At 47.5% G+C, this 57,671-nt stretch carries 35 protein-coding genes, 2 tRNA genes and 1 pseudogene (1 of these 38 running past the window's edge); 12 read left to right on the top strand and 26 right to left on the bottom strand.

Annotated features, from left to right (window positions below; translation table 11 throughout):
- From NXS07_RS08310 to NXS07_RS08285, 6 genes are all read right to left on the bottom strand, one after another.
- On the bottom strand, window positions 1-8,384 hold the 5' portion of the coding sequence (locus tag NXS07_RS08310) for a non-ribosomal peptide synthetase (RefSeq protein WP_258086537.1). The gene continues 2,353 nt to the left of window position 1, outside the view; only the first 8,384 of its 10,737 coding nucleotides appear in the window; it begins with the start codon at window positions 8,382-8,384; its stop codon lies off the left edge, out of view.
- Window positions 8,381-18,331: a non-ribosomal peptide synthetase gene (locus NXS07_RS08305; RefSeq protein ID WP_258086536.1), complete on the bottom strand. Its 9,951-nt coding sequence runs from the start codon at window positions 18,329-18,331 to the stop codon at window positions 8,381-8,383. Before NXS07_RS08305 ends, NXS07_RS08310 begins: the two co-directional genes overlap by 4 nt.
- A 37-nt stretch (window positions 18,332-18,368) precedes the next feature.
- Window positions 18,369-21,638 (bottom strand): non-ribosomal peptide synthetase, encoded by a 3,270-nt coding sequence (locus NXS07_RS08300; protein ID WP_258086535.1) that lies wholly within the window; start codon window positions 21,636-21,638, stop codon window positions 18,369-18,371.
- A 486-nt stretch (window positions 21,639-22,124) separates the two neighbouring features.
- Window positions 22,125-23,780, bottom strand: coding sequence for a cyclic peptide export ABC transporter (locus NXS07_RS08295; RefSeq protein ID WP_038217105.1), 1,656 nt, complete (start codon window positions 23,778-23,780; stop codon window positions 22,125-22,127).
- A 183-nt stretch (window positions 23,781-23,963) separates the two neighbouring features.
- Complete coding sequence (locus NXS07_RS08290; protein ID WP_258086534.1) at window positions 23,964-24,542, bottom strand: NAD(P)H-dependent oxidoreductase; 579 nt, start codon at window positions 24,540-24,542, stop codon at window positions 23,964-23,966.
- Between the two features lie 164 nt (window positions 24,543-24,706).
- Window positions 24,707-25,630, bottom strand: a complete 924-nt coding sequence (locus tag NXS07_RS08285) for an AraC family transcriptional regulator (RefSeq protein ID WP_258086533.1) — start codon at window positions 25,628-25,630, stop codon at window positions 24,707-24,709.
- Between the two features lie 274 nt (window positions 25,631-25,904).
- On the opposite strand from NXS07_RS08285, the gene NXS07_RS08280 reads away from it, so the two are divergent.
- Window positions 25,905-27,305 carry a pyridoxal phosphate-dependent decarboxylase family protein gene (locus NXS07_RS08280; RefSeq protein ID WP_258086532.1) on the top strand — a complete coding sequence of 467 codons (1,401 nt, stop codon included), beginning with the start codon at window positions 25,905-25,907 and terminating at the stop codon, window positions 27,303-27,305.
- A gap of 98 nt (window positions 27,306-27,403) precedes the next feature.
- On the opposite strand, the gene ychF is transcribed toward NXS07_RS08280, so the two are convergent.
- Together ychF and pth are read right to left on the bottom strand one after the other, a co-directional pair.
- Entirely contained in the window at window positions 27,404-28,495 is a 1,092-nt protein-coding gene (gene ychF / locus NXS07_RS08275; RefSeq protein WP_038195693.1) for a redox-regulated ATPase YchF, read from the bottom strand.
- Window positions 28,496-28,607: 112 nt separating this feature from the next.
- Window positions 28,608-29,198 (bottom strand): aminoacyl-tRNA hydrolase, encoded by a 591-nt coding sequence (pth, locus tag NXS07_RS08270; protein WP_038180542.1) that lies wholly within the window; start codon window positions 29,196-29,198, stop codon window positions 28,608-28,610.
- A 332-nt stretch (window positions 29,199-29,530) separates the two neighbouring features.
- Here pth and ychH point away from each other — a divergent pair, with 332 nt between their 5' ends.
- Window positions 29,531-29,806 (top strand): stress-induced protein YchH, encoded by a 276-nt coding sequence (gene ychH, locus NXS07_RS08265; RefSeq protein WP_038195692.1) that lies wholly within the window; start codon window positions 29,531-29,533, stop codon window positions 29,804-29,806.
- A gap of 67 nt (window positions 29,807-29,873) precedes the next feature.
- Here ychH and NXS07_RS08260 read toward each other — a convergent pair whose 3' ends face one another.
- From NXS07_RS08260 to lolB, 4 genes are all read right to left on the bottom strand, one after another.
- Window positions 29,874-31,835: an autotransporter outer membrane beta-barrel domain-containing protein gene (locus NXS07_RS08260; RefSeq protein ID WP_258086531.1), complete on the bottom strand. Its 1,962-nt coding sequence runs from the start codon at window positions 31,833-31,835 to the stop codon at window positions 29,874-29,876.
- 651 nt (window positions 31,836-32,486) lie between these two features.
- A complete protein-coding gene (gene prs / locus NXS07_RS08255; protein ID WP_012988643.1) occupies window positions 32,487-33,434 on the bottom strand; it encodes a ribose-phosphate diphosphokinase in 948 nt (315 codons plus the stop codon).
- A 58-nt stretch (window positions 33,435-33,492) separates the two neighbouring features.
- Window positions 33,493-34,386 carry a 4-(cytidine 5'-diphospho)-2-C-methyl-D-erythritol kinase gene (ispE, locus tag NXS07_RS08250; RefSeq protein ID WP_038217090.1) on the bottom strand — a complete coding sequence of 298 codons (894 nt, stop codon included), beginning with the start codon at window positions 34,384-34,386 and terminating at the stop codon, window positions 33,493-33,495.
- Complete coding sequence (lolB, locus tag NXS07_RS08245) at window positions 34,386-35,003, bottom strand: lipoprotein insertase outer membrane protein LolB (RefSeq protein WP_038205846.1); 618 nt, start codon at window positions 35,001-35,003, stop codon at window positions 34,386-34,388. Before lolB ends, ispE begins: the two co-directional genes overlap by 1 nt.
- Before the next feature lie 260 nt (window positions 35,004-35,263).
- On the opposite strand from lolB, the gene hemA reads away from it, so the two are divergent.
- From hemA to kdsA, 5 genes are read left to right on the top strand one after another with little or no spacing between them, the layout of a single operon-like run.
- Window positions 35,264-36,526, top strand: coding sequence for a glutamyl-tRNA reductase (hemA, locus tag NXS07_RS08240; protein ID WP_258086530.1), 1,263 nt, complete (start codon window positions 35,264-35,266; stop codon window positions 36,524-36,526).
- A gap of 30 nt (window positions 36,527-36,556) precedes the next feature.
- The gene (prfA, locus tag NXS07_RS08235; protein ID WP_038205853.1) at window positions 36,557-37,639 is read left to right on the top strand and encodes a peptide chain release factor 1; all 1,083 of its coding nucleotides are present in this window, start codon (window positions 36,557-36,559) and stop codon (window positions 37,637-37,639) included.
- Window positions 37,639-38,499: a peptide chain release factor N(5)-glutamine methyltransferase gene (gene prmC, locus NXS07_RS08230; protein WP_038195679.1), complete on the top strand. Its 861-nt coding sequence runs from the start codon at window positions 37,639-37,641 to the stop codon at window positions 38,497-38,499. The genes prfA and prmC overlap by 1 nt, the downstream gene beginning before the upstream one ends.
- Entirely contained in the window at window positions 38,483-39,292 is an 810-nt protein-coding gene (gene sirB1 / locus NXS07_RS08225) for an invasion regulator SirB1 (RefSeq protein ID WP_012988649.1), read from the top strand. Before prmC ends, sirB1 begins: the two co-directional genes overlap by 17 nt.
- A gap of 58 nt (window positions 39,293-39,350) precedes the next feature.
- Window positions 39,351-40,205: a 3-deoxy-8-phosphooctulonate synthase gene (kdsA, locus tag NXS07_RS08220; RefSeq protein ID WP_038195676.1), complete on the top strand. Its 855-nt coding sequence runs from the start codon at window positions 39,351-39,353 to the stop codon at window positions 40,203-40,205.
- A 67-nt stretch (window positions 40,206-40,272) separates the two neighbouring features.
- Here kdsA and dauA read toward each other — a convergent pair whose 3' ends face one another.
- The 5 genes from dauA to NXS07_RS08195 form a co-directional block, all read right to left on the bottom strand.
- The gene (gene dauA, locus NXS07_RS08215; protein WP_038205862.1) at window positions 40,273-42,009 is read right to left on the bottom strand and encodes a C4-dicarboxylic acid transporter DauA; all 1,737 of its coding nucleotides are present in this window, start codon (window positions 42,007-42,009) and stop codon (window positions 40,273-40,275) included.
- Window positions 42,010-42,182: 173 nt separating this feature from the next.
- Window positions 42,183-42,608, bottom strand: a complete 426-nt coding sequence (locus tag NXS07_RS08210; RefSeq protein ID WP_038195673.1) for a hypothetical protein — start codon at window positions 42,606-42,608, stop codon at window positions 42,183-42,185.
- A gap of 13 nt (window positions 42,609-42,621) precedes the next feature.
- Window positions 42,622-43,929 carry a phosphatase PAP2/dual specificity phosphatase family protein gene (locus NXS07_RS08205; RefSeq protein ID WP_230580062.1) on the bottom strand — a complete coding sequence of 436 codons (1,308 nt, stop codon included), beginning with the start codon at window positions 43,927-43,929 and terminating at the stop codon, window positions 42,622-42,624.
- Between the two features lie 30 nt (window positions 43,930-43,959).
- Complete coding sequence (locus NXS07_RS08200) at window positions 43,960-45,729, bottom strand: bifunctional alpha/beta hydrolase/class I SAM-dependent methyltransferase (protein WP_038217052.1); 1,770 nt, start codon at window positions 45,727-45,729, stop codon at window positions 43,960-43,962.
- A 9-nt stretch (window positions 45,730-45,738) separates the two neighbouring features.
- A complete protein-coding gene (locus NXS07_RS08195; RefSeq protein ID WP_038205871.1) occupies window positions 45,739-46,362 on the bottom strand; it encodes a CDP-alcohol phosphatidyltransferase family protein in 624 nt (207 codons plus the stop codon).
- A gap of 186 nt (window positions 46,363-46,548) precedes the next feature.
- Between NXS07_RS08195 and NXS07_RS08190 the strand changes: the two genes are divergently transcribed.
- Window positions 46,549-47,235 (top strand): helix-turn-helix transcriptional regulator, encoded by a 687-nt coding sequence (locus NXS07_RS08190; protein WP_038205880.1) that lies wholly within the window; start codon window positions 46,549-46,551, stop codon window positions 47,233-47,235.
- 80 nt (window positions 47,236-47,315) lie between these two features.
- Here NXS07_RS08190 and NXS07_RS08185 read toward each other — a convergent pair whose 3' ends face one another.
- The 5 genes and pseudogenes from NXS07_RS08185 to NXS07_RS08165 all read right to left on the bottom strand — a co-directional run bounded on the left by NXS07_RS08185 (window position 47,316) and on the right by NXS07_RS08165 (window position 51,092).
- A complete protein-coding gene (locus NXS07_RS08185) occupies window positions 47,316-48,266 on the bottom strand; it encodes an SMP-30/gluconolactonase/LRE family protein (protein ID WP_051862900.1) in 951 nt (316 codons plus the stop codon).
- A 43-nt stretch (window positions 48,267-48,309) separates the two neighbouring features.
- Window positions 48,310-49,596, bottom strand: coding sequence for a thioesterase domain-containing protein (locus NXS07_RS08180; RefSeq protein WP_258086529.1), 1,287 nt, complete (start codon window positions 49,594-49,596; stop codon window positions 48,310-48,312).
- The gene (locus NXS07_RS08175) at window positions 49,593-50,087 is read right to left on the bottom strand and encodes an AMP-binding protein (RefSeq protein WP_258086528.1); all 495 of its coding nucleotides are present in this window, start codon (window positions 50,085-50,087) and stop codon (window positions 49,593-49,595) included. Before NXS07_RS08175 ends, NXS07_RS08180 begins: the two co-directional genes overlap by 4 nt.
- Window positions 50,080-50,886: pseudogene (locus tag NXS07_RS08170) on the bottom strand (AMP-binding protein). The gene NXS07_RS08175 and the pseudogene NXS07_RS08170 overlap by 8 nt, the downstream one beginning before the upstream one ends.
- Window positions 50,887-50,933: 47 nt before the next feature.
- Complete coding sequence (locus NXS07_RS08165) at window positions 50,934-51,092, bottom strand: hypothetical protein (RefSeq protein WP_258086527.1); 159 nt, start codon at window positions 51,090-51,092, stop codon at window positions 50,934-50,936.
- A 678-nt stretch (window positions 51,093-51,770) separates the two neighbouring features.
- Here NXS07_RS08165 and NXS07_RS08160 point away from each other — a divergent pair.
- A complete protein-coding gene (locus NXS07_RS08160) occupies window positions 51,771-52,562 on the top strand; it encodes a VOC family protein (protein ID WP_258086526.1) in 792 nt (263 codons plus the stop codon).
- Between the two features lie 152 nt (window positions 52,563-52,714).
- Here NXS07_RS08160 and NXS07_RS08155 read toward each other — a convergent pair.
- Window positions 52,715-52,804: transfer RNA gene (locus NXS07_RS08155), tRNA-Ser, on the bottom strand.
- A gap of 127 nt (window positions 52,805-52,931) precedes the next feature.
- Window positions 52,932-53,021 (bottom strand) — tRNA-Ser (locus NXS07_RS08150).
- A 312-nt stretch (window positions 53,022-53,333) separates the two neighbouring features.
- Here NXS07_RS08150 and ghrA point away from each other — a divergent pair.
- Window positions 53,334-54,275, top strand: coding sequence for a glyoxylate/hydroxypyruvate reductase GhrA (ghrA, locus tag NXS07_RS08145; protein WP_038206708.1), 942 nt, complete (start codon window positions 53,334-53,336; stop codon window positions 54,273-54,275).
- Between the two features lie 75 nt (window positions 54,276-54,350).
- Window positions 54,351-54,893: a TorD/DmsD family molecular chaperone gene (locus NXS07_RS08140; RefSeq protein WP_258086525.1), complete on the top strand. Its 543-nt coding sequence runs from the start codon at window positions 54,351-54,353 to the stop codon at window positions 54,891-54,893.
- A 125-nt stretch (window positions 54,894-55,018) separates the two neighbouring features.
- Here the strand turns inward: NXS07_RS08140 and NXS07_RS08135 are convergent, their stop codons facing one another.
- Window positions 55,019-55,582 (bottom strand): lipoprotein, encoded by a 564-nt coding sequence (locus NXS07_RS08135; protein ID WP_258086524.1) that lies wholly within the window; start codon window positions 55,580-55,582, stop codon window positions 55,019-55,021.
- A gap of 52 nt (window positions 55,583-55,634) precedes the next feature.
- Window positions 55,635-56,840 carry a multidrug efflux MFS transporter MdtH gene (gene mdtH, locus NXS07_RS08130; RefSeq protein ID WP_038206713.1) on the bottom strand — a complete coding sequence of 402 codons (1,206 nt, stop codon included), beginning with the start codon at window positions 56,838-56,840 and terminating at the stop codon, window positions 55,635-55,637.
- Window positions 56,841-57,016: 176 nt separating this feature from the next.
- Between mdtH and rimJ the strand changes: the two genes are divergently transcribed.
- Window positions 57,017-57,610 carry a ribosomal protein S5-alanine N-acetyltransferase gene (gene rimJ, locus NXS07_RS08125; RefSeq protein ID WP_258086523.1) on the top strand — a complete coding sequence of 198 codons (594 nt, stop codon included), beginning with the start codon at window positions 57,017-57,019 and terminating at the stop codon, window positions 57,608-57,610.
- Window positions 57,611-57,671: the final 61 nt, after the last annotated feature.

The following is a 57,671-nucleotide window of genomic DNA, read 5'->3' as shown; positions in this document are numbered from 1 at the left end:
ATATAAGACAGGCGTTCACTGGGGTATTCTGGATCGAGAGGGATATAACCCGCCCCGGCTTTCATGATTGCCAATAAACCGATGACCATCTCCAGACCACGTTCTACACAAATGGCGACCCGATCATCCGGACGTACCCCAAACGCAATCAGATAGTGTGCCAGTTGGTTGGCCCGACGGTTCAGTTCGTCGTAACTCAATTGATTGTCATCATAAATCAGCGCGGTTGCGGTAGGGGAGCGCTCTACTTGTTGTTCAATGAGCTGGTGGATCAGTTGATCCTGCGGGTAAGCCTCACGGGTGTTGTTGAATGTTCGCAGAAGCTGTGTACGTTCTTCCTGCGGCAGTATGTTGAGTTGCAGGCAGGTTTGTTCCGGCGAATTTTTCAGGCTTTCAACTAAACCCTGTAACACCGTGTTCATGAAGTTATTAATCCGCATGGGATCAAGTTCCGGAACACATTGTGCGACCAGTGTAAAGCCTTGCGCGGTGTCATCGACAGATAAACTCAGAGGATAGTTGGTGCGCTCATCGACATTTAACAATCCGATGCCTTCCCAGGCCGTGAGGGTTGTCTGCTGGGTATCATCCTGATTATGACGATAATTCAACAGGCTACTGAACAATGGCAGAGGCGGGGTAACTCCACTGCAATTTTGAGCCATTGCCAGCGGTGCCTGCTCATGCTCCAGTAATTCACTCAATAAGCGATAAGTTTGCTGGACGACCTGCTGTACATTGAAGGTACTCAGCTTGATCCGTATGGGTAATGTATTCATAAACATCCCCAGTGTCTGATCGGCGCCGGCAACACCCTGTAACCGTCCCAATAACACCGTACCGAAGACGACATCATCCCGTCCGCTGCATTGTGCCAATACCTGCGCCCAGGCGACGTGGAACAGTACTGCGGCACTGACTCCCTGCTGACGGGCACATTCCCGTAGTGTCTGCGCAAACGAAGCATCCAGATCGAATTCCGCTTCTATGATGTTGCTATCTTCACCATAGACTTCCTGTAAGCCAAAGGGCAGGGTGGGTTCATCCACATCGCCCAAAAGCTGGCGGAAATAGTCCTGATGTTTTTCAAGCGGTACGGCGCGAGTCTGGGCAATAAAGTTACGGTAGGGCAGTGACGACGGCAGATCGTCGCTCTGGCCTATCATGATTGCCTGCACTTCGTTAAATATCATCTCCAGCGACTGGTGATCACACACCAGATGGTGGTGCAGTAAAGCCAGAAGCCAGGTTTCACTCTGCGGATCTTTGGCAAGGCTGGCGGACATTAACGGCGCTTGGGTGATATCCATCCGTACCGAGCGGGGATCAATATGGCGACGCAGTTGCTGTTCGGCTTCTTCCTCCGGTGACAGGGTTAACTCTGTGACGGGGATCGGTGCCTGACGATAAACCACCTGTACCGGCTGCGGCAGGTCATCCCAGAGGATCGCACTGCGCAGAATATCGTGGCGGTGGAACACCTGTTGCAGCGCGAGTAAAAACGCATCCAGACGCTGGCGGCTGTCAAAGGTCATCAACAGGTTGTCCAGATAAGTATCGCCTTCCGTTTCCAGTAAATGGTGGAACAGAATGCCTTCCTGCAATGGCCCCAGCGGGTAGATATCCTGAATGTTACTGATCCCGCCGGAGACTTGGGTAACGATTTGGTCAATGTTGGTCTGCGTCAGTGCCACCAGCGGCAGCATCTCCGGTGTAATAATCTGGCAATCGTCGGTGATGAGATTCGGCGGTACGCTTATGCCGGCAGAGCCATCAGAATCTGACGCGGCCAGACGAACCGCCATCGCCGCCAATGTCGGCGAAGAGAAGACGCTACTGACATCTAGAGTCAGATTGCGTTGGCGCAGTTGTTCAATCAGGCTGACGACCAGCAGCGAATGCCCGCCCAATTCAAAGAAGTTGTCATGACGCCCGACTTGTTCCAGTCCCAGCAGGGTCTGCCAGACAGAGGCGAGTTGTTGTTCGGTTTCACCCTGAGGAGCCTGAAATTCACGGCTGACGGAGGCAGCGTGATCGGGTGCCGGCAAGGCCTTGCGATCCAGTTTGCCATTCGGGTTTAGAGGGAACGTATCCAGTATCACGAATGCGCTCGGCAGCATATATTCTGCCAGGTGAATACTCAATTGTTCGCGCAAATCGGCTGCATCCAACGTGACACCGGACTTTGGCACGAGGTAAGCCACCAGACGTTTATCGCCTGCGCCTTCTTCACGCGCCACCACCACGGCATCACTGACCCCCACACAGGCGGCTAACTGGTTTTCGATTTCACCCAGTTCAATGCGGAAGCCACGGATTTTGACCTGAAAATCATTGCGGCCGAGGTAGACAATGGTGCCATCTGGTCGCCAGCAGCCCAGATCGCCCGTCCGGTACATCCGCGCATGAGGTTGTTCACTGAATGGGTCGGACACAAAACGTTCTGCGGTGAGTTCAGGTCGGTTCAGATAGCCCCTGGCAACCCCTGCGCCACCAATATAGATTTCTCCGGTGACACCAATGGGGACGGGTTGTCCCCGCGTATCAAGAATATAAATGTAGGTATTGATAAGAGGATGGCCAATCGACAGGGTTTCCATGCCATAGGAAGCAGGGTTATCCAGTGTCAGGGCAGTGGCACTGACCGTCGTTTCCGTTGGCCCGTAAGTGTCGATCCAGCGGCAATGCCGGGTTTCCGGCATCGATTGCCAAGTGACGAAATGGCGGTGTTCGGCTTTTTCACCGCCGACCGTGACCGAACGCAGGTGGGAACTGAAACCACTGCGGCCGGCTTTCATCTCTTGTACCCACTGGTGCCAGAAGGCGGTGGGCAGATCGGCGACGCTGATTGCCTGCTCCTGCAAGAACTGACTGAAGGTAGCATCCGGTATGCGAATATGCGCCGGACGCAGGATCAGGGTTGCGCCAACGGCCAGCGTCGGGAAAATTTCAGACACGGCGGTATCAAATGAAACTGAGGCAAATTGCAGGACGCGGTCAGTGGATTTGAGCTCACTGTTCTGGCATTGGGCATAGGTGAAATTCACCACGTTATGGTGTTCAATCATCACCCCTTTGGGCAGACCGGTGGAGCCGGAGGTATAGATGATATAGGCCAGATGATGGGGATGCAGCCCCAACTGGCGTGGATCAGGGTTATCGGTCGGTTGCGGTGCCACGCTATTTAAATGGCGGGCTTCGTCCAGTTGCCAGACGGCCAGATCTTCTACCGGCAATCGTGCCTGCAAATGCTGCTGGGTGAGCAGTAATTTGGGCGCACTGTCTGACAGGATATAGGCCAGACGTTCGGCAGGGTATTCAGGGTCAAGCGGAACATAACCCGCCCCGGCTTTTAATATGCCGAGCATCCCAATCACCATGTCGAGATTGCGCTCAATACAAATCGCCACGCGGTCATCAGGCTGAACACCAAAAGCAATCAGGGCGTGAGCCAGTTGGTTGGCGCGCTGGTTCAATTTGGTGTAACTGAGAGAGTGATCTTCCCAGATTAAGGCAATCGCATCCGGTGTGTGCTCTACTTGCTGCTCAAATAACTGCGGTAGCAGCTTATCCTGCGGATAGGCCACTGCGGTATTGTTAAAGTCTGCTAGCAACTGAGAACGTTCTGCTGATGGCAGGATAGTCAAGGACTGGATACTTTGTTCAGGCTGATTTTGCAGCGCCGCCGCCAGCTCTTGCAGGGCAATATCCATATAAGCGTTAATGCGGGCAGGATCAATTTGCTGGCTGCATTGAGCGGTCAGCGCAAAACCGTCATCGAAGGCGTCCACATCCAGCGACAGAGGATAATTACTACGCTCTTTACCACTGAGGGTCTGGATACCTTCCCAGGCGAGTGACAGATCCTGCTCGTCATCATCTGCACTGTGACGGAAATTGAGCAGGCTGTTAAACAGGGGCAGGGAAACAGGAATCCCACTGCAACGCTGGGCAACCGCCAGTGGCGCCTGCTCATGTGCCAGTAACTGACTGAGTTGCTGATAAGTCTCCTGTACCGTTTGTTGAACACTGCGATCCTGCAAGATGACACGAACGGGTAAGGTATTGATAAACATACCCAGTATTCGGGTCGTATCCTCACCGCCCTGTAACCGTCCCAATAACACCGTACCGAAGACCACATCTTCCCGATTACTGCATTGCGCCAGCACTTGTGCCCAAGCGACATGGAACAGGACGGCGGCGCTGACTCCCTGCTGACGGGCGCAGTCTTGTATCCTCTGCGCCAGTTCGTCATCCAGTGTTAAAACGGCTTCTGCGATCTCATTATTACTTGCCTGAACATCCAGTAAACCAAAGGGCAGAGTGGGTTCATCAACATCACCTAGCAACTGTTGAAAATAAGCCTGATGTTTTTCAACGGGAACGCTTCGGGTCTGAGCGATGAAATTGCGGTAGGGCAACGCGGGCTGTAAATGGTCACCTTGTCCCAGCAGCAATGTCTGGACTTCATTAAATATCAGCTCCAGTGACAGGTGATCACACACCAGATGATGGTGCAGCAAGGACAGCAGCCAGGTTTCGCTATGCGGATCTTTGGCAATATTGGCTGACATTAACGGCGCTTGGGTGATATCCATCCGTATGGAGCGGGAATCAGTATGGCGGCGTAATTGCTGTTCAGCGTCTTCCTCTGGTGACAGGGCTAACACTATCACAGGAAGAGGAGCCTGATGGTAAACTACCTGTACCGGCTCCGGCTGCCCATGCCAGTGGACGGCGCTACGCAGGATATCATGACGATCGATCACCTGTTGCAGCGCCAGCAGAAACGCATCCAGCCGTTGGCGGCTGTCAAAGGTCATAAGCTGGCTGTCGAGATAGGTGTCTCCCGTTGTTTCCAGCATATGGTGGAACAGAATGCCTTCCTGCAATGGCCCCAGCGGGTAAATATCCTGAATGTTGGCCGCCCCGCCGCTGACTCGGGTAACAAGCTGGTCAATATTGTCCTGTGTCAGTGTGACCAGTGGCAACATCTCCGGCGTGATGGCTTGGCAATCGTCCGGGATCAGGTTCGGGGGAACGGCCTGCGTACGGGTATCAGATGCGGCATCATCGGTTAAATGTGCGGCCATAGCGGCTAGCGTCGGGGCTGAGAAAACCGCACTGACACTCACGGCGAGACCGCGTTGGCGCAGTTGTTCGATCAGGCTGACGACCAGCAGTGAATGCCCGCCTAGTTCAAAGAAGTTGTCTTGACGTCCAATCTGCTCTAACCCCAACAGATTTTGCCAAACCGCGGCCAGTTGCTGCTCGGTTTCCCCTTGAGGTGCCTGATATTCACGGCTGATTATGGCGGTACGATCTGGCACCGGCAGCGCTTTACGATCCAGTTTTCCGTTCGGGTTCAGTGGGAAGGCATCTAATATCACGAATGCACTCGGCAGCATATATTCAGCCAAGTGGGTGCTCAGTTGTTCGCGCAGGCTGGCGGCATCCAATGTGACATCAGACTTCGGCACGATGTACGCCACCAGACGTTTATCGCCTGCACCTTCTTCACGCGCCACCACCACGGCATCACTGACACCGGAACAGTCGGCCAATTGCGCTTCGATTTCCCCCAGTTCAATACGGAATCCGCGGATCTTAACCTGAAAGTCATTGCGGCCGAGATAAACAATTGTGCCATCCGGTTGCCAGCAGCCCAGATCGCCCGTCCGGTACATGCGGGCATGGGGCTGTTCACTGAATGGGTCGGACACAAAACGCTCGGCGGTGAGTTCAGGCTGGTTCAGATAACCCCGGGCTACACCTGCGCCGCCAATATAGATTTCTCCGGCGACACCAATCGGTACGGGTTGCCCCTGTGTATCAAGAATATAGATTCGGGTATTGGCAATCGGGCGGCCAATCGACAAGGTTTCCGCCGCACAGAAAGAACGGGCGGCATGGCTGTTTAGTGTCAGCGCAGTGGCAATGACGGTAGTTTCCGTTGGCCCGTAGGTGTCGAGCCAGCGGCAATTCTGGGTTTCCGGCATCGACTGCCAGGTGACGAAATGACGGTGTTCGGCTTTTTCGCCGCCGACCGTGACTGAACGCAGATGGGAACTGAAACCACTGCGGCCGGCTTTCATCTCCTGTACCCACTGGTGCCAGAAGGCGGTGGGCAGTTCTGCGATGCTGATCCTCTGTTCCTGCAAGAAATGACCGAAGGTGGCATCGGGTATACGAATATGCGCCGGACGCAGGATTAAGGTCGCACCGACTGACAACGTCGGGAAAACTTCAGAGACGGCTGTATCAAAGGAAACCGAGGAAAATTGGAGAACGCGATCCGTGGATTTGAGTTCATTGATCTGGCATTGGGAATGGACAAAATTCACCACGTTGCGGTGCTCAATCATCACGCCTTTGGGCTGCCCCGTGGAGCCAGAGGTATAGATAATATAGGCCAGATGATGTGGCAGTAACCCTGCTTGGCACAGTTCAGGGTTGTGTGTCGGTTGCTGTGCCACGGCATTTAAATAGCCGGCATCGTCCAGTCGCCAGACGGGCAGGCCGTCTACCGCTAATCGTGCCTGCAAATGCTGTTGAGTAAGCAGTAATTTTGGTGCACTGTCTGATAGGATATAGGCCAGCCGCTCGGCAGGGTATTCGGTATCCAGCGGAATATAACCCGCCCCGGCTTTTAATATGCCCAGCATCCCAATGATCATGTCGGGGCTACGCTCGGCACAAATCGCCACGCGGTCATCGGGCTGAACGCCAAAGTCAATCAGGGCGTGAGCCAGTTGGTTGGCGCGCTGGTTCAGTTCGGCGTAGCTGAGTTGAGTGTCTTCCCAGATTAAGGCAATAGCATCCGGTGTACGCTCGACCTGTTGCTCAACCATCTGATGGAGCAGAATATCTTTCGGATAGGCCACGGTAGTTTCGTTAAAATCCACCAATAGCCGGGTACGCTCTTGTGACATCAAGAGTGGCAGCTCTTCCACCCGCAGCGTGTCATCCGCTGTCATGGCGGTGAGCAGGGTGGTCAGGTAACCAACCATGCGCTCAATGCTGGAAGAGTCAAAAAGATCGCGGGCGTATTCCAGTGCGCCCACCAATCCGTTTTCGCTATCATTCAGGGATAACGACAGGTCGAAGTGTGAGCTGTTTTCAGGTAGATCCAGCTCACTGATCGTCAGCCCCGGTAGTTCAACGTTTTGTTGCCCCGGCGTATTTTCCTGAGACAGCATGACCTGAAAGATCGGGCTATGGCTCAGGCTGCGCGGGGGTTTTAACGCTTCAACTAACTGTTCGAATGGCAGATCCTGATGCACGTAAGCATTCAGGGTATGGGCTTTCACCTGTGCCAATAGCTCACTGACGGTTGGGTTGTCATGCAACTGTACCCGCAGCGCTAACGTATTGACAAAGAAACCGAGCAAAGGCTCCAGTTCACGATGCTGGCGATTTGCGACGGGCGTGCCTATTACCAGATCCTTCTGTCCACTGATGCGGGAGAGTAACACTGCCCAGCCCGCCAACAGGGTCATAAATAAGGTTGTCCCATGACGTTGGCCGAGTGTTTTTAATTGTGCATTCAGCGTCGCAGGGAACGTGATCTCAACGCTTCCACCAGCATAACTCTGCTGTGGCGGCCGGGGTCTGTCTGTGGGGAGTGTTAAGAGCGCAGGGGCATCCTGTAGTGCATTGCACCAGTAATCCAATTGTTTTTCCAGCACTTCGCCTTGCAGCCATTGCCGTTGCCAGAGCGCATAGTCGGCATACTGGAGCGTCAATGGCGGTAATGGGTTTGCCAGACCCTGATCGAAAGTGTGGTAAAGCGTCGAGAGTTCCTGCATCAACACATTGATTGACCAGCCATCGGAGATAATGTGATGCTGAGTTAACAGCAGGATATGGCTATCCTGCGAGAGCTTGAGTAATCGTCCCCGTATCAACGGGCCATGTTCAAAATCAAAGGGATGGCTCGCTTCAGACTGCGTATATTCTTCGACAGTGGTTTGTTGTTCTGCTTCAGGCAACTGACTGAGATCCTGAATGGTTAAAGCAAAGCCGCAGTCTGCATCGCCAATGATTTGCTGTGCTTTCCCCTCGACCAGCGCAATGGTGGTTCGCAAAATTTCATGGCGTGCCACCAGGCTATCCAGCGTGGCCTGTAATGCGCTTTGGTTCATCTGGCCTTGCAGATGAAGGCCAGCCGGTATGTGATACGCCGTCTGTGCGGCGGGATCCAATTGAGCAAGGAACCATAGGCGCTGCTGCGCCCAGGATAGCGGTAACGCCTGTTGTGGGTCAGTTCTGGGCTGGATCTGATATTTTTCAGTACTCAGGCTATTTTGGATGCGTTCTTTAATTTTTTTCTGGAGCACTGCCTGCCGTAATTTATCCAGAGTTTGTTCATTGATGTTCATTGTTGATCTCCATTTAACATGGCAAGCAACTCTTCTTCAGACAGGTTCTCCAACTCTTTTTGTACCGACTCTATATCTTGGGCGAAAAAGGTTTCAATTTGTCTTGATAGAATAAGTTCAGCAAGTTTATACAGTGTTGAGTGATGAAAAATGTCTGCAATAGGAATTTCAAGGTGGAATTCTTCACGCAGGTGAGTGGATAACCGCATGATGGATAATGAATTCCCGCCTAACTCAAAGAAGTTATCATGGCGCCCAACCTGCTCTAGTCCCAGCAGGGTCTGCCAGATAGCGGCCAGTTGCGGTTCAATTTCACCTTGAGGGGCTTCATATTCATGGCTGGTGCTGGCGGAACGACCGGGTGCCGGCAGGGCTTTGCGATCCAGTTTTCCACTCGGCGTCAGCGGGAAGGCATCCAGTATCACGAACGCACTCGGCAGCATATATTCCGTCAGGTGCGTGCTCAGTTGTTCACGCAGGCTGGCTGCGTCCAAAGACGCATCGGGTTGCGGGATCACATAAGCCACCAGACGCTTATCACCGGCATCCTCTTCACGCGCCACCACCACGGCATCCTTGACACCCAGGCAGGCGGCCAGTTGGGTTTCGATTTCACCCAGTTCAATGCGGAAGCCACGGAGCTTGACCTGAAAGTCATTGCGGCCGAGATAGACTATCGTGCCATCCGGTTGCCAGCAGCCCAGATCGCCTGTCCGGTACATCCGCGCATTGGGTTGCTCACTGTAGGGATCGGATACAAAACGTTCGGTGGTGAGTTCAGGCCGGTTCAGGTAACCTCGGGCAACCCCCGCGCCGCCAATGTAGATTTCTCCGGTGACGCCGGTGGGTACAGGCTGCCCCCGCGTGTCGAGAATATAGATCCGGGTATTAGCAATCGGGCGGCCAATCGACAACGTTTCCATCGCACGGGAAGCATCGGCGGTCGGGTTGTCCAGTGCCAGCGCCGTGGTGATAACGGTCGTTTCGGTTGGCCCGTAGGAGTCGATCCAGCGGCAATTCCGGGTTTCCGGCATCGATTGCCAAGTGAGGTAATGACGCAGTTCGGCTTTTTCACCGCCGACCGTGACCGAACGCAGCAGGGAACTGAAACCACTGCGGCCGGCTTTCATCTCCTGTACCCACTGGTGCCAGAAGGCGGTGGGCAGATCCACGATACTGATCGCCTGCTCCCGCAGGAAATCACTAAAGGTGGTATCCGGTACTTGAATATGCGCCGGTCGCAGGATTAAGGTCGCGCCGACGGCCAATGTGGGGAAAATCTCAGACACGGCAGTATCAAACGAAACCGAGGCAAATTGCAGGACGCGGTCAGTGGATTTGAGTTCACTGACCTGACACTGGGCATAGGTGAAATTCACCACGTTGCGGTGCTCAATCATCACGCCTTTAGGCAGTCCGGTGGAGCCGGAGGTATAGATGATATAGGCCAGATGATGCGGCTGTAGCTCCAGTCGGCGTGAGTCAGGGTTATCGGTCGGTTGCTGTGCCACGGTACTTAAATGGTCGGCATCGTCCAGTCGCCAGACGGGGAGATCCTCTACGGCTAATCGCCCCTGCAAATGCTGCTGAGTGAGCAGTAATTTCGGCGCACTGTCTGACAGGATATAGGCCAGACGTTCGGCAGGGTAGGCCGGATCGAGCGGAACGTAACCTGCACCGGCTTTTAATATGCCCAGCATACTAATCACCATGTCAAGATTGCGTTCGATACAGATCGCCACCCGATCATCGGGCTGAACGCCGGACGAAATCAGGTGATGTGCCAGTTGGTTAGCGCGCTGGTTCAGTTCGGTGTAGCTGAGCTGAGTGCCTTCCCAGATTAAGGCAATGGCCTCCGGTGTGCGTTCCGCTTGCTGTTCGAATGGCTGGTGGAGCAGGACATTTTGCGGATAGGAAGCCGCCGTATTGTTAAAGTCCACCAGTAACCGAGTGCGTTCATCTGGCGGCAGGACGGCGAGAGATTGAATACTCTGTTCAGAGACGTTTTGCAGTGCGGCCACCAGCTCTCTCAGCACGGTATCCATAAAAGTGTTAATGCGTGCCGGATCAACCTGTCGGTTACACTGGGCGGTCAGGGCAAAGCCATCATCGAAGTCATCCACATCCAGCGACAGAGGATAATTACTGCGTTCTTCACCGCTGAGGATCTGAATACCTTCCCAAGCTGGTGATGCAGACTGTTTATCGTCACGCTGGCTATGGCGGAAATTAAGCAGGCTGTTAAAGAGAGGTTGAGGCGCCTGCACACGGCTGCAACGCTGGGCGATGGCCAGCGGGGTCTGTTCGTGTTCCAGCAATAAACTTAACTGCTGGTAAGTTTCCTGAACGGTTTGTCGCACCGTGCGTTCCTGCAATAAAACGCGCACAGGCAAGGTATTGATAAACATACCGAGGACTTGATCGGCACCTGAGCCTCCCTGTAATCTTCCCAGTAATACCGTACCGAAAACGACATCATCCCGTCCGCTGCATTGCGCCACTACCTGCGCCCAAGCGACGTGGAACAATACCGCCGCACTGACGCCCTGCTGACGGGCGCAGTCACGTATTTTTCGGGCCAGTTCGTTATCTAAAGTGAAGTTGGCTTCTGCTATTTCACTCTGTTCATCAGAGTTGCCTTGTATATCGAGTAAACCAAAGGGCAGGGTAGGTTCATCGATATCACCCAAGAGCTGGTGGAAGTAGTCCTGATGTTTTTCAAGCGGCACGGTGCGGGTCTGGGCGATAAAGTTGCGGTAAGGCAACGATGGTGCCAACGAGTCATCCTGTCCCAGTAGCATTGCCTGCACTTCGTTAAATATCATCTCCAGCGACAGGTGATCACACACCAGATGGTGGTGCAGTAAAGCCAGAAACCAGGTTTCACTATGCGGATCTTTGGCAAGCTTGATAGACAATAACGGGGCTTGAGTCAGATCCATCCGTACCGAGCGAGAATCGGTAGCATCGCGCAACTGCTGTTCGGCATCGTGTTCCGGCGACAGCGTCAGCTCGGCAATGGGAAGAGGGGCTTGACGATGAACCACGTGTACCGGCTCCGGCAGGCCGTTCCAGTGAACCGCACTGCGCAGGATATCGTGACGGTTGATAACCTGTTGTAGTGCCAGCAAAAACGTGTCCAGACGCGGGCGGCTGTCAAAGGTCATCAGCTGGTTGTCGAGATAGGTGTCACCGGTTGTTTCCAGTAAATGGTGGAACAGAATGCCTTCCTGCAATGGCCCCAACGGATAGATATCCTGAATATTGGAGACACCTCCGGGAATTTGGGCGACGATCTGGTCAATGTTATCCTGTGTCAGTGCCACCAGTGGCAGCATCTCCGGTGTAATGGACTGACAACCGTCGGTGATGAGATTCGGCGGCACGTTTTGTACGCTAGTGCCAGTAGCACCATCAGACGTTTTCACTATCAGACGCGCCGCCATCGCCGCCAGTGTTGGCGAAGAAAAGACGGCGCTGACATCCAGATTCAGACTGCTTTGGCGCAGTTGTTCAATCAGGCTGACCACCAGCAGGGAATGCCCACCCAATTCAAAGAAATTGTCCTGACGCCCGACCTGTTCCAGCCCCAGCAAGGTTTGCCAGATAACGGCCAGTTGCTGCTCCATCTCTCCCTGAGGAGCTTGATATTCACGGCTGACGGTGGCGGCGTGGTCGGGTGCGGGCAGCGCCTTGCGATCCAGTTTGCCGTTCGGGTTCAGCGGGAAGGCATCCAGTATCACGAATGCACTCGGCAACATATATTCAGCCAAGTGGGTGCTCAGTTGTTCGCGCAGGCTGGCGGCATCCAGTGTGACATCGGACTTCGGTACGAGGTACGCCACCAGACGTTTATCGCCGCTGCCCTCTTCACGTGCCACCACCACGGCATCACTGACCCCTGTACAGGCGGCCAACTGAGACTCAATTTCGCCCAGTTCAATGCGAAAGCCGCGGATCTTGACCTGAAAATCATTGCGGCCGAGGTAGACAATTGTGCCATCCGGTCGCCAGCAGCCCAGATCGCCCGTCCGGTACATCCGTGCATGGGGTTGTTCACGGAATGGGTCGGACACAAAACGCTCGGCGGTGAGTTCAGGGCGGTTCAGATAACCCCGGGCAACGCCTGCGCCACCAATGTAGATTTCTCCGGTGACACCGATGGGGACGGGCTGCCCCTGTGTATCAAGAATATAAACGTGGGTATTGATCAGGGGACGGCCAATCGACAAGGATTCTGTTACATAGGAAGCAGGGCCATCCAGTGTCAGCGCAGTGGCACTGACCGTCGTTTCCGTTGGCCCGTAAGTATCGATCCAGCGGCAGTGCCGGGTTTCCGGCATTGATTGCCAAGTGACGAAATGACGGTGTTCGGCTTTCTCACCGCCGACCGTGACCGAACGTACATGGGAGCTGAAACCACTGCGGCCGGCTTTCATCTCCTGTACCCACTGGTGCCAGAAGGCGGTGGGCAGATCGATGACGCTGATCGCCTGCTCCTGCAAGAAATGACTAAAAGTGGCATCCGGGATGCGAATATGCGCCGGACGCAGGATTAAAGTCGCCCCGACTGACAACGTCGGGAAAATTTCAGACACGGCGGTATCAAATGAAACTGACGCAAATTGCAGAACGCGGTCAGTGGATTTGAGTTCACTGGTCTGGCATTGGGAGTAGGTGAAATTCACGACGTTGTGATGTTCAATCATCACCCCTTTGGGCAGACCCGTAGAGCCGGAGGTATAGATGATATAGGCCAGATGATGCGGAAAGAGCCCCAACTGGCGTGGATCAGGGTTATCGGTCGGTTGCTGTGCCACGCTATTTAAATGGCCAGTATCGTCCAGTTGCCAGACCGGGAGTTTCTCTACCGGCAATTGTGCCTGCAAATGCTGTTGGGTGAGCAGTAATTTTGGCGCACTGTCTGACAGGATATAGGCCAGCCGCTCGGCAGGGTATTCCGGGTCGAGCGGAACATAACCGGCACCGGCTTTGAGTATGCCCAGCATCCCAATCACCATGTTGAGATTACGCTCGATACAAATTGCCACGCGGTCATCGGGCTGAACGCCAAAGGCAATCAGGGCGTGAGCCAGTTGGTTGGCGCGCTGGTTCAGTTCGGCATAACTGAGTTGAGCGTCTTCCCAGATTAGGGCAATGGCATCAGGTGTGTGCTCTACCTGTTGTTCAAATAACTGCGACAGCAGTTTGTCCTGCGGATAGGTGACGGCGGTATCGTTAAAGTCGGTCAGTAATTGAGTGCGTTCATGTGGCATTAATAGTGGCAGATCTGCGACTCGCAGGTTGTCATCAGCGACCATCGCCGCCAGCAGGTTTTGCAGATAACCCGCCATGCGCTCGATACTGGAACGTTCAAAAAGATCGCTGGCATATTCCAACTCACATGTCAGACTATTTTCGGTGTCACTCAGTGCCAGAGTGAGATCAAAATGGGCACTATTTCTGGTCAGCGCCAGCGGATTGAGGCTCAATTCCGCCAATTCGAAACTTTGTTTACTGGATGTATTATCTAAAGCCAACATGACTTGGAAAATCGGACTGTGACTTAAACTGCGTGGCGGTTGTAGCACTTCGACTAATTGTTCAAATGGCAGATCCTGATGGGCGTAGGCTTCCAGCGCATGAGCCTTCACTCTTGCCAATAATGCGCTGACGGTCGGGTTATCTTCTAACTTGATTCTCAGGGCCAGTGTATTGGCGAAGAAGCCGATTAAAGGCTCCAACTCGCTGTACTGGCGGTTGGCGACGGGAGTACCAATCACTAAATCGGGCTGACCACTTAACCGTGACAGCAAAATTCCCCAGCCGGCCAGTAATGTCATGAACAACGTCGCACCGTGGCGCTGGCTCAATGCCCTTAACCCTGAATTTAATTCCGGCGATAAAGTGAACGTGACCTGATCACCATGATAACTCTGTACTGACGGGCGGACTTTATCAGTAGGCAGTTCTAATAAGGTGGGGGCATCTTGTAACTCATTGCGCCAGTAACTCAACTGTTTTTCCAGCCTTTCGCCTTGCAGCCATTGCCGTTGCCAAACCGCATAGTCGGCATATTGAATGGCTAATGCAGGCAATGGATCAGCTTGCCCCTGACCGAAGGCTTGGTACAGCGCAGAAAGTTCGTTCATCAATACATTAAGCGACCAGCCATCGGAAATAATGTGATGTTGGGTCAATAGCAGAACATGTTGCTGCTCGCCGAGTTTAAGCAGTTGAGCGCGGATTAACGGCCCTTGCGCAAAATCGAAAGGATGGCTGGCTTCAAATTGGGCGCATTCCTCAATGGTTGCCTGCTGCGCTGATGAAGATAACTGACTAAGATCCCGGACAGTTAAAGAAAAACCGCAATCTGCATCACCAATGACTTGCCGGGCTTTCCCTTCGGCCTGCACGATGGTGGTGCGTAGAATTTCATGACGGGCAACGATGCGATCCAACGCGGCTTTAAGCGCGTTCTGGTTCAGGTGGCCTTGCAGGTGCAGCCCGCCCGACATGTTGTATGCCGTCTGGGCGGCGGGATCTAACTGAGCCAAAAACCAGAGACGTTGCTGTGTCCAGGATAGGGGTAATGCTTGCTCACGGTTGGCGGGTAAGATCATCGGTTGTGTTGACTGGGTCGCTGTCACCAATGATTGCGCTAAGTCCGCTAATACCGGTTGAGTAAACAGATCCTGCAACGTTATTTCAATATTCAGAGACTGACGCAAACGGGATGCGACCTGGACGGTTAATAAAGAATGTCCACCCAGTTCAAAGAAACTGTCATAGCGGCCGATTCGCTCCAATCCCAATAAATTTTGCCAGATAGCGGCCAGTTGTTGCTCGATTTCACCCTGAGGTTCAGCATATTCGCGGCTGACGCTGGCCGAACGATCCGGAGCGGGCAGGGCCGGGCGGTCTATCTTACCGTTCTGATTTAACGGGAAGGCTTCCAGTGTAACAAAGGCACTTGGCAGCATGTAATCTGCCAGATTGACACTGAGTTGTTCACGCAGGCTGGCCGCGTTCAGAATTGCACCAGACTGTGGGATTAAGTAAGCAACCAGACGTTTATCGCCGTTGTCATCTTCTCTGACGATGACAACGGCATCTTTGACGCCCGCGCAGGTTGCCAGTTGAGCTTCTATCTCACCCAACTCAATGCGGAAGCCGCGAATTTTGACCTGAAAGTCATTGCGACCCGAATAGCTGATGGTGCCATCCGGTAGCCAGCGTCCTAAATCGCCGGTTTTGTACATACGGGCGCCGGGGATGTCACTGAAGGGATCTTGAATAAAACGTTCTGCTGTCAGCTCAGACCGGTTCAGATACCCGCGCGCAACCCCGCTGCCACTGATATGAATTTCGCCATTTACGCCAATCGGGACGGGTTGACCGCGTTGATCCAGAATATAGATCCGGGTATTGGCGATAGGCCGGCCTATCGGGATATCTTCATAGGTGCAGAGATTTTCTTTATCGATAACGATCGAGGTTGCATTGACGGTGGTTTCTGTCGGGCCATAGGTATTGAGCCAGCGGCATTTTTGTGTGCCAGGACTGGATAGCCACGTGACCAGATGGCGGTGCTCGGCTTTTTCTCCTCCGGCCGCGACGGAACGTAATTGCTCAGGAGGCCAGCTATAACCGGCGCTGATTTCTTGTGCCCACAGGTGCCAGAAAGCGGTGGGCAAATCGACAACTGTGATGCCCTGATTTTGCAGAAAGGTAATAAATTCCGTATCCGGCACCTTGATATGGTCTGGCCGCAAAACGACCGTTGCCCCTATAGCAAATGTCGGGAAAATTTCAGCAACAGAGTTATCAAATCCGAAAGAGGCAAATTGCAGTACGCAATCATGCGGTGTCAATTTTGACATCTGGAACTGAGAATGGATTAAGTGCACCACATTCTGGTGTTCGATCATGACGCCTTTAGGCAGGCCAGTCGAACCGGAGGTGTATAACACATAAGCCAGATTCTGTGAGGTCAGCCCTAGCTGAGACGCGTCGATATTGTCTTTTGGCTGACTGGCGATACAGGTTTGATGTTCTTCACTATCCAGTGCCCATACCGGTATGTTTGTGACAGGCAGGCGGGCTTTCAGGTGCTGCTGAGTGAGCATTAATACTGGCTGACTGTCAGACAGCATATAAGCCAGCCGTTCAGTCGGGTGATTGGGGTCCAGCGGAATGTAACTGGCGCCCGCCTTCAAAATCCCTACGAGGCCGATGACCATATCCAGACTGCGCTCGGCACAAATTGCGACGCGATCATCCGGATGGACTCCCGATGCCATTATGCTGTGTGCCAGTTGATTGGCTCGCTGATTCAGCTCGGAGTAACTCAGTTGAGTTTCTCCCCAGACCAGGGCAATTTTATCAGGAGTGCGCTCCACCTGTTGTTCGAACAACTGATGGATCAGAGCATTTTTTGGATATGGAATGGCGGTATCGTTAAAGTTCGCCAATAACTGAGTGCGTTGTGAAGAGGTCAGCAGGGGAAGATCGTCTACCCGCAGGCTGTCATCGGCCACCATAGCTGACAGGATGGTTTGCAGGTAACCGACCATCCGCTCAATGCTGGCATGTTCAAAAAGATCACTGGCATATTCCAGATCACCGACTAAACTTTGCTCAGTATCATTCAGTGTTAAGGTCAGGTCAAAATAGGCACTGTCTCGGGTTCGTGGCAGTTCATGCAGATGCAGCCCATCCAGCTCGAAATATTGCTGTCCCGGCGTATTATCCAGAGCCAGCATCACTTGAAAAATAGGACTATGGCCCAAGCTACGCGGCGGTTTTAACGCCTCAACTAATTGCTCGAATGGCAGATCCTGATGTGCATAAGCCCCCAGAGCATGATTTTTCACCCGTGCCAACAGCTCGCTGACGCTGGGGTTGTCACCCAGTTGGATCCGTAACGCTAACGTATTGACAAAAAAGCCTATTAGCGGCTCCAGCTCATGCCGTTGGCGATTCGCGACGGGAGAGCCTATCACCAGATCGTGTTGTCCGCTGATACGGGAAAGTAATACCGCCCATCCGGCCAATAAGGTCATAAATAAGGTAATGCCGTGACGCTGACTGAATGCCTTTAACTCGGTACTCAATGCAGGCGGCAGTGTTATATCGACCCGGCTTCCGGCATAACTCTGTTGGGTTGGACGCGGTTTGTCGGTGGGTAACTCTAAAATCACCGGTGCGCCCTGCAATTCACTGCGCCAGTAGTCTAACTGTTTTTCCAGCACGTCACCCTGTAACCATTGCCGCTGCCAGAGCGCATAGTCAGCATACTGGAGTGTCAAGGCGGGTAATGGTTCGGCCTGATCCTGACAGAAGGCCTGATAAAGCGTGGAAAGTTCCTGCATCAAGATATTGACCGACCAGCCATCGGAGATGATGTGATGCTGAGTTAATAACAGAACATGGCTCTCTTCTGCCAGACGGAGCAGTCGCCCCCTAATCAAAGGCCCCTGAGTAAAATCGAAGGGAAGGAGGGCTTCACGCTGGGCGCATTCTTCTACAGCCGCCTGCTGTTCTGTGCTGGGTAACGGGCTGAGATCTTGTACAGATAACGCAAAACCACTATCGGCACTGCCAATGATTTGTTGGGGCTGTCCTTCGACGTCCACGATGGTGGTACGCAGAATTTCATGACGTGCCACAATCTGATCCAGCGCGGCTTTAAGCGCGTTCTGATTCAGGTGACCTTGCAGGTTCAGCCCTGCCGACATGTGGTATGCCGTTTGTGCCGCGGGATCTAATTGCGTTAAAAACCAGAGGCGCTGTTGCGCCCAGGACAATGGCACATTCCCATCACGGGGTTGTGCATGGATTTCTGTTTTTTGTGTCTGCTGACGAGTTAGTTTTGCTGCTTTAGCTAACTCAAGTAGTCTTTTACGTTCTGCTAATGGTAAAGATATTAATTCATTATCATTCATTTTTTAAGTACCATTCAAAGCCAGTTAAAAACCAGAATTAACCCATTGTTTTGTAGAGATCTTGCAAGGATTCAGCGTCAAATTGCAGTAACTGAGCATCAATAATGTGCTCTTCAAGTTGACAAATAGTGGGGTGTGCAAATAATTGTTGAATAGAGAGTTCGACATCAAAGTTTTCACTTATTCTTGACTGTAGCTGTAGCATCAGCAGCGAATGACCCCCCAGTTCGAAAAAGTTGTCATTACGCCCAACGCGATCGATTTTCAGTAACTTTTGCCAGATATCGGCCAGTTGTTCTTCGGTTTCACCTTGTGGCGCCGCATATTCCCGTGTGAGGACGGCTGAGTGATCGGGCGCAGGCAGAGCTTTACGATCCAATTTGCCATTCAGGGTGAGTGGGAAAGCATCCAGCATCACAAATGCACTCGGGATCATGTAATCAGGCAGACTGCCGCCCACTTGTTCCCGTAGAGCAGGAATGCTCAGAGTGACGCCGGGCTTGGGGATGAGATAAGCGACTAGCCGTGTATCTCCGGCATCATATTCACGGGCGATAACAATCACATTCTGAACGCCGTCAGACTGAGCCAGGCGCGCTTCAATTTCCCCCAGTTCAATGCGATTTCCCCGTATCTTGACCTGAAAGTCGTTGCGTCCCAGATAATCGATGCTGCCATCGGCTAGCCAACGCCCGATGTCGCCGGTTTTGTACATCCGCATGTCAGGATGCTGACTGAACGGATCACGGATAAAGCGTTCCGCTGTCAATTCCGGTTTATTCAGATAACCCCGGGCAACACCCGCACCCGCGATATAAATTTCCCCGATTACGCCAATGGGAACAGGCTGATCATGTTTATCAAGGATATAGATCTGGGTATTGTCGATAGGGTGACCAATGGGAACCAGACCGATATGCTGATCGGGTACACATCGCCAAGAGGTGACATCGATTGCGGCTTCCGTCGGGCCATACAGGTTGTGAAGTTCGCTGTGAGCAAAATGAGCCAGACACTGCTGTTGTAAGGAATACGACAAGGCTTCTCCGCTGCACAAAATCTGACGCAAAGAAGGGCAACGGCCGGCGGGTGTCAGATGAATAAAACTTTGCAGCATGGAAGGCACAAAATGAAGGGTAGTAATGCCCCGCGCTTCGATTTCTTCCAGCAGATAGAGCGCTTCCTTATGACCACCGGGACGCGCCATGACTAATTGAGTGCCGGCAAGCAGAGGCAGGAAAAACTCCCAGACTGAGACATCAAAACTGAACGGTGTTTTTTGCAATACCCGATCATGCTGAGTTAATTGATATTCATCCTGCGCCCACAACAAGCGGTTGACGACTCCACGGTGCTCATTCATGACCCCTTTCGGTAAGCCTGTTGAGCCAGAGGTGTAAAGCACATAGGCTAAATGGCGGGACGTCAGACCTAAATCGGTGGCAACCGGGTTATCCGTCGGCTGACTGGCGATATTTGTTCGATACTCTTCACTCTCCAATACCCATACAGGCATAGTTGTCATCGGTAAATGATCTTGCAGGCCGTGATGAATCAGCAGAAGTGCAGGGTCACTGTCTGACAGAATATTGCCGAGCCGATCTGTCGGATATTCAGGGTCGAGCGGAACGTAAGCAGCGCCGGCTTTTAATATTCCCAGCAGGCCAATGACCATCTCCAGACTGCGCTCCATGCAGATAGCGACACGATTATCCGGACGAATACCAGCTTTAATTAAGGCATGAGCCAATCGATTGGCTTGTTGGTTAAGTTCGGTATAGCTTAACGCCTTATCACCGCAACTCAGGGCGATGGCGTCAGGCGTGCGTTCGGCTTGCTGTTCGAATAATTGATGAATCAGAGCGTGTTGAGGAAAAGGCTTATCCGTCTTGTTAAAATCATAGAGAACCTGCTGGTGTTCCTGCTCATCCATCAGCGGTAAGCTGTCGATAGACTGTTGTTGGTTATCCGCCATTGCCGTGAGCAGGGTGATGAGATTTTTTATGAGTTGATTGATTAACTCAGCATCGAACACTTGGGGATCGTAATGGAAATGACAACGGATCTGTTGATTGACCTCCATCATATTCACCATCAGGGGGACGGGGGTATCGGCATAAAGAGGATGTGGGAAAGGCCTTAATTCCGCGCCACCCCAATGCACTGTCGTGCTGGAATCGTCATCCATCCATAACGTTGGCAGCTCACTAACATATCTGGGTTTTTGAAAGGTCATCAGAGTCTGGAAAACCGGATGCGTATCCGCAGTGCGCTGTAATTTAAATTGTTCCAGAACCTTGGTGAAAGGGTATCTCTGGTTTTCAATCGCCTGACGGATAGTCTTCGCGGTTTGAAGAATATGTTCCTGTACAGTGACATTACCGTTGATTTGACCCCGTAAAGCGACCGGATTGACAAATTCCCCTACCAACTTACCCCATTTAGCTTGACTCCGACCCGGCATCATTGAGCCGATAACGATATCGTCCTGCGCGGTATAGCGATTAAGCAGGATTTGATAGGCAGACAGAAAAATAGCGAACAGGCTGTTGCCGTATTCAGATGCCATAGAACACAGCTTAAGGGCTAAATCATCAGGGATTCTACCGAACGCCGTGATCTTATCCGTAATTGGAGGGGAGGCGTTGTTATCTACCCCGTTTTGTACGGATCCGATTTTTATTGGCCATGATAATGAGCTCAAATTACCAGCCAGATTATCGCACCAGAATTGTTGTTGTTTTTTTGCACTTTTACTGTTTAACCATTGCTGCTGCCATGAAACATAATCTTGATAACTGTGTTCTGATATCGGTTCCAATTCCTGTGAGGTCAGAATCATGCCGAGTTCTTCCAGCAACAGCCAGTAAGACCAACCATCGACAACTAAGTGATCGAACGTCAATACCATGACACTTTCTTGCGCATTGCATTGATACCAACTGGCATAAAAGCGCAGCGGATTTTCCAGATCGAGAACATGCCGGCAATCGTCAAATACAAGTTGCTGAAGAGTGTCTTCGCTGAGGTGCCGGGCATCATGTGTCTGAACTTTGATTTCGCTATTCTCTGCTATGCGATATCCCAATTCGCCATCGTATAGCCCAAAACTGGCTCGTAGCATCGGGTGACGCTTGATCAGGTGATTGAGTGCATCTTCTAAATCTTGAGCGTTTAACCCCTCAACTCTGGCACAAAACGCACCATTATTTCGCCCACGTTGGCTTGGGTTAATTTGATATTGAAACCAACGGCTGCTTTGTGCTTCGGATAAAGCAAATGGCTTCAACTTTTCAGGGTGGTTCATTTTATAGCTCCCTTTTTTATGGGCATATGAAAATAAAAAAGTATGAGAACTGATAAAACAAAAAATAAAACTAGAATCCAAATCTACAACTAAAAAAACTGGGTTAAAAAAGTCAAAACGATCTATTTTCAGCAAGAAAAATCATGCTGTGAATGTATAAAATAATAAAAAATATGCCATCCTTAGAAAAAGAATGGAATATTTTAAAAAAACTGATAAGCAAATTTCATTTTGTTCAGAAAATATACTTTGATTTTTTCATGACATTCGAGAGAATGAATTATATATTAAATCAATGTATTTTGCATGGTTAGCCGTGTTTTACTTATGTATCTAATTTTATTACAGGTAATGTGTATCTGCGTTGTTAATAATTTATATTATATAATAATTTTAATAATGTAAGTTAATAAAAAAAGAGCCTATTAAAATAGGCTCTTGGAATGAATAAAAAATATATCATGGTCATTTATTTGGGGTGGTTATTTATTTTAGTTCCGTAATGGTTTCATGACTATGATTATTTATTTCTTTAATATTACCATCTTCCAGTTTAATAACACGTTCAGCAATATCGAAATAAGCATCGTCATGGCTAATCACAATAACCGTTTTTCCACGAGACCTTAACTCTGGCAGAAGCTCTGTATAGAACAGCCGTTTAAACACCGGATCTTGGTCAGCAGCCCACTCATCAAAAAGATAAAGAGGGCGGTCTTCCAAATAAGCAGCGACCAAAGCCAGCCGCTTTCTTTGACCGGCTGAAAGCTCTGTCGTAGAGAATTTACCATCAATAATCTTCACTTTGTGACCCATGTTTAATGCCTGAATGTAATGAGTCGCTTTCTCTGTGACGTCTGTACCGGTATTTAAGAGCTGATCAAATAGATGATAGTTGGAAAATACAGCGGAAAAGAATTGGCGATAGTGGACATTGTTAGATGCATCCATCTTGACACCGTTAAGCCAGATAGAACCGGATTCCTGTTCGAATAAACCGACCAGCATCATGGCTAACGTGGTCTTACCGCTACCATTACCCCCGACAATAAAGACAATTTCGCCCTGAGATATTTTCAGGCTTAAAGGGCCGAGCATAAACTGACGGTCTTCTTTATCAGTCGTATAGTGATGGACGATATCCTTCAACTCAAGTACTAGGGGTTTTTCACTCAAGAATGGGTTTGGCGTGTCACCCTGCACTGATTGATTTTCCTGCCCTTCGTCTAAGTCACTGTCAAGTTGACGCATTTTATTCAGCGAGATTTCGGCTTCTCTCAGTTCTGGAATGGCACCGACAACTTCACTGATAGGGCCAGCCAGAAAGAGTACAACTAATGTCACCGTCACCAGACTGGCCGGGTCTTGAGGCAACCAGATTGGCACGACAAAGACCATGATGCCGATAATCATATAAAAAGCGATTGAGCTGGCATTCAGCACCCACGCATAACCCGTGGTTGCTTTAATACAAATCTCTTTAAATTTTCTGGCACCGGGAGAAATGACTTTATCGATAAAAGCATCGCCTTTCTGCGTATTGAGTTGCAGTTCTTTGCTTCCATCTATCAGGCTCTGGAAATTGAGATACAGCCTGTCCACCTGATCACGCATTTCAGTCATTAAACGTATAGGCCGTTTTTCCAGAAGATAAAAAATATACATCATCACCAGACATAAAAGGATCAAAATGACAAAGAGTTGCCAGGAAATCCACGCTAAATAACCAAAACAGGCGAAAATAAGGGTGATATTTCCAAAAGCAGTTGGGGCTAACATAAAAGATTGTATAAATACATCGACATCTTTAGTTAAAACAGCTAATAGGCCGTGTCTCCCGAGTTTATTAAGTTTTTTGTAAGGCGCGCGTAATATTTTAGCACTCAGACTGAGGCGTAATGAATAAATTGTCGCTTGGGTTAAATGCGAGAGGATAACCTCGGATAGCGTTTTAGTAATGAAAAAAATAATACATATACCAAAAAAGCTCCAGAGAAAGGAATTAAGCTCAATTGTTTCTGTAATTCCTTTGCTAATTGTACTTACTACAGATGCACCGGCAAATCCACTAATTAATGCGCTTATTGTCGATAAAAGCAGTAATATCCAAGATTGGCGGTATAGATAAGCTATTAGAGTCATAAAAATAAGCCATTATAGGATGTTATGGGTAATATAAAATGTATATATCAATTTATTAGACCCGTTATGGTTGTTTTTTTTTGGTAAAAATTCAAGGAAGATTTATGTGAGGTAATATGAATAAATTTAAACCGTGATAAAAATCACATTACCCACCTGCATGGCAGGTGGGAGCACTAATTATCAATAATGATCAGACAAGTGCATTTTTAACCGCTTAATATCCTGTGCAATCTGTGGCTGTTTCACCACGCCATAGCAAGCAAACGTCGGTAAGGGTGACATGCCTAAAAACTGATTTGCTTTATGAAAAGGGTAATAAACGTTGTTGATGCCTTTTCCTTCAAAGAACTGTTCGGGGTCTTCAAAAGATTCCAGCGGTGCATTCCAAGTTACTGAAAACATGTAAGTCTTACCCTGAGATAAACCGCCTGAGCCATATTTTTTGGTAAGATCACTGCGCGTTCTCCCATCATCTTGAAATAACGTACCGTCACCGGCACTAAAAACTTCATCAACATACTTTTTCAAAATCCACGGTGCTTCCATCCACCAGCCCGGCATCTGGTAAATAACACTGTCTGCCCAAATAAATTTATCGACTTCTGCCTGAATATCATAACCCTTATCAACATGAGTTATTTGGATCTCGTGCCCCATTCCTGTCAGATGATCCTTGATGATCTCTGTTAACGCGTTATTCAGTTCTCCTTTTGATTCACCAAACTCTTTTGCTGAATTAATAACCAAAATATGGGTCATAATCATCCTCTGTTTTATTTTATTGATAATGCATGAATTATATTAGATCCAATTTTGGCCGGATGGGTGCCCAGTTATTTCCAATCGTTGCCTGATCCTCCAAAGAGATATTGTTTTCGCATTTAGCGTTTTATCAAGGTCATTTGATGGCGATTGGTTAATCATCATCTTACTCGCAGCCGCTTGATATCCCGACAGGGTGGCTCACCAAATAGACGGCTGTATTCACGGTTGAACTGGGAAGGGCTTTCATAACCCACCTGAAATGCGGTGGCTGATACGTTATGGTGTTGCGTCAATAATATTCGTCTCGCTTCATTTAAACGCAGCCATTTCTGATACTGGAGTGGGCTCATTGAAGTTACCGCCTTAAAATGGTGATGAAAGGATGAAGGACTCATTCGGGCGATTTGTGCGAGTTGTTCGACTTTGACGGGGTCAGCAAAGTGATCTTTCAGCCAGTTAATGGTCTTGCTGATTTGATGGCTGGGGCTTTCCTGTGAGGCCATTTGTTGCAGTCGTCCACCCAATTCACTTTTTAACAGACGATAGACAATCTCTTTTTGAATCAGTGGTGAAAGTACGGGGATATCTTCCGGTGTATTCAATAAATCCAGTAGCCGATTGAAACAAATCAGCAGTTCGGCTGTTACGGGAGTAACAGCTAACCCGCATGTTTCTGGCGAATCCTGCCGGATCGCAACATGATTTTCTATCAGTAATTCTGAGGCTTCCTGAATATTAAACTGTAACATCATGGCAAAAAAGGGTTCTTCTTTCGAAGCGGTGCAAACTTGAGTAATGGTGGGAATATCGGTGGAAGTCACCATAAATTGGCTGGCATCACAACAATAAGAGCACCCGCCGATAGTTATCCGTTTTTTCCCTTGGGCAATGATCATGATGCTGGGTTCGTACAACCAGCCTACTGGCGCCGTCGGCTGTTCTAAATGACACAATGTCATTTCAGGGATCGCAGTTTTGGCTGCATGTGTATTAGGTCGCGTCAAGCTGGCCACTTTCCCGATTAATTGTTGTAACTGAATTTCAATTTCTGGTGCACCGGATAGGTGATGTAATGCACTCATTTTCTACTCCCTCATTCATTGCCATAAACACACAAAATTTTTACTCATTATTGTTACTTAGCATATCGTTAGAATTGGAATATTTATATCAGTGAAAATAATAAATTGGAGGATTAGGCAAGGATTGTGGAGGATAAGGTGGTTGTGGGGGCTAATCATAAAACACAACGCGGATTGATTGAATACTGAAATGAATGCGTTGGGCAGTTAATGTATGTAAGGTACTTGTTTGTTAAAGCAACTGAATATTTCTTGATAAATTGGAAACAACGTAATGAAAGATCCTATTCGTGATGCCTCGCTGTCTGCGGTTAAGGTAGCGAGTGAAATCGCGTATAACTACGTCAGTAAGGTGAGAAACCAACGAGTATTTCCCGATTCTGGCGCTTTATCGGGTCTACAGAATCTTGATAGGCCATTACCCCAACATGGAACGGATTGCCAACAAGTGCTTGCGCAGCTCCATAGGTACGGCTCGCCCGCGACGGTGGCGACAACAGGAGGCCGATATTTCGGTTTGGTTGTTGGTGGTTCAACGCCGGCAGCTATGGGAGCAAACATCGTGACCAGTGCGTGGGATCAGATAGCGTTGATGGAGTCGTCTTCGCCTGTTGCTGATCAATTAGAAAAAATTGCCGGACGCTGGGTTTTGGAACTGCTGAATTTACCGCCAGAGGCGTTTGTCGGTTTTGTGACTGGCACAACAATGGCTCATGTAAGTGCCTTGGCAGCCGCCCGGCAATATTTGTATCAGAAAAAAGGGTATGACTTCGCAGAACATGGTTTACAAAATGCACCTCAATTGAAAGTCGTACTATCTGAAGAAGTTCACATATCAGTTTTAAAGGCGCTGAAGTTGCTCGGTTTTGGTCGTTCACAGTTGAATATTGTGCCATGCGATAGCCAAGGACGAATCATTGAGAGTGCCGTCCCAGAGTTTTCAGATAATACGATTCTGGTATTGCAGGCGGGCAATGTTAACTCTGGTAGCTCGGATAACTTTCACGCACTTATTCCCCGAGCTAAAAAAGCAGGCAGTTGGGTACATGTGGATGGGGCATTTGGGCTTTGGGCGCGAGCTTCGAGTGCGCAATCCGCATTAGTCAAGGGCGTTGAAGAAGCTGACTCTTGGGCGGTAGATGCACACAAGTGGCTCAATACGCCATACGATTGTGGTATGTGTATCGTGCGTCATAAACATGCGTTGAGAGAAGTGATGACGACTTCGGCAGCGTATGTGGAGACTCAAGATATGTGGCAGGCGAAAGATATGCTGCCAGAATTCTCCCGCAGGGCGAGAGCTGTTGAAGTGTGGGCAGCGATTTCAGAACTCGGCGTACAAGGGATTCAGGTGCTGATTGAACGCTGCTGTTTGTACGCAAAAATGCTGGCTGAGGGGCTAGAATTACTTGGTTTTAAAGTGCTTAATGAAATTGTTCTCAATCAGGTGGTTGCGTGTTTGCCAGATATAATCTTGCAGCGAGCTATGCTGCAAAAAGTTCAGCAGTCAGGTGAATGCTGGTTTGGGCAAACAATATGGCAGGGGCAAGAGGCCATTCGTTTGAGTGTCAGCTCTTGGGCTACCACCGAAGATGATATTCAACGTAGCTTGAAAGCGATTGCCGATGCGATTGATGAGGTTAAATATGCTGATGGGATGGTAAGACAAAGTTAGTCGCAGTAAAAACAAAAATCCGCGCAACCACGCGGATTTTAGGTATTTTAATCATTCCTCTAAGCCATCATGCGATGCTGAGAGGAATGAGCAATAAATCAGACGTTGAACAAGAAGTTCATCACATCGCCATCTTTAACGATGTAGTCTTTACCTTCAGCACGCATTTTGCCGGCTTCTTTCGCGCCTTGTTCACCTTTGTAATTGATGAAATCTTCAAACGCGATGGTCTGGGCACGGATAAATCCTTTTTCGAAGTCGGTGTGGATTTTACCCGCTGCCTGTGGCGCTGTGGCACCAACCGGGATCGTCCATGCACGAACTTCTTTCACGCCAGCGGTGAAGTAAGTTTGCAGGTTCAGTAATTGATAACCAGCGCGAATGACACGGTTCAGGCCCGGTTCTTCCAGACCTAGTTCAGCCATGAATTCTTCACGGTCGCCATCTTCCAGTTCAGCGATGTCTGATTCAATAGCAGCACAAACCGGAACCACGACAGAGCCTTCTGCTTCTGCAATGGCGCGAACGGTATCAAGATGTGGGTTATTCTCAAAACCATCTTCATTGACGTTGGCAATGTACATGGTTGGTTTCAAAGTCAGGAAGCTGAGGTAGCGAATCGCCGCTTTTTCTTCCGCACTCAGGTCTAAGGCGCGCAGCATACCTGCCTGCTCAAGGTGAGGAAGACATTTTTCCAGTGCTTCCAGCTCTGCTTTAGCATCTTTATCGCCACCTTTGGCTTTCTTCTGAACGCGGTGAATAGCACGCTCACAGGTATCCAGATCCGCCAGTGCCAGTTCGGTATTGATAATTTCGATGTCTGAGGCAGGATCAACCTGACCAGAAACGTGAATGATATTGTCGTTTTCGAAGCAGCGCACAACGTGACCGATAGCTTCTGTTTCACGAATGTTGGTCAGGAATTGGTTGCCCAGACCTTCGCCTTTTGAGGCGCCTTTCACCAGACCTGCAATATCCACGAATTCCATCGTGGTTGGTAGTATGCGCTGGGGTTTGACAATTTCAGCCAATTGGTCAAGACGTGAGTCTGGCATCGGCACAACACCGGTGTTTGGCTCGATAGTGCAGAAAGGGAAGTTTGCTGCTTCGATACCTGCTTTGGTCAGCGCATTGAATAATGTAGATTTCCCAACGTTAGGCAGGCCAACGATACCGCATTTGAATCCCATATATTTATTACCTCAGATCACTTATAAACCAGCGGGCAAGATGCCTGTTGGTGAGTTATACAAAATTGGCGCTATTATACACGCAATAACTAGCCACGCCACGCACAGCCTGTTAAGCGCTGGCTTTAAAAGCATGCAGACGGTTAATGGCCTTGTTCATGCCATCTTTCATCAGAATGTCCGTGCAGCTCAGTGCTTCATCAATGGCATCATCGATCAGCTTTTGCTCACTGGCAGGAGGCTTGCCAAGTACAAAACCCACCACTTTATTTTTGTCACCCGGATGGCCGATGCCAATGCGCAGACGGTGGAAGTTAGGGTTATTACTGAACTTGTTCTGAATGTCTTTCAAACCGTTATGGCCACCGTTACTGCCCCCCAGTTTCATTTTTGCTACGCCGGGTGGCAGATCAAGTTCATCGTGCGCGACCAGAATTTCATCCGGCTGGATGCGGTAGAATCCGGCGAGGGCAAGGACTGATTTGCCGCTGAGGTTCATGAAAGTTGCTGGCACCAGCAGGCGAACATCCTGCCCATTCAGGTTGATGCGGGCAGTATAGCCGAAAAATTTACTCTCTTCTTTCAGGGGCTGTCTGTGGCGTTGCGCTAACAAATCGACAAACCATGCTCCGGCATTATGTCTGGTCTGTGCGTATTCAGCCCCAGGGTTTGCCAGACCAACGATTAATTTTATGTCACTCACAGTCTTGGTTCGCTTATTGGCAATAAAATAAAAAAAGGGGTTTAGTTTACCTGCCTCAAGGCTTGAGTACAAAATTCATTATGATATTGAAAGGGAGGGTTCGTTATTCCTTAATAGTTGTTCAATGTGTTAAACATGGGGGGCAAATTATTGTTGCTGAATCCCCTTTCGGTGAAGTGTAAAAATGCGTTGAGATTTGTACAACTTGTGATCGCCGCCGCAATAACCTTTTAGATAATAAGGCTATAATATAACCAAGGATGTATCTACTTTCGTGCTTTTGAGTTCGTTTCGTTTGTAAATTGAGTTCAGAAAAGTATTGGAGGTTGGTGATGAAACGTAAAAATGCTTTCATTCTCGGTAACATTTTTATGGGGTTAGGGATGGCGGCAATGCTGATTAGCTTGTCTTATGTATTGCTCAGTCATGTGTTTAGTTTAGACCAGTCTGGATTGGCCACAGGTATTTCATTGATGGGTTTATTTGTTGGTGCATTGGTTTGGTTGGCGGGTGCCAGTATCGGTGGGCGTGAGCAGGTTACTGATAAGTATTGGTGGTTGAAGAATTATGACGAGCGTTATCGCCGTAAAAAACACAGAACCTCATGATTTTTTATATTATTATTGATATCTAGGCAAGGCGGTTATTGATGACCACCTTGCCTTTTTGCTTATATCAGAAGCTGGCGTTGATGCCCAGACTGAAATTGTAGTTATGCTCCTGAGAATTACCCTCGTTACGGGTTACAGAAGCGAAGCCGCGCCAGTTATTGAACAGGTTAGCATTCACACCGACAGTATATTGACGCCAGTCAGTGTTCTGTTTGCCACTTTCTCGCACAAAGGAAGTCTTGGTGGAATTGATGGCGCTGCGCAGTTTATAGCGTGTATCACCGAATTCGTGATTAAACTGGACAGAAGCATAAGGATTGATGCGGCCTAACTGAGTATCCACACGCCAGCCCAGTGTGCCGACTTTGGAAGTGTAGTCTTGATCAGCAAAATGCATGGAGGTGTTGTTGTTGCCGGATTCACGGTAGCCTTTGATATCACCTTTATCCCACGCATACTGGATAATCGGGCTGGTGGTAATTTGATTAGTGACAGCGATATCCCAGCCTGCTGTGAGGCGCCCACCCCATTGTTTACCGGTGGTAGAACCGGTTTCCCGGCGTGTCGCCTGACCTAACTGAATGCTACGTGTCAGACTATCGTATTTGTTGTTTGAATAATGGAGATCGCCACTTAACCAACCTTTGTCATAGAAGTTCCACAACGCGTAAGTTGTCACTACGTGAGCACGTCCTTCATGCGTGAAATTGGAGGCAGAGGTGCGTTCATCCTTATAGTTAGAATATACAGCACCCAGCAGCAGGTTATCAGTGAGCTGATAATCACCACCCAGTGTGAAGGTGTTGTTGTGGCTGCCAGTGTAGCCACCAAAGACGCCAATTTTACCCTGCGCATTGCCACCATTGCGAAGCTGTTGTAGGTGACCATCAAGGGAAGCGCGAACACCTTTGACGGGGATACGGTTGACTTGATTCAGGGTCATGACCTGTGATGGCGCGGTGTAGATGGATTCACTATACTGATCTAGTATGAGGTGGCCAAGTGGTGTTGGATGGAGGTTGTCAGCAAATAAAAATGACTGACTACTATCAAATTTTGGGTCTTTGGAAGAACATTCAGCATCAGACAATGATTTTGAGCAGGCATAGCCAAGAGTATTGGAAATACCATAAACCAGAGGGTTTGCGATGACTTCCTTGAGCAGGCCGTTGGCATCGACACGCATAATATTGCCGTTGCTCTGGCTGATTTTCTCATCTACCAGTTTATTATAGGCATCGGTTAGATTTGTGGCACCTTTACGCGCTTCGCCATAGGCAGCCAGAAGCAATGCTTCGGTCTCGGCTGGATCAGTGGTTTTTGCTGCGATTTTTTTCAACGCACCTTCTAAAACTAGGTCGCGAACCTCATTATTAGGGGTAGGATATTCGTTAATTCCTGCACGGACTTGTTGTAAAATTGCGTTGATATCATCTTGGGATTTGCCTTTCGTTTGTAACGCACCTCTGAGCACTGTTTCCAATAGTCTAGGTGTAATACCAACATCAGGAGCAGTAGGAGCAATGATTAAGCCAGCACCGGCGTTAACCAGCAGATTAATCTGTTCTCCGGCGGCAGTGGCACTCATGTTGACAATATTATAAGCATCAAGTGGATTTTTTTGGCCAGCCATTAAAGCGGCTGCGAGATCATTACCACCTATCCAGTGAATATACACGCCATTGGCATCCGCACGGTTATTATGTGCAGCCAGATATTTTTTGATTTGTTCAGTGGTATTGTCTTCAGGTTTTTCAGGGTTAAGGCTACTGATCGCAGTAGCTCCACCTTGGGCGTAATTGGTGCCACCATCTTTAGAAGCGGTGGGTTTACTACCAGTAATATGTTGAGCAACATACTCAGCATAAAGCTGACTGGTTTTCCCATCTATAGTATATCGCCCATTATTTCCGCTATCACTCAAGCTATCGCCAAAGACATAGGTGTTGTTATAAGCATGGGCATTGGAAATGGCACTGATTGAAAGCGCTAATAGAGCAGGTGTGAATAAAAATGCTTTTTTCATTGGCTCTTCTCCATAAAAAGTAATTTTTTATTTATCAGCGTTATTGCCATGCAATGGCAAAATTCAGGCGATACTTCTCTTTGCGAAGTTAGAGGCGCTGATGTGCTAAAGACTTTAAATAAATTTATGTTATACAGATGATTTATTGACAACTACTGTCTTTGATTAAGGATGATTCCCTGTTAACTATATTCCATATCACTTTGGGCTTTTTATATATAATATGATGCAAAAGCATACTTTTTAGACTGTCAGATATGACGATAAAAAGTCACAATAGCCGCTACCGATTGTCCGGCAGATTAGCAGTAACGGTAATAACACACCAGAATTGTTCGGGAGCTAGGGTACTGGACGTACCAGATGATTTATTGTTCGTACATGATGTTGTCTTTTTCTTGAACGCATGCTCAGAGTGCAAACTCTGTTGGGGATGATAAGTATTGGTTAGATTAACGTATTGATAAAAATGATTATTTAATCATTGCGATTATTTATATATGTGATTAATTAACAAAGAAATATTGACGATGTGTATTAAAATGACGGAAAAAACCCGTTGCTGCGGATGTGTCAACGGGTTTTTTCAGGCAATGATTTATTTAATCACTTGAATAAGTTAGCGCTTAAGATAAGTGCTAAAACTTAAAATTAGTGCTCAAACATCGCAGAGATTGACTCTTCATTGCTGATACGACGGATAGCTTCAGCAAGCATGCCAGACAGTGTCAGAGTGCGAACTTTATTCAACGCTTTGATCTCAGCAGACAGAGGAATGGTGTCACAAACGATAAATTCATCTATCACTGAGTTCTTGATGTTTTCTACTGCATTACCAGAAAAGATAGGGTGGGTTGCATAAGCAAACACCCGTTTCGCTCCACGCTCTTTCAATGCCTCAGCAGCTTTACACAGTGTGCCACCTGTGTCGATCATGTCATCAACCAGAACGCAGTCACGGCCAGCGACGTCACCAATGATATGCATGACTTGAGAAACGTTTGCACGTGGGCGACGTTTATCAATGATGGCCATATCCGTATCATTCAACAGTTTGGCGATTGCACGGGCGCGAACAACACCACCAATGTCTGGAGAGACAACAATTGGGTTTTCCAGGCCTTTCTGAAGCATATCTTCCAGAAGGATTGGGCTACCAAATACATTATCAACCGGAACATCAAAGAAACCTTGGATCTGCTCGGCGTGTAGGTCAACCGTAAGAACGCGGTCTACCCCAACGCTGGACAAAAAGTCCGCAACGACTTTAGCAGTGATAGGCACACGTGCTGAACGGACACGGCGATCCTGACGGGCATAACCGAAGTAAGGAATAACAGCAGTAATACGTCCGGCAGAAGCGCGACGAAGCGCATCGACCATAACGACCAATTCCATCAGGTTGTCATTGGTTGGTGCACAGGTGGACTGGATGATGAATACATCACCACCGCGTACATTTTCATTGATTTGAACACTGACTTCACCGTCGCTAAAACGACCGACGGCAGCGTCTCCAAGGCTAGTGTACAGGCGGTTGGCAACACGTTGTGCTAGTTCAGGGGTGGCATTACCAGCAAAAAGCTTCATATCGGGCACGAGAAAAACCTCAGGCTTGCGTCCAGAGAGATATTGTTGACCAATCGAACATTATTGTTCATTGGTTCAATAACATGTATATCCCAGAGCGGAATGTATGCAATGGTGAAATGTTGACTCCATGCGCAACAAAGCCCTGCATCCACTCTGGGGATTGATTTAACACCTTACGGGCCGATGCTTCTGATTCGAACTCGCCGAAAACACACGCACCGGTTCCGGTCAGGCGCGACGGTGCGTATTCTAGCAGCCATGAAAGAAGCTGTTCAACCTCACGAAAACGTTTTCTTGCGATTGACTCACAATCATTTGTGAATGGTGCCTGTAATAATGCGGGTAGAGAACGAATCGGCGAATTTCTTTTTAATTCAGGATCTGTGAAGATCGTCGGAGTTGAAATCTCAATTCCGGGATGAGCAACTAGAAACCATTTTTCTTCCGGTGATGCCGGACGGAGTTTTTCCCCAATGCCTTCGGCAAAAGCAGCATGGCCTTTAACAAATACGGGAACGTCCGCGCCAAGGCTGATGCCAAGCTGTGCCAGTTCATCATCGGACAAATTGGCTTGCCAGTGGTAATTCAAGGCAATCAGTACGGTCGCGGCATTAGAAGAACCACCACCCAGACCTCCCCCCATTGGCAGGCATTTATCGATGTGGATATCGGCGCCCAGATGTTCGGTTCCCTGACTATTATTCTGCAATAACTGATTTTGTAATAAATGATTCTGCAATAATCGGGCAGCCCGGACGATCAGATTATCGTCATGGGCTACGCCTTCAACGGGCGTCAGCAGGTGGATTTGATTATCCTGACGGGGGATAATCGTGATCTCGTCGCCATAGTCCAGAAACTGGAACAGCGTTTGCAGTTCGTGGTAGCCATCAGGCCGTTGGCCAGTAATATACAAGAATAAATTCAATTTTGCCGGAGAAGGCCAAGTCAACGTCATTATTGGGTTGTCCAGTTATCCATTTTCAATTTTATGCGGTTCTTGCCCTGAGTGAGTTCTAATCGATTAGGCAACGCTGGCATGGTAGAAGCATCATAACCCTGATAATTGATTTTCCAGATCTCACCATTTTTCTTGCTACTCACCGATTTGAGCAAGTAATTCTCATCTAACTGAAAATCTTTGGCATCGCCGGGTAAGCCGATAATCCAGTTTTTCAGATTATTCAGAGGAATATTCATATCGGTAAGCTGATAAATTAATGCCTCAGGAGTATCACTGAGGTATTTTTTACCCTTATTGTCAGTAAGCTGAATCATATTCGGCTGGACGAATAATTCCAATTCTGTTGTACCTAGTGGATTAAGCAACAACAGCTTATAGTTATCAGGCGAATACTGTTGCCAGAAAAAGCGGGCATAGATTTTCTTTTCATTTGCCAAATAAGCAAAAGAGCCTCGGGTCTGGTAATTTTTCAGTTTTTGCAGTTGCTGTTCACGGGTATGCCATTGCGGAGAATTGGCGGAACCTGTACCTGTAGGAGGCTGTGTGACGGTACAGGCTGTCAGCAAAACCGCAGAGAGGGGAAGTAAGCAAAAAAGTGATGATGTTTTCATTCAGTAACCCTTAGCAATAAAATAGTCTGATGGGTAACTAATGCGCCATCCAAGTCTATAATCAAGGTGATAATTTAGCGAAATTTTGTCAACATTTCTCGAATAAATTACGGCATAGCCGTCCGATTGACTTTTATTGAATTGATGCATCAAGTAGAATGCTTATCCAATGAGAGTCCTTATGAAGGGTGTGAGTTTCATGAGAATGGTTATTAATATTATCATGAGATTGATTCCCGTGATAACTCAACGCAGTTAAAATGACTTTATTAGCACTCGGTATCAATCATAAAACCGCGCCTGTTTCCTTACGTGAGCGGGTGGCATTTTCTCCTGACACAATCGGGCTTGCGCTTGATAACTTGCTCCAGCAGCCGCTGGTGCGAGGTGGCGTTGTGCTGTCAACCTGCAACCGCACCGAACTCTATCTCAGCGTTGAGCAGCAGGATAATTTAAAAGAGCAGTTAATCAGTTGGTTGTGTGAGTATCACCAGCTCAATCCTGACGATCTGAAAGCCAGCCTTTATTGGCATTTGGATAATGACGCCGTCAGCCACTTGATGCGAGTGGCGAGTGGTCTCGATTCGCTGGTACTTGGGGAGCCACAGATTCTGGGGCAGGTAAAGAAAGCCTTTGCTGAGTCGCAAAATTATCAATCCCTGTCAGGGGAACTGGAGCGCCTGTTCCAGAAATCTTTTTCAGTTGCCAAGCGGGTCAGAACAGAAACGGAAATTGGCGCAAATGCGGTTTCTGTGGCTTTTGCTGCCTGTACGCTTGCCCGACAGATTTTCGAATCTCTGTCTAAATTGAATATTCTGCTGGTGGGGGCAGGGGAAACGATTGAATTGGTTGCTCGCCATCTCAAGGAACACCGTGTGCGTCACATGATGATTGCCAACCGCACGAAAGAGCGGGCGCAGACACTCGCCAGTCAAGTGAATGCGGAGGTTATTTCCTTGTCCGAAATTGATACCCGGCTGGCAGAAGCCGATATTGTGATCAGCTCTACCGCCAGCCCACTGCCGATTATCGGTAAAGGTATGGTCGAACGGGCGTTGAAAGTCCGCCGCAACCAGCCGATGTTGCTGATTGATATCGCTGTTCCTCGCGATATTGAACCGGACGTTGAAAAATTGAGCGATGTTTATCTATACAGTGTTGACGATTTACAGGCCATTATTCAGCAAAATCTGGCTCAACGCAAGGCTGCCGCTATTGTCGCGGAAGGCATTGTGCAGCAGGAAAGCCGCTATTTCATGGATTGGTTGCGCTCTCAAGGGGCGGTCAATACAATCCGGGAATATCGGGAACAGGCAGAAAAAGTCAGGGCCGAAATGACAGCAAAGGCATTGATGTCCATCAGGCAGGGTGCTGATGCTGAACAGATCATCAACCAGTTGACTCACCAATTGACGAATCGTCTGCTCCATACACCCACTAAATCACTTCAACAGGCGGCCAGTGATGGCGATTTGGAACGCCTGAATCTCTTACGGGACAGCCTTGGGCTGGATCATAACTAACCCTATTCGAATTAAGGTCTGATATTACGAATGAAGCCTTCTATTGTCGCTAAACTGGAAGCATTGCAAGAACGCCATGAAGAAGTTTTGGTTCACCTCGGTGATGCCAGTGTTATTGCTGATCAAGATCGTTTCCGTGCATTGTCAAAGGAATATGCTCAACTCACCGATGTGACCCATTGTTTCAAATCCTGGAAAACGGTTCAGGAGGATTTACAGACAGCGGAGATGATGCTTGACGATCTCGAAATGCGGGAAATGGCGCAGGAAGAGCTCAAGGAGGCAAAAATTCGTAATGAAGAGCTGGAACAGCAGCTACAGCTACTGCTGTTGCCGAAAGATCCGGATGATGAGCGCAACTGTTTCCTTGAAGTCCGGGCAGGAACCGGTGGCGATGAAGCCGCGATATTTGCGGGAGATTTGTTCCGCATGTATAGCCGCTATGCGGAAGCCCGCCGCTGGAGAGTAGAGATTATAAGCGCCAACGAAGGCGAGCATGGTGGCTACAAAGAAGTGATTGCCAAAGTTTCGGGTGATCAGGTTTATGGTCACTTGAAATTTGAATCAGGCGGTCATCGTGTCCAGCGTGTACCGGAAACGGAATCTCAGGGGCGTATTCACACTTCTGCCTGTACTGTAGCTGTCATGCCAGAAATTCCAGAAGCTGAATTACCGGACATCAGCCCAGGTGATTTGAAAATAGATACGTTTCGCTCTTCCGGTGCGGGTGGGCAGCACGTCAATACCACCGATTCTGCGATTCGAATTACCCATCTCCCAACGGGGATCGTAGTGGAATGTCAGGATGAGCGTTCCCAGCACAAAAACAAAGCAAAAGCGATGTCCGTATTGGCAGCGCGTATCCGTGCTGCTGAGATGCGGAAGCGCCAAGAAGTGGAAGCCTCTGAACGCCGAAATTTGTTGGGTTCTGGTGACCGCTCAGATCGCAACCGCACCTATAACTTCCCACAGGGGCGTGTGACTGATCACCGAATCAATCTGACGTTATACCGCCTTGATGAAGTGATAGAAGGCAAACTGGATATGCTTATTCAGCCGATCATTATCGAATATCAGGCAGATCAACTGTCTGCACTGTCAGAGCAGGATTAATGAATTACCAATGCTGGCTACAACATGCGGCTACCCAGTTGTCTGAAAGTGACAGCCCTAAGCGTGATGCGGAAATCTTGTTGGGATACGTGACAGGGCGTTCCCGTACTTATCTGATTGCTTTCGATGAAACGCTAATCTCATCGGAAGAATTGCATCAGCTTGATAGCCTGCTGGTGCGCCGCATTCAGGGAGAGCCGGTAGCTTATATTATTGGTGAACGGGAATTCTGGTCACTGCCGTTTGCCGTATCACCAGCGACGTTGATCCCGCGTCCTGATACTGAATGTCTGGTGGAGAAGGCATTGGAATTATTGCCTGATTCTCCAGCCCGGATTCTGGATCTGGGGACGGGGACGGGAGCGATTGCACTGGCACTGGCAAGTGAGCGGAATGATTGTTATGTGACGGGGGTCGATATCAACTCTGATGCTGTGATGCTGGCGCAACATAATGCTGAAAAAAACGCCGGAAAACTGGCCATTCACAATGTGAATTTTTTGCAAAGTGAGTGGTTTGCAGCAGTGGGTAACCAACAATTTGATATGATTGTCAGCAATCCTCCGTATATAGATGAGCGTGATCCTCATCTACAAGAAGGGGATATCAGGTTTGAACCAGCCACTGCATTGATCGCTGCACAAAATGGCATGGCGGATTTGCAGGCAATTGTGGGACAGGCGCGCCATTTCCTGTCACCAAATGGATGGCTATTGCTGGAACATGGCTGGAAACAGGGAACCGTTGTCAGAAACCTATTTTTAGAGAAGGGTTATCAACAGATAGCGACTTTTCAGGATTATGGCGGTAATGAACGCATCACGATAGGTCGATGGAATAAAAATGAAACCCATAGTTAATTATGAATTCAATAATACTCCCCTGATTGACGGTATTATTCTGGTATCAAAAATTATCCGCCCTGATTTTCCTCAGACTCTGGTGAGTGAGCAGCTAACTGCATTGGTTGAAGAAGCCCGGCAGAGGCTTTCCTCCATTACCGATTCCAAAGTGAAATTGGATTCGCTGCTGACACTTTTTTATCGGGAATGGAAGTTTGGTGGAGCTAATGGGGTGTATTGTCTGTCAGATACCCTGTGGCTGGATCGCTTACTCCATTCACGTCAAGGCTCACCTGTATCATTGGGTACGGTGTTTACGCATATTGCTCAGGCGCTGGGGCTGTCGGTACAGCCTGTCATATTTCCAATCCAACTGATATTGCGGATTGATTTGCTTGATCAGCCCACTTGGTTCATTAATCCCTTGAATGGGGATACGCTGAATGAACATACGCTGGATGTCTGGTTAAAAGGTAATATTGGCCCAACTGTTCGTCTGAAAAAACAGGATTTGCAGGAAGCCGATAATGTCAGCCTCGTGCGCAAAATCACTGACACCATCAAAGTTTCTCTGATGGAAGAGAAAAAGATGGAACTGGCGCTGAAGGCCAGCGAAGTGGTGCTGACGTTTGATCCCGATGACCCCTATGAAATCCGCGATCGGGGGCTTATCTATGCCCAGCTCGACTGCAATCATATTGCTGTTTCGGATTTGAGTTATTTTGTCGAGCATTGCCCTGAGGACCCAATCTCAGAAATGATAAAAATGCAAATTAACACCATAGAACAGCGGTTGATTGTCCTGCATTAGGTTTATTTTTTTATTGATACCGCAAATTTATTTGCCCTTAACAAGAGAAGGTATAAGCATGCAACAGAAAGTGGTTAATATTGGTGATATCAAGGTCGCAAATGATCTGCCATTTGTATTGTTTGGTGGAATGAACGTCCTTGAATCACGGGATTTGGCCATGCGGATTTGTGAGCACTATGTCACCGTGACACAAAAACTGGGCATTCCTTATGTTTTTAAAGCGTCTTTTGATAAGGCTAACCGTTCTTCTATCCGCTCTTATCGTGGGCCAGGGCTGGAAGAGGGGATGAAAATCTTTCAGGAACTAAAACAAACCTTCGGCGTGAAAATTATCACTGATGTGCATGAGCCTGCACAGGCTCAACCAGTCGCGGATGTGGTGGATGTGATTCAGCTTCCAGCCTTCCTCGCCCGCCAGACCGATCTGGTTGAAGCGATGGCGAAAACCGGTGCTGTGATTAATGTTAAAAAACCACAGTTTGTTAGCCCTGGGCAAATGGGCAATATTGTTGAAAAATTCAAAGAAGGCGGCAATGACCAGGTGATCCTGTGTGACCGTGGCAGCAACTTTGGTTATGACAATCTGGTGGTTGACATGCTGGGCTTCGGTGTCATGCAACAAGCTACCCAAGGTGCGCCGGTTATTTTCGATGTCACTCATGCATTACAGTGCCGCGACCCATTAGGTGCAGCTTCCGGTGGCCGTCGCGCGCAGGTTGCTGAACTGGCTCGTGCGGGTATGGCTGTGGGGATCGCAGGTCTGTTCCTTGAAGCGCACCCAGATCCAGAAAATGCCAAATGTGATGGCCCGTCTGCTTTGCCATTGGCAAAACTGGAGTCATTCCTGATGCAAATTAAAGCGATTGATGATGTTGTGAAAAGTTTCCCGGAACTGGATACCAGCAAATAAATTCCTACGCTAGTCTTCTATTAGTCACCCTCTGCCAGTTATGCTGGCAGAGGGTGACTTGTTGTTACTAACCTTGAATCTTTTCTGAAGAAGCACACACCTCAGGCGTGTAATCAACTGCCATCTCTTTTAGTGCCTTGGGTAAGGTAGCATAAAAACTCAGCTCTCCTTCAATTGGCATAACTTTGGCTCTTGCCAGCGTTTTTAATGGCTGGAAGGGAATATCACATACGACGATATGTTTTTCTTTGCCAAGTTCGCGCACAAAACCCTGAAAAGCGTGTAATCCGCCAGCGTCCAAAACGGGTACGGCATCCCACTGCATGATGATGGTTTGATAATCAGCACTTTTTTCTCTCAGTTCGGCAAAAATACGTTCGGCGGCAGCGAAGAATAAAGGGCCGTTAATTCGTACGACCAATAACCCTTTCTCCGCGCTTGTTAAAGATGACGTGCTGATTCGAGTCATATTGGCAATTTTGCGCATAAACAGGAGTGATGCCAGCACAATGCCGATAGTGATCGCGACGACCATATCGAATAGGACAGTCAATGACAGACACAAAAGCATAACAATAATGTCATCTTTAGGCGCATGGCGTATTAAATCCACTACCTTATGTGCCTCGCTCATATTCCACGCGACAATCAGCAGAATGGCTGACATTGCCGCCAGTGGTAAATAAGAGAGCATCGGAGCCAAAACCAGCAATGTTAATAATACCAGCAGGGAATGCACCACAGCGGCTATCGGGGAAGTTGCACCTGCCCGCACATTGGCGGCTGAACGGGCGATAGCCGCTGTGGCGGTAATGCCACCAAAGAAAGGGGCGGCAATATTGCCCAACCCCTGGCCAAGCAGCTCACCGTTAGAATGGTGCTTTTTCCCTGTCATGCCATCCAGAATCACTGCACACAGTAACGATTCAATCGCACCCAGCATGGCCATCGAAAACGCAGCGGGCAGCAATGCCGATACGGTATTCCAGCTAATATTGAGAGAATGTGTATCGGGTAAATTCCATGGCAGGACAAATTGGGGAAGAATGGGGGGAATACCTTGGCCTTGCGTGCCATCCGCCAGTGTGTAACTAAAAGATGAACCAATGGTGGCGACATCATAGCTTAACAGGTGCATCGTGCCCATAACAGCTGTACCCGCGATCAAAGCGGGTAAGTGACCCGGTAACTTTACTCCCAGTTTCGGCCAGAAAATCAGTACCAGAAGCGTAGTCAGCCCGATAAGCGTATCACCCAATTGTAATGAAGGCAGGGCTTGATAAAGTGCAACTACCTTATCAATATAATTTTCCGGTATATGTGCCAGTTTCAGGCCAAAGAAATTTTGCACCTGCATGGTGGCGATAGTGATGGCAATACCGGAAGTAAATCCAAGGGTAACAGACATAGGAATATATTCGATAAGCCGGCCAAAACGTGCCAATCCCATCACAATCAAAATCACACCTGACATCAGCGTCGCAATGAGCAGGCCGCTCAAACCAAACTGCTGTGAAACAGGATAAAGGATCACCACAAAAGCCGCCGTTGGGCCGGAAACGCTATAACGTGAGCCTCCGGTCATGGCGATGACAATGCCGGCGATAGCGGCAGTATACAGGCCATACTGTGGTGCAACTCCGCTTCCTATCGCCAGAGCCATTGCCAATGGGATAGCGATAACACCCACGGTAATCCCAGCGATGATATCTCTGATAAAACGGGGGAAAGAGTAAGATTCCTTCAGACATGAGTCAATAAACGCACTAAATGGGCGTATCCCATTAATTTTACGAGTATTCATTTAATCTAAAACCAAAAAATAAGGCGTCCGCATGACGGGCTGAAAAAGAATATGTAAGAGTATCTCTTTTATCACCCAATAAAGGTGTTACAGGTCTAAAAGTTAGTTAATAGTAGTACAGTCGAGAAAATGTAGCATCGTTACGTTCTGACTTTGTCAGATTAAAGCTGAATTCAGGCTGAATATTTCAAGGTAAGCAGAAACAGGAAAAACAGTATCCATTGCAGGATCAGACCAATCGTAGCCTTTTTTAACAGTTTGATTGCTCCGTTAAAGCGATCATTCTGTGTCCGTGATTGGGGTAACTTGTTAAATATCAGCAATAACGTTTGATCGAACTCGGCGCTTTTTTCAGGGGATGAATTGAGGATCTGAAAATAGTGGCAGTCAAGCCAAATGCGCCAACAATAGTATTGGCAGTACAGCGTTGTGAATAATAGTACGGCATAGAGTGCAATGTTGTTTAAGGCGGTAGTGTTGAAGACAGCAATCAGCATTGCCGTCGCGATCAGGATAGAAAAAGCAGATAGTGCCGAGATAAAGCGCCAGCTTTTTAACGTTGCGATAATCACTTTGCTGATCAGATTTTCCGGCTGCATGTTATGTTCCCCGTTATAGGTAGCCTTTTGCCCATTGAGACAGGGCATCCAGATGTGTTTGTCTGAACGTGACATGCGGTCTGGCTTTACGCAGGATTGCTACGACAGTGCTGATATCATATTCAGGATGCTGTTTCAGTAGCCATGCTGCTACCACCATCGCACTGCGTGACAGGCCAAGCGTACAATGAACGAAAACATCTCCCTGCTGGCGTAGTTTATCCAGCGTACAAACTGCCGATTGTAGAGCTTCAGGTGCCAGCGGCAGTAAGTCGATTTGCGGCTGGCAAACATAATTTACTGTGCGGACATCCGATCGCCTGTGCCACTCAGCGGTTATATCAAGGACACTGACCGCCGTAACGGGCTGGCAAGGCAGGCTGCCGAGAATAATCCCTTCAGTTATACGGTTGAAAGGTGCGCTTTTACGCCGGAACCAGAGATAAGAGAGCCATGCTCCCAGTTGGTATGGCGCCAGTAGCCAGCGTGCAGACAGTGACATCCGGCCATCTGGCTGTTTTTGAAACACGGAGCTGCCTAATCCTGCGTAACCCAGTGCGATCATCAGTAACGATACAGCAGGCCACAGCAGTATCCAGAAACTCCCCCCCAGCAGACTCGCTATAAGCGCGAACAAAGCGCTGCCTGTCAGATAATAGCCGAATAACTTCCGTGCATAGCGATCTTGATTAGGTTGCCAGCGCCAGCGGTATGAAACCGGCAGTAGGTAACTGAGGATGACACCAACGGCAAAACCCGTTAGTACATCGATAAAATGGTGCTGCCAAGTCGTCAGAACCGAGAGTGCAATCAGCACTGACCAAATGTGCAGCAACCCACGCCAGTAACCACTCACGTAGGCTGAATAGCGCAGCCAGAGCAACCACAGCAGAATAATGTGCAGGGAAGGGGCTTGATTATAGGGCAGATCAAATAACTCCAGTTGATTAAATAACCAGCCAAATAGGCCTTCTGTGGTGGGGCGGGAGAACGAAAATTTCAGGGGGAACAGTAAGAATCCAACACAGGCAATCAGTGATGCGGTCATTAATCGCCAGCCGTGAAGCCACTGTTCACGGCGATGGGTACAGATAAATAACGATATTCCGTAGAACAGATCGATACTCCAGTAAGGGATAATCGACCATGACCAAAAAGGGATGTTATGTTCCCAACCGAACATCACAGTGCCGACATCGCCTCTTTGTGCCGTGAACTGATTGACCTGGCCATAAGTAAGAAAGAAAAACGGAGCCAGAAACAATAGCCAGATAACACCTGTCAGCCATAGGCGCCGACGACTATCGAGAGAAGAGTGCATGTGGTGTTCCATCTTATATTTATTTATTCATCAGCGATGAACACGCTTGGCAATCGAAACAGTGAAAATGCCCCAGTTATCTGTCAGTTGGTACAGTTTTTCAAACCCGGCGGCTTCCACTAATGCGTCCATTTCCCCTTGAGTACGGCGCCGCATGATCCACGGTTGACTGTCACGATGGCTGGAAAGAACACGGGCGATGACCTCAATTTGTGGATGCCACGGTTGGCCGGTGTACACCAGATAACCATTTTCTGTCATAACATCAGCAAAGCCGCGTAGCGAATTTCTGAGTAAATTATTATCAGGGAACAATTCATAGAGACCGGATACAATACCCAGTGTCGGCGCTGGCGTAATGGATGCGATGCTTTCAGCATTAAAGGCATCACCGATAATAAAACGAATTTTGTCCGTCAGATCGCGCTCCTCAATATAAGCCTGCCCTTGATTAACATTGATTTCGCTATAGTCCCTTAACAAAATAGAATCGACTTTGCTGAAATCGTTGATTGCGTCAAGAATATAGCGTCCGTGTCCGGCGGCGATATCAACCATATGCACAGGCATATTCTGTTCACGTAGACTGCGAATAGCATGGCGGATCAACATTTCAATATGGATCTTGCGCTGCCGTATACCGCGCCAGCCAATGCTGTTCAAATAATGCTTATCGAGTATTCGCCCCAAAATGCCCTTACCCTGCGGTTGGTTGCGGTAGACATAATCTAATGTGGAGCCGGAATCAAACCCCGTTTTGAGACCGATGCAAACACCCTCGGAAGTTCTGCCCCAGCGAGTACTCATTACCTTACGCATCAACTGATAGCTGAGTTTCTTCGGACACAGACACGGTAATGATGTGCTTAATGTTCGAAATTCATCGGCAGAGTGACTCCAGGTATCTTCTCGGCTGTAATCGTGCTGATAACGCGGAAGTGCAAAAATGCGCTCAATAAAGACCCGGATTTTGTCAAAAACCAGATGGCGATCTTTTTCACCCAACGTATCGTGGTAGAAGCCATCCATCACATATTTTTCTTTGATAGGGGTATTTAGCTGCTGATAAAACTGATGCTGTGGTTTTTTGTTCACTACATAATCGCTGCCTGAAATAAACAACAGGGTAGGTAGTGTAATGGCGGCGGCATCTTTAACTACTCGCTCGGCGGTTTGGTAAAGATCCAAGAGAATATTGACGGCGATTTCCCGGGTAATCAACGGATCGCTATTATAAGAGGCAATTCGGGTTTCATCGTGAGTCAGATATCTGGCTTTCACATAGGAGTTCACGAAGAAAATACCTCGTGCTTTTTGCATCAATTGCAGTCCCTGCGTGGCAAAAGGGATATACAATTTAATATCAAATGCGGGTGCTGCGAGGATCATGGCGCGGATTTTTGGCGCATAGTCGTGTATCCAAGCAGAGACTAATACCGCTCCGACACTCTGGCCGATAACCACGATATTTCCCATGGCGATGCCGTACTGAATGGCAATAAATCTGACAAATTCATCAACATCACGAATCGACGTTCCCATAGATGGGCTGTAACCGCGCGGCCCTTCTGTCTTACCGTGTCCACGGGCATCCCACGCGAACATAGGAACATCAGGCAGATCGAGTCCGTCAACGACATGCTGGATGCGTCCTGAGTGCTCATGACCACGGTGAAAAATAATGATCGCTCTGTCTGGATTGGCCTGTTGCTGTGGCCAGTAACGGTAAAACAGAGAAGCATTATCTGATGTGGTGAAATAATGTTCTTCAGCAATACGTTGATCGAGTTGTGGTGTCATGTTAGAGCCTCATTTGGAGTGTGACTGTTCAGCCAGCCGGATTTCACGTAAGGCTTTAACAACGCGCTGGTAGCAAGTCACCAAGAGTAAAATGATCATGAAAGCAAACAAAGAGCTACTCCAGCCCAAGGTCGAAGGGAAAATCGCAATAATCAATCCATAAGCTCCGAAGATAAAAGCACGGTCACTTTTTCCTATCGGGCCGTCATAGCGCCGTGATGCACCAATCGTTTGTGCCAGTACGCCGATGAATTCGGTCAAGATAGTGAGGAATAAAATAATCAACAGGCTGAGGCTGTTCACATCAGGTAAAAGGCAGAAGGGGAGATAGAGGGCAACATCAGAAATGACATCCCCCAATTCATTATAAATAGCGCCCAGATGAGACTTCTGGTTATGTTCCCGTGCCAGCATGCCATCAATAGCATTCAGAGCCATGCGAATGAAAAGAAAAACAGGCAGCAACCAATAGAGGTGGGGCGAGGGAAATAGGCTCAATAGTGAACCGGCAAAGATTGACAGGAATAGCGCGGTTAAAGTGACCTGGTTTGCGGTGATCCCTTGTTTATACAGATAAATTACGATAGGACGCAGTAAGTTTTGGAAACGGGGTTTTAAATCGTATATGGTCATTTTTCTCTAAGTCCTTTAGAGGTCAATTTATCAGCATTATTAATAAAATAAAAAATCTAAAAGGGCAATCAGATAACAATGATCTTGTACAAGGGATCAAAAAACTATCTTTTTAATCAATTAAATTATGATAGTTGCGTATTATTAGAGGTTGATGAGTCGGTTAACTTGAATGGATGGGACGAATTGTCTAGAGCACAGCGTTTGTTATCTCTCATGGAAATATTGCGCCGTTATCACTTTCCGGTTCAGGGAAAAGTGTTGGCGCAGAAATTGAATATCAGCTTAAGAACACTGTATCGGGATATTGCATCGTTGCAAGCTCAAGGCGCGATTATCGAAGGTGAGCCGGGAATAGGGTACGTTTTGAGGCCTGGGTTTGTGTTACCACCGCTCATGTTTACACAAAATGAAATAGAGGCGTTGGCATTGGGCGCGAATTGGGTGGCTAAACGTGCAGACCCCCAACTAAAAGAATCTGCAAATAATGCAATAAGCAAAATTGCGGCTGTGATCCCAGCAGAATTGAAACAAATGTTGGAGGCAAGCTCCTTACTGATCGGGCCTGCTGCGACAGCTGTTCAGCCTGTTGTCGAGATTCAGCAGATACGTCAGGCGATCAATACCCGGCATAAAATCACCTTCGCTTATTTAGATATAAAAGACATCCCATCAGAAAGAACAATATGGCCATTCGCCTTAGGCTATTTTGAAAATATCAGCATTGTGATTGGATGGTGTGAATTACGCGAGGAATTTCGTCATTTCAGATCAGATAGAATCATGCGTTTGAAAATTGAAAAACAATGTTACCCCCGTTCAAGGCAAGTATTGCTCAAAGAATGGAGAGCAATGGAAAAAATTTCTCGTTAGCCAAAACTAATATCGATTGGAAATTCAAGATAAACTAGCATCCTGCATTTACTGAAGCAGGATGCTATTGTGCTAACTGATTATCCGGCAAACGGGGTTGCTGCTCGCCCAGAATGCCCCGGACGGCACACAAATACACCACCTGCTCCCGGTGCGGTGGCAGAACGTTCCACGGCTTCTTCAGAAACACCATACAGTGTTTTAGTGATATCCGGTAATTTCCGGCCAGCGCTGGTAATGAACAGCTCGTCACCGTGTAACCCACCGAAAGTACAACTTGTTACAGCCGGAGTAGAGGTGATCACTTTGCCCAGAAGCTCTCCTGCTGGAGAATAGTGACGCACTTCACCACTTCCCATCAGGGCAATCCAGATATTGTCTTGATGATCAACCGTCAATCCATTTGGTACACCTTCTCCTTTGTCAAAGGTGAGAAACCGACTGCGGTTACTGATTATTCCATGTGTGGCATCAAAATCGAACATATCCACGGCCAGCGTATGTGAATCGACATAGTAGAAAGTCGAGCCGTCGGAACCCCAGTCCAATCCATTGGAAAGCGTGACGTTCTTTAACATAGTTGTTATAGTTCCGTCAAGGTCAATACGGTACAGAGCACCCTGTCCCTCAATCACCTTGCCGGATGAAGTGAGAATATCATTACCCAATGTACCGACCCATAGTCTGCCCTGTGGATCAGATTTTATATCATTGGCTCGAATTTGTTTCGGATCAGCGTCCAGTTGGGCAAACGGCGTGATATCTCCTTCATCATTCAATATTAGTAGATCCGTACCAGCAGCGACAACAACACCGCCATTTGTGCGAAGAACTACACCGCCAATGTGGCGATTCAGGTTCCAGCGACGGCTTTGGAACCAGTTGCCGTTATCGTCGGATTTTCCCTCCTGAATAATGCCGTGGGCGTTATCGCACCAGATAAGGCGTGTATTTGCTGCATCCCATAATGGGCTTTCACCAATCGTATTTCGGGCATCAATCGCCAATGTTGCTTCAAGATGCATACTCATTTGTGTTCATCGCTCCGATTCATCATGGGTTAAGAGTATTCTGTTATTGATTGTCCAGAGCGCGATCAATCTCATTACGTAAAATTGCCTGAAATGTCGCCAGATGTTTTGGCCCCATTAGATCATAATGGTCACCTGCTACTGGAATATAGGCGTTAGGACTGCGAGTGAAATCATCCCAACGTTTCAGGTGAGTTTTCCACTCTTCTTTTGAACCACGGGGCGGATCAGCATAAAAAATACTCATGGATTCAATATGTCCCGTTGGAACATATGAACGTCCTACTTTTAGCAGTGATTTTGTCAATGCAGCCCATGCCTTGAATTTTTCTAGATTCAGATCCAACTCTTTCAGCTTCTCGGTAGAGACATCTTGTAGTAGATATTTACAAGGATCTTCGTTCACGGCAGAAGTGCGGATCTGAGCAGGTAATTCATCTTTTTGTTCCCGTTCAACCAGAGACAGAAAGAAAGCCAGTGTGGTGGCGATATCGGCATCATCGACTTCTGCCATTTGATGCATCAGCAACGGCGCCATATCAAAACTGCCGATAAAGGCCACACGCTCACCCTGAGCTTCCAGTCTCTTGGCAATTTCGTAAGCAACAGGGCTGCCATAGGAATAACCAGCGATAGCATAAGGGCCATGTGGCTGGCGCGAGTGAATAGCTTCCATGTAGACATTGATCAACTCTTCAAATGAAGTGAAATGTTCCTCTCCTTCTTCAAGCCCGCGCGCGCGTAGTGCGTAAAAAGGTCGATCGTTGATGAAGTATTTTGCAAGGTTAACAAACACCAGTATTTCACCAATCCCAGGATGTATACAGAATAGTGGCGTTTTGCTGCCGGTAGTTTGCAAAGCAACGATTGGATCATAAACGCTATTACCGTGGGATACCATGCGAGTCGCCAGTGTTTGTACTGTGGGATTTTGCAGTAGTGTCACGATAGGCACATCTTTAATGTTGAAACGCTGTTGAAGCGACTGCTTGAGCTTGACGATATCTAGAGAGGTTCCACCCAGATCGAAAAAGTTTGCTGTTGCGCTGATTTGGGCGATATCAATGCCAAACAATTCAGCATAGATCTTGGCAATCTCTATCTCTGTTTCATTTGATGGTGCGGTATAGCCTCCTGTCTGCCGATCGATAACTTCTTTGAGGTCACGTATTTGTTCAGCAAACTCGCCAGCTTCCAGACGTCTGCGCATAATGGTACGCTGGATTTTACCCAGACTCGTTTTCTGAAAGGCGTCTATTGGTAGGGGTAGGATCAATGAAGGACGGAATCCCCACAGTAGAATAGTGGTATTACGAATGGCCGTGATCAATGATATAGCTTGTCATCATCTGGTAGCGGGAACGATGTTGCGAAAGCAACAACAAGTTGTTCGGTATCACTACCTGCTGGTCGTGTTGGGAAAGCGGCGACAAAGGATTTTTCAATACCGGTAAGTTGTTCAAGTACTATTTCAAGCTCATGGCTGAAATAGTTGACTCCGCTGACGATAATACTGTCTTTGTTGTGTCCGACCAGGTGCAGTTTTCCATTCTCAATCTGCGCGAGATCACCAGTGCGGAACCAACCATCTTCCGTGAAAGAGCTTCGCGTAGCTTCTTCGTTATTGTAGTAACAGGTAAAAATCATCGGGCCATGAAGCTCCAACTCGCCGATTGCCCCAGGTTTTTCCAGAAGACCAGTTTCATCGGAGACACGCATTTGTAGGCTAAGGACAGGCTGGCCCAGTGAGCTAAACTCTTTGTTTGCATCCCCTTCTGGGAACTCCCGAGAATAAATTGAACCTGCACAAGTTTCAGTCATGCCAAATGGTATTACTTGCCAGTCCGTATGGGGCGAGAAGTTTGAGGAATGTACGGCCTGTTTCAACGACTGTGGCTTCTCCTCCTGAAATAATCTGACGCAGATGGGATAAATCAAGAGGTTTGTTCTGAAGCCCAAGGGTATCTGTATGTCCTGATTGCAATGCAGCATTGATTTGTCCAAACAGAAAGTTTGGCGTAAATGTCATGGCAACACGGTAGTCACTGATGAGTCGGACGAACAGCAGGGGTTCTGCGAGGATTGTTGCAGGGGGAACATGTACTTGCGTAGCACCAACGGACAATGGTAACAAATGGGCTTCTGATAGTGCAGCAAGGTGGTCGAAAGAGATCCAGTTTAGTGTAGTGTCTTAGGCGGTCAGACACTGCCTTTCATTTTTGCCTTTCATTGATGCCAGAAGGTTACCATGAGTAATCATAACGGCTTTTGAATTGCCAGTAGAACCGGAAGTCAGCATGAATACGGCAGGATCTTCTCCCTCTGCTTGATAGATTGTTTCATCTGGCACTGCATTACGCAATACATCCAAGTCAATGACATCCGAAATATTTGTCAATTCTCTCTGCAATGATTTGGTGGAAATTAAGAGCGGATTTTCGAGCAGGGTATTCACATGTATGAGGTGTTTTTCCCAACGTTCAGGATCATTGCGAATGGGAAGAATTGGACAAGGAACATAACCACCCAAAACACAGGCCCAGAATGCAGGAATAAAATCATGGGCGTGCTCAAGGAGCAAGATTACATGGATATTAGGAGTAGGAGCATGGGAACGTATCCCGCCCAGTATAGACTGGGCTTCTACGAGTAATTCAGGGTAAGTAATCAGCGTGCTTTTTCTGCTTTTTCTCCGGATATAAAATTCAAGCCAGAATTGGGTTGCTGTTGTACAGCTTGTAATAAAAGGCCGCTAATAGCAGTTAAAGATGGATCAGAGAGTTTAGTGTACTGTTCAAATTCATTACAGGTGATATTTAAAGACATGTTTTACTTCCATAATTAAATTAATATCAAAGAAACACACTAGATTAATAATATATATAACAGAGTTATTTTCTCGTTTTAAATTAAATGACGTTGTTTTCTATGCAGTAAATGGAAAATGAAAATAATCGTCAATCAAAGAAATAATTTATATAATAAATTATTAATAATTAAATCTATTGTGGAATATATAAAGTTAAATTATTTAATGTATATCAATAAGGCAGTCTAAAAGTGCATTCAGGAATTAAATTGTAGTTGCATTATGTTATGTTCATAAAATTAATTGTATTAATTTTTTTTATCTAAAGTAGAGGATTAACAATCTATCAAAAACTATTTTATAGAGATATGTGTATTTTTATTGATATATAATTATTTTTATGGGAAATCATAATAGTAAAAAATTAATTACACTGAAAAATAAAGTTTAGTAATGATATGCCAATAGATTTCAAGCCACAGTGCAGAAGCAAGTGAGCGAATCCCCAGACGTATAGATAAGATGTAACGGGAACGAGTAAAAATAACAAATTAAAAGATGAATACTCCCTATTAGACAAATAAAGACTACTGACAGAAATTGTCACTCACCATTGATACTCTGCGGGCTGTTCTACTGTATTAAAAAGCTCGCTTAATCTTCAATGTGATACATTTAACTGTGGGAGTTTTGTCATGTTAACACTCAATTTTTCTACATCGGTAAACGCTAAACCATCCCATATCTGGGCGCATTATGTCGATTTTGATTTGCGGAAAAAATGGGAAGTCGATCTTGAATATTTTCAATTTGAAGGGGAGGTCAAAACGGGTCAATACGGCAGAATGATATTAAGTGGAATTCCGGAAATTCGCTTTTATCTTTCAAATATCGAAGTGAATAAAGAATTCACCGATCAGGTTAACCTTCCGCAAATGGGAATATTAACATTTCGACATCAAATTATTACAGATGAAAACAATATGGCGTGTTGTATTCAGGTGACCGTTTCATTTGAACCTGATGCAAATATTTCCGCTGTTCAGGCCGAAAGTTTCTTTAAGCAAGGTACGCAAGATCTGGTTGAAACCGTATTAAGGCTGAAATCTGTCGTTGAGATAGTATCCCCTAAACCCAATCTTCAGCTTGTTTATGTCTCTGATATCGAGCGTTCAAGCGCTTTTTATAAAACAATTTTCAATGCTGAGCCGATATTTGCCAGCTCCCGTTATGTTGCATTTCCTGCTGGTGGTGAAGTACTGTTTGCTATTTGGAGTGGAGGAGCAAAGCCTGATCGTGCTATTCCGCGATTTTCTGAAATTGGTATTATGCTGCCATCCGGTAAAGATGTTGATCGGTGCTTTGAAGAATGGCGAAAGAACCCTGAGATCAAAATAGTAGAGGAACCCCATACCGAAGTTTTTGGCCGTACTTTCCTTGCTGAAGATCCCGATGGTCATATTATTCGGGTTTGTCCTTTGGATTAGCCTAGAACAAGGTGTAATTAAGCCACAAATCTTTAAGACATTCCCATTAGAGCAGGTTGTTGAGGTGAACCCTTGCGAGGTTTTTCACCTATACTTCGGGGAATATAAATGCGAAAAAGCCTGAACATAAGTTCAGGCTTTCTCTTGAAAAATGGCGGTGAGAGAGGGGTTCGAACCCTCGATACGTTTTCACGTATACACACTTTCCAGGCGTGCTCCTTCAGCCTCTCGGACACCTCACCGTGTTTTGTTTCTGCGGTCGTCCTGTCAGGGACTTTCCGCAAGGGTTACTAAACTCTAGATTCAATGCTCTATCAAGAGTAACCACAAAAAAGCCTGAGCATTGTGTTCAGGCTCTTTCTTAGAATATGGCGGTGAGAGAGGGGTTCGAACCCTCGATACGTTTTCACGTATACACACTTTCCAGGCGTGCTCCTTCAGCCTCTCGGACACCTCACCGTATTTTGTTGTTGTAGCGATATCACTTGAGTTCGTCGCTGCAACGGGGCGCTACTATAGGGAAAAGCAGGGCAGGCGTCAACAGGCTTATGACGATTTTTTCAGGCTTTTTGACTGATTACACAAATAAAAAACAATTTGAATGTTCGATAGTCATTTACTAAAGCAGATGCGCTTTTTGTAATATGCAGTGGTAAATATGTTAACTGGGTAACATTATTAATATTTTCATTCCTCGCTTTCCAGCAGAGGCTTGCAACCATTTTAGCAATCGGTTAACCCTATCAAAAAAACAATAAGGAATAAGATTGTATGAACATTATTTTTTTTCACCCTTCCTTTAATACCGATGAGTGGATTCAAGGAATTCAGGCACGTCTGCCTGATGCCAAAGTGAGGCAATGGGTCAGTGGTGATCAAGAGCCCGCAGACTATGCATTAGTTTGGCAGCCACCTTATGAAATGTTAGCCAATCGTCAGGGGCTAAAAGGCATATTCGCACTGGGTGCCGGTGTCGATGCGATTTTCAAACAAGAATCGAAAAATCCCGGTACGTTACCGGCTGATGTTCCATTGATCCGCCTCGAAGATACAGGAATGGGAAGGCAGATGCAGGAATATGCCATTACCTCAGTGCTGCATTATTTCCGCCGCATGGATGAATATAAACGATACCAAGAGCAGCGCCTTTGGGCCCCTATGGCTCCGCATAACCGGAAAGAATTTGTTATCGGGGTTTTAGGAGCCGGAATATTAGGGCGAAGTGTGATTGGGAAATTAATGGAATTTGATTTTAATGTGCGTTGTTGGAGCAGGACGTCGAAACAACTCGATAGTGTTGAAAGTTTTTACGGTAAAGAGCAATTGGGTGATTTTCTTTCTGGCTGCAAGGTGCTGATTAACCTTCTCCCTGATACTCCTGACACTCGTGGTATCCTTAATTTGTCATTATTCAGCCAACTAAAATCGGGTTCATATGTGATTAATCTGGCGCGAGGAGCGCAGCTTGTCGAACAGGATCTGCTTGTTGCTATTGATAAAGGTTATATCGCAGGAGCAACCCTTGATGTGTTTGCCGAAGAGCCATTGTCAAATATGCACCCATTCTGGACTCACCCTCGTATTAATGTGACTCCCCATATTGCTGCTAACACTGTTCCTGAGGCTGCGATGGATGTCATCTGTGAAAATATCCGGCGGATGGCACGGGGTGAAATGCCAACTGGCCTCGTCGATAGGGTACGTGGTTATTAACAAGTTGCTTTACAGCATAGCAGGCGATTAGGGACAATAACGCTATTTGATAATTTATTGGGATTGAATCAAGTTATGAACGAATTTTCTATTGTCTGCCGCATATTGGGCACATTGTTTAACCGCGCACCGCAAGATCCCGTTCTGCAACCTTTAATCACCATGATTGCTGAGGGAAAACTAAAACAAGCATGGCCTTTGGAACAGGATGAATGGCTGGATCGTTTACAGCAAAACAGTGAATTGTCAGTGATGGCAGCCGATTATCACGCTCTGTTTACTGGAGAATCGGCGAGTGTTGCTGTTTGTCGATGTGATTATACGGACGGAGAAGAAAGTGAAGTACGTCAGTTTTTGACAGAACGGGGAATGCCACTGTCTGATACTCCTGCTGATCAATTCGGCTCTCTATTGCTGGCTGTGTCATGGCTGGAAGATCAGGCAGCTGAAGATGAAATCCAAGCACAAATTACGTTGTTTGATGAGTATCTTTTGCCTTGGTGTGGGCAGTTCCTCGGTAAAGTTGAAGCTCATGCAACCAGTGGTTTTTATCGAACGCTGGCGATTGTCACTCGTGAAGCGTTGCAGGCATTGCGTTATGAATTAGAATCTGAGTGACAGTGTCACGATAATAGTTCAGCCGAAGGCTATGAACAGGCGAGTGTATCGGTCACTAATTGATAAAATAAAAGGGCAAATTATCCATTAGTAATTTGCCCTTATTATTTCAATGACGATAAAAATTATTTATCGGTCAACCCAATAACTAACTTCCCGGGTTTAATTTCCAACCTTTTGGCGAATTGTGAGGCTGCTGCCTCGGCCTTGCTTTTCTCTGGATTCAGAACATAAACCGGATGAGTATCGAAAAACTCACTCAAAGAGGTATTCAGATAAGGAATCAATGCCTTAACCGGAGCCGCTGCTTTTTCCGGTGTTGTCTGGTAGTCTACGATTTCCAGCTCTTTCACGAAAATAGCGCCTTTTTCTGCATCAAATACGGGTTTAGCCTTGATAGTGAGTTTCATATCAGCCTGAATCGTACCCAGTAGTGTTGCAAGTTGAACTTTTGCTTGCGTGGATAGTTCAATTTTTTCAGGATCCTGACGGCCTATCTGGCTGGATAAATCCCCCAGTGTGATATTGGCATTCGCAATACCTGGAATGCTGATTTTTTTCTGATAATGCACTTTTTTGAGCAAATAATCATTCATCAGACCTTCGTTGATGCTGAAGTCTTTAAATTGATCACAGCCGCTGACTAACCCTACCAGCACTAATGCTGCCCCTAAGAAAAATCTTTTCATATTGGCTCCTTTTTATTTTCAATGGGCAGATTTTACACTATTTCTAATAGGATTAATGTCTACCAAGCATCACAGGATCAATTTTCTTCTGATTGAATTGGCGATGAAGAGCATAAATGGTAATCAAACCAGACAATCCCAGCAAAATCCAGGGTAATTGCGGCATATTTAAGTCACGGCCAGTATCATAGAGCCACCCTCCACCGGTGTAACCTATTGCACCACCCAGAGCTAAACCCAGACGGCTAAATCCCATATAACTGCCACGCGCCCGTGGATCAGACAGTGAAGCACTCAGCGTTTCACGAGCAGGATCGGCTGTTACCAAACCTAAATAAAACAGGCAAAGCAGGCCAAACAGTGTATGTAATTGATTGACCCAGCCGATCGGAAACATGCAGATGCTCATCAAAAATAAGCCCGCCATCAAGCGCTGCTCCAGTCGGAAATGTTTTTCACTCCAGCGTGCGATGGGATAGAGCAATGTCAGGGAGATAGCGGTTTCAATGGCATACATCCATTTGACGGCAGTAGGAGTGCCGGTAATTTCATGGATAATAATCGGAAACATCAGCATCACTTGTACTGACAGGACAAAATAACCCGTCAATGTCAGCACATAGTAAAGGAACCGACGATCTCTAATAACCCGCATCATGCCTTCTTTGATAGGAGTACGGATTGTTGAAATACGGTATGCAGGCAGTAGCCAGGCGTTAAATAATGCGGCCAGCACAAAAATGGATGCACCAATCCAGCAGACGATATTGAAATCATATTGCAGCAACCAGCTTCCGATGAGTGCGCCAACCACGGCACCTGCGCTGTCCTGCATCATCAGGATTGAATAAAAACGCCCTCGCTCATGGGGACGGGTTAACTTAATGACCAAAGCCGCTCTGGGGGGATCAAACAATGTTCCTCCCAATCCTGATAGAACGCAGGAAAGCAGCAATATCCATGGCTCATGTGCCATTGCCATCAGAGCAAAACCCAGTGCTCGCAATAACATGCCAGTAACAATCATCGGCTTGGCACCAAATCGGTCTGCGATGGCACCACCGAAGATCCCCAAGCCTTGCTGAACAAGCTGACGAAGCCCCAGAGCGAAACCAACAATCAATGCCGCCCAGCCAAGTTGTTCGACGAAACGAATTGAAATTAGGGGAAAAACGACAAAAAAACCTAAAACAACTAATAAATTATCAAATAGCAGGAAGTATTTACCCAAGCTACGTGCTTGTGAAACCAACGACATTGCGCACCATTGAGATATGAGAGAATTAAACATGAAGTTCTTATTATTCTGACCTTAATCTCATCTTTAAGGTAGAGGGTTATAGATGATATTTTTTTATCGTAGGGTAATAGGCAATAATTTTAATAAGAGATAAATTATCCAGAATTTTTTCAAGACAAATATCAGGAGAAGGCATGTTTGGTTATCGTTCTGCATCGCCCAAAATTCGATTTATTACGGATAGGATGGTTGTTCGTCTGGTATATGAACGTGATGCTTATCGATTGGCTGAGTATTATTCAGAAAATAAAGATTTCCTGAAGCCATGGGAGCCAACAAGGGATGGTAGTTTTTATCAACCCTCTGGATGGACAAATCGGTTGAACTATATCACTGAGTTACAACGGCAGAATGCGACATTTAATTTTGTATTATTGGACTCTGATGAGCGTGAAATTATGGGTGTGGCGAATTTTACTAATGTTGTACGCGGCGCGTTCCATTCTTGTTATCTTGGTTATTCTTTAGCTGAGAAATTGCAAGGGCAAGGATTGATGTATGAAGCGCTGCAACCTGCGATCCGCTATATGCAGCGCTATCAGAGAATGCACCGGATTATGGCTAATTACATGCCACATAACCATCGTAGTGGGAACCTGCTCAAAAAGTTGGGATTTGAGCAGGAAGGTTATGCCAAGAATTATTTAATGATAGATGGTGTTTGGCAAGATCATGTGCTGACGGCATTGACTGACGATGCATGGGGCAAAGTCAGGGGTTACGCATGAAATTTTAGTCGGCTAAAATTGATTAAATAACAGTGCTTCCATATAACCGTTATCCCATCCC

Source organism: Xenorhabdus bovienii (genome assembly GCF_024721015.1).
Lineage (GTDB): Bacteria > Pseudomonadota > Gammaproteobacteria > Enterobacterales > Enterobacteriaceae > Xenorhabdus > Xenorhabdus bovienii.
The sequence above is the reverse complement of the archived record's forward strand: the minus strand, read 5'-3'. Positions and strand labels throughout refer to the sequence as shown.

Excerpts from the sequence above, each read along its gene's own strand:
- NXS07_RS08305 (WP_258086536.1), bottom strand. The coding sequence starts at position 18,331 with ATGAATGATAATGAATTAATATCTTTACCATTAGCAGAACGTAAAAGA.
- NXS07_RS08300 (WP_258086535.1), bottom strand. The coding sequence starts at position 21,638 with ATGAACCACCCTGAAAAGTTGAAGCCATTTGCTTTATCCGAAGCACAA.
- NXS07_RS08295 (WP_038217105.1), bottom strand. The coding sequence starts at position 23,780 with ATGACTCTAATAGCTTATCTATACCGCCAATCTTGGATATTACTGCTT.
- NXS07_RS08290 (WP_258086534.1), bottom strand. The coding sequence starts at position 24,542 with ATGACCCATATTTTGGTTATTAATTCAGCAAAAGAGTTTGGTGAATCA.
- NXS07_RS08285 (WP_258086533.1), bottom strand. The coding sequence starts at position 25,630 with ATGAGTGCATTACATCACCTATCCGGTGCACCAGAAATTGAAATTCAG.
- NXS07_RS08280 (WP_258086532.1), top strand. The coding sequence starts at position 25,905 with ATGAAAGATCCTATTCGTGATGCCTCGCTGTCTGCGGTTAAGGTAGCG.
- ychF (WP_038195693.1), bottom strand. The coding sequence starts at position 28,495 with ATGGGATTCAAATGCGGTATCGTTGGCCTGCCTAACGTTGGGAAATCT.
- ychH (WP_038195692.1), top strand. The coding sequence starts at position 29,531 with ATGAAACGTAAAAATGCTTTCATTCTCGGTAACATTTTTATGGGGTTA.
- NXS07_RS08260 (WP_258086531.1), bottom strand. The coding sequence starts at position 31,835 with ATGAAAAAAGCATTTTTATTCACACCTGCTCTATTAGCGCTTTCAATC.
- ispE (WP_038217090.1), bottom strand. The coding sequence starts at position 34,386 with ATGACGTTGACTTGGCCTTCTCCGGCAAAATTGAATTTATTCTTGTAT.
- lolB (WP_038205846.1), bottom strand. The coding sequence starts at position 35,003 with ATGAAAACATCATCACTTTTTTGCTTACTTCCCCTCTCTGCGGTTTTG.
- hemA (WP_258086530.1), top strand. The coding sequence starts at position 35,264 with ATGACTTTATTAGCACTCGGTATCAATCATAAAACCGCGCCTGTTTCC.
- prfA (WP_038205853.1), top strand. The coding sequence starts at position 36,557 with ATGAAGCCTTCTATTGTCGCTAAACTGGAAGCATTGCAAGAACGCCAT.
- prmC (WP_038195679.1), top strand. The coding sequence starts at position 37,639 with ATGAATTACCAATGCTGGCTACAACATGCGGCTACCCAGTTGTCTGAA.
- sirB1 (WP_012988649.1), top strand. The coding sequence starts at position 38,483 with ATGAAACCCATAGTTAATTATGAATTCAATAATACTCCCCTGATTGAC.
- kdsA (WP_038195676.1), top strand. The coding sequence starts at position 39,351 with ATGCAACAGAAAGTGGTTAATATTGGTGATATCAAGGTCGCAAATGAT.
- dauA (WP_038205862.1), bottom strand. The coding sequence starts at position 42,009 with ATGAATACTCGTAAAATTAATGGGATACGCCCATTTAGTGCGTTTATT.
- NXS07_RS08210 (WP_038195673.1), bottom strand. The coding sequence starts at position 42,608 with ATGCAGCCGGAAAATCTGATCAGCAAAGTGATTATCGCAACGTTAAAA.
- NXS07_RS08205 (WP_230580062.1), bottom strand. The coding sequence starts at position 43,929 with ATGCACTCTTCTCTCGATAGTCGTCGGCGCCTATGGCTGACAGGTGTT.
- NXS07_RS08200 (WP_038217052.1), bottom strand. The coding sequence starts at position 45,729 with ATGACACCACAACTCGATCAACGTATTGCTGAAGAACATTATTTCACC.
- NXS07_RS08195 (WP_038205871.1), bottom strand. The coding sequence starts at position 46,362 with ATGACCATATACGATTTAAAACCCCGTTTCCAAAACTTACTGCGTCCT.
- NXS07_RS08185 (WP_051862900.1), bottom strand. The coding sequence starts at position 48,266 with ATGAGTATGCATCTTGAAGCAACATTGGCGATTGATGCCCGAAATACG.
- NXS07_RS08175 (WP_258086528.1), bottom strand. The coding sequence starts at position 50,087 with ATGACTGAAACTTGTGCAGGTTCAATTTATTCTCGGGAGTTCCCAGAA.
- NXS07_RS08165 (WP_258086527.1), bottom strand. The coding sequence starts at position 51,092 with ATGTCTTTAAATATCACCTGTAATGAATTTGAACAGTACACTAAACTC.
- NXS07_RS08160 (WP_258086526.1), top strand. The coding sequence starts at position 51,771 with ATGTTAACACTCAATTTTTCTACATCGGTAAACGCTAAACCATCCCAT.
- ghrA (WP_038206708.1), top strand. The coding sequence starts at position 53,334 with ATGAACATTATTTTTTTTCACCCTTCCTTTAATACCGATGAGTGGATT.
- NXS07_RS08140 (WP_258086525.1), top strand. The coding sequence starts at position 54,351 with ATGAACGAATTTTCTATTGTCTGCCGCATATTGGGCACATTGTTTAAC.
- NXS07_RS08135 (WP_258086524.1), bottom strand. The coding sequence starts at position 55,582 with ATGAAAAGATTTTTCTTAGGGGCAGCATTAGTGCTGGTAGGGTTAGTC.
- mdtH (WP_038206713.1), bottom strand. The coding sequence starts at position 56,840 with ATGTCGTTGGTTTCACAAGCACGTAGCTTGGGTAAATACTTCCTGCTA.
- rimJ (WP_258086523.1), top strand. The coding sequence starts at position 57,017 with ATGTTTGGTTATCGTTCTGCATCGCCCAAAATTCGATTTATTACGGAT.